Origin of the sequence: Alcaligenes sp. 13f (assembly GCF_020496585.1) — a bacterium.
In the GTDB taxonomy this organism is placed as follows: domain Bacteria; phylum Pseudomonadota; class Gammaproteobacteria; order Burkholderiales; family Burkholderiaceae_B; genus Alcaligenes; species Alcaligenes phenolicus.
Map to the genome: position 1 here is coordinate 115,344 of NZ_JAHKKC010000004.1, position 55,324 is coordinate 170,667.

The following is a 55,324-nucleotide window of genomic DNA, read 5'->3' on the forward strand; positions in this document are numbered from 1 at the left end:
AGTGATTCTGGTTTTAAGTATTGATACGCAATGTCGCGCCATCACGGCCGTATTCAATCGACATGAACCACGTGCCGGTAACAGCACACATTCCGTCTTGGAAGTACGCACCAGTGATATATGACCTCATATGAGTGATACAACAAAACCAATGAGGTGATCGCTAACAGATGATGAATACATACCGCCTATCTGCAGGCTATATACAATCAAACAGCAGCCAATCTCTTTTCAAGAACATATGTGACATCATATACGTCAGCACTGAGTATGCACCCTCTCGAAGCACTAGTATTTCCCCTAGTTTTCTCAAGGCCTGTCATATGACAACGTGTTTTGGAGATGGCAACCGTGCCCTTTGTCCTGGTCTTGTTTTGGACGAAGTAGGTAGGGAACTGACGAAAATGGATTGACTCAATCTTTCGATCGGGGGAACAAACCGCAAACCATCGCAAAGAACTATTCGTTATGCTCGCTCAAGCACTTGTCGGCCAAGACTTGAGCTTGCGCCAAAGCACCTCGGCCACATCCATACCACCGTGCTTGTTAAGCCCCATTAGCAGCGCGTTTGCTCGATGATGTTGGGCTACTTGCACTGATTCTTGGCCAACACTCTACGGTTCGTCACTTCTCGTAAAATACGAGAACTCATTGGGCCACAGGCTACACGATCCGTATCGGAATAAGAGGAGGGCCCATGGGCCCTCCTCCAACGACTTAAAGATCAAGGGGCAGAAGTCTCGTGCCCGTGCAAGCCTGGAGGGCCTCGAATTCCAGGCCCTCGTTAATTTGCGCGACACGTAAACCTTCGGGCGTAACGTGGAGAACCGCCAGATCGGTATAAATCCTTGTTACGACCCCCATAGCTGTTAGCGGCAGTGTGCACTCGTCGACGACCTTGGGGCTACCATCCTTGGCATTGTGTTCCATCAAGATGAATACTTGCCGAGCTCCGACAGCAAGATCCATTGCCCCCCCTACGGCCGGCGGCTCATCAGGCCGCCCCAAACTCCAGTTTGCCAAGTCACCCGCCCTGGACACTTGCATAGCACCCATGACGCAAATGTCTAGGTGACCTCCGCGCATCATGGTGAACGAAGTCACGTGATCCATGAACGCAGCACCCGCCAGCAATGTCACGGGCTTCTTCCCGGCGTTGATCAACTCAAGGTCCTCGTGGCCTTCAAGGGCCAGCGGACCCATGCCCAGAATCCCGTTCTCACTCTGCAGAATGATTTCGCGATCAGAATGCAGGTGTTGCATAACAAGTTCAGGTAGACCTATACCAATGTTGACGTAGCTGCCGTCAGATATGTCTGCAGCTAGTCTCGCCGCCATCTGGTCGCGGCTTAATCGATGCTTCATGTCAGCAGACCTCAACTAGAAAAAGTGGGATGGGTGACCTGCACAACACGCTGTACAAAAATGCCGGGCGTAACGATATGCTCGGGATCAAGCTCACCTAGTTCGCATCTCGATCGGACCTGAACAATAGTGATGCCCGCCGCCATACACATGACTGGACCGAAATTACGCTGTGTTTTACGGTAGACCACATTACCCCACCGGTCCGCGCACTCGCCCTTGACAAGTGCGAAGTCGCCTTTAAGCGGCTTTTCAAAGACGTAGTGCCTGCCATCGATCTGTGCCGTCGGCTTACCCTTGGCAAGATCAGTGCCATACCCGGTAGGGGTGTAAATCCCCCCCAAGCCCGCAGCACCGGCATGGAGGCGTTCCGCAATGGTGCCTTGCGGAACGCATTCCAACTCGATCTTTCCGGCGCTATACATCTCATTGAACACCCATGAATGGCTGGCCTTGGGAAACGAGCAGATCATTTTGCGTACTCGACCCGCCTTGATTAAGGCCGCCAGCCCAGTATCATGATTGCCAGCGTTGTTGTTCACGACAGTCAATTCTCGCGCCCCTTGGTCGATCAGTGCATGGATGAGTTCCGTCGGCATTCCCGCACCACCAAAGCCGCCGATCAGTACCGTCGCACCATCGTGAATGTCAAAGACGGCATCGTCGATGGCAGCAATGAATTTGTTGATCATGTGGTCGCCTTGCTATTGAACAGGAATGCCTGCTTTTTGCACCAGGCTTTTCCACTTCTCGGTCTCTGAGGCCTGAAATTTAGCCAATTCATCGGGTGTGCTGCTTTGAGCCTCAATGCCGGCAGCGTGCAGGCGTTTGACGACGTTTTTGTCAGCCAGCGCCACGGTCAACACGTTGTTGATCCGTTCCACTACATCAGCAGGCGTCTTTGCGGGCGCATAAGCAGCAAACCAACCGACCATTTCGAAGCCGGGCAGATCGCCAGACTCAGCAATGGTGGGGAGTTCTGGCGCCAGCGCGGTCGGGGTTGCCGATGCAACAGCCAAAGCCTTGACCTGCCCTGCTTTAGCGGGCGGTAAAGTAGTCGCGACGTCGGCAATCATCATCTGCACATGGCCGCCGATAAGGTCCATCACTGCCTCGGGATTGCTCTTATAAGGAGCGTTGACCATATCCAGGCCAGCCGCAGCCTTCAGCATTTCGCCTGCGACACGTGCAGAGGTACTGCCACTTCCGAAGAAAATCCGCCCGGGATTGGCCCGTATGTATGCGATCAGTTCCTTGACATTATTGGCGGGAATGGAGGGATTTATCACTAGCGCAAGCGGAATATTTCCCAAGCGGCCTAACGGTTCAAAGTCCGCCACAGGGTCATACGGCAAGGTCTTGAAAAGCGCCACATTACCTGCGTGCGTTGTGTTTGCCGTGACCAAAATGGTATAGCCATCTGCAGGTGCGCGTGCGACCATGTTGGAGGCAATGAATCCGTTCGCGCCGCCCTTGTTCTCCACGACAACGGGCTGCCCCCACTCTTGTGATAGACGTTCGGACAAAGTCCGGGCAAGAATATCAGTGGCGCTGCCGGCCGAGAACGGCACGACCAAACGTACGGCTTTGGTTGGGAAGTCGGTGGCCAGGGCAGGTGCGGCCACGCTTAGGCCAAGTACGATACATGCGATAAGACGATTGACGAATTTCATAAAGTCCCCCTATGTTCGATTGAATGTAATGAAGCTTTTATGTAGTCATTATTTTTTTGAGTGCCACCGCCGGATGAGTATCCGGAACACGAATAGGCATCGATAACAAAACGCCACTGCGCGTCTTGCCATGAGCATCCAGATAGAGACTATCGGATACGCCGCCATCAAGAGCTTGATGCATGACAAAATTGAAGGCTGATAAATTCGGCAAATCGAAACGCATTACTGTGCCGCGTACGCTATCACCCATCCATTCCTTGACGTGTTCTGGCTGCAACTGTGCTGCAAGGAGCCCATAATCCTGAGGCTCATAAGGGATGACGCAGATACTTAGCGTGTCGCCCTTGTCGCCTGATCGGGCGTGGGCCAGGTAATAGAGTTCAACAGAAGCGGTATTGGACGTTTCAGACATGACTTATCCTCGCCGATGTAGTCGTTAAATCGCTAGGCAGCAGACAGCTCATCATTTGAATGGAGCGGCGGACGGTACATCGAATTCCACCTCCCCCGGCCGGGCCATTGGTATACAAGCCTTCTATTTCAGCCGCAATCTGCTCGGCTTGATCCGCATTCAGAGCACGCACGCCGATGTGCAGACGCGCCTCCCCTGGCACCACTTGGTTATGGCCATTGACGACGCAACTATCCATACCAATGATATTCATAACCCAACTCGAGGGCTGGATGTGCAGCTTGGGAAAACGGTCCGCTAATATGCCTTGAGTCAGTCGGGCACGGCTGACGGCATTAATGCCCGCAAATGAGATGCCTCCTTCCACCACATAACCATTTTCAACAGCCAACAGCGTTTTCAAGGTTGGAGGAGGGGCTGTTCCTCGAATGCCCGTAACCTTTACGCGTCCATCGACCTCCTCGACCGAGACGTTCGTCAAGTCCACCGTCACATCGGGGGTAAGGTACGCGCAAGGGTCATGAACTTCATATAACATCTGCTCGATTACGGTCTGCCGGTTGATTTTTCCTCCAGAGCCCGGTGCCTTGGATATCCATAGTGTTCCGCCTTCTTCGACTTCAATGACAGGGAAGCCTACTTCCGACAAACGGTCTACAGTCTTGAGAGGAGGATCGGCGAAGTAGCCCCCTGCGACCTGCGCTGAACATTCACTGAGATGGCCTGCCATAACGCCTGCCGCAATCTTGTCCCATTGCCCCGCTTGCCACCCCAGTTTATAGGCGCAAGCCCCTAAGGCAAGAGCCGAATCGGTAGCTCGTCCGACGATAACCACCCGTGCGCCTAGCTGTAAGCCTTCGATGATGGAGTGGGCCCCTATATAGGCATTGGCAGCAATGACGTCGCGGCCCAGCTTCGAAAGAGGTTCGCCTGTTTCAACGACACATGGATCAAACTTGAAAACCTGCTCACGCACATCGTCTCCTGTCACCGTGGCCAGCGCCATGCCGGAATAACCGAGCTGCGCCGCGATACGGCGAACATGCTCAGTCGCGCCGTCAGGATCTGCCCCCCCCATATTGCTAATAATGTTGATGTCGCGGCGCACAATGGTTGGAAGCAAAGTGCGCATACTTCGATCAAGCAAAGGCCAATAGGCAAACTTACCTTTACCTCGTTCCATATGCTGCAAAGCGAGGGTCCGCTCTGCCAGCACCTCCAGCGTCAATGTGTCTATATCCGATGATTCGGCCAATTGAAGGGCTGCGTCGAGGCGATCGCTCGCAAAGCCTGCGCCACCGCCAATACGACATGTCGTGGTCATGGTTCTCTCCTAGTACATTGGCAGTATAAATTTTCCGATATATAATTCAATGCAATAGAACCTATATATCTATTCGATAATATTATGAATATATCCCTACGGCATCTTCGCGCTCTCGTACTGTTATCCAAGCTGCGCAACTTCAGCCTTGCCGCGAAAGAATTAGATATGACCCAACCGGCCCTTAGTCAGGCCATCAGCCGCCTAGAAAAAACACTGGGAAGTCGACTTTTGGACCGTACGACACGCAGTGTCCAGCTCACCCCGTTTGCCGAATCCATTATTCAGCGACTGAGCTACACACTTAGCGAACTCGACGAAATATTCGATGTGGCCAATTCGTTTAAAAGCGGACATATTGGTATGGTGTCAATATCATGCCTGTCCTCTATCGCCATCAAGCTGATGCCTGACGTCATCCTGCAATGCCATCAGGCCCATCCTCGGCTCTGCATCAGCGTACAGGAGGACAATTCCAACGGCGTAAAGGGGCGACTCCTGACAGGCGCAGCGGAAATCGGGATTGCGAGCGAATCCCAAAGCCATGACCAGTTACAGTTCACGCCATTCCTTGAAGACCGGATAGGCGTGGTCATGAGACGGGATCATCCGTTGGCGGGCGAGCACATCCTCAGATGGAAGAACCTGCAGCCCTACAAGCTCGTAATGATGTCATCGGAGACCGGCTTACCGAGCTTGTTCGCCACGTTGGCCGCCCACGGCGTGCAACTGAACGATGCAGTCTGTTTGGCTTCTCACTTTGGCACGATCACGGCATTCATATCCAAAGGACTTGGCATTGGCATACTGCCTAGCATAGCGTGGCCAACAAATGACGATCCGCTGCTGTGCGCAATGCCCTTGAAAGACCCGGACATCACCAGAGATGTAGGGCTGATCAAAAGGCGAGGACGCACGCTGTCCCCCGCCGCTGAGATTCTTTCGTCTCTTTTACGCAGCGAGATCGCAAAGACCACGCAGACATGGCGCAACGTCTAGGGATAAGCGTGACCGACCGCTTCCCATGTTATTCGGTCAGTCAATCCAATCAGCACTTGTTAAAGCGGTAGCGGCATCGCCAAAGGCTTCTGAACTCCCCCCGGGTGGGCGCTATCTGTGTCTTGGGGCGGCCCAGCGACAAAAAAAAGCAGGTGTATCACATTCAGGAGCCACCAGTCTGAGAACCGATGGCTTTCAAATCGACCGGGGCAGTCAGCGCATCATTTGCGGCAATCCCAACGCCACTTGCGGAAACGCATAGAGAATAAACACACATACGACCATAATGGCGACAAACGGCGCGGCCCCCAGGAAAACATCGTGTATTCGCCCCGTCCCCGCACGCTCTGCACCACAAACAGATTGAGTCCGACAGGCGGAGTAATCAACGCGATCTCCATCAAAATAACGACAACGATGCCACACCAGATAGGATCAAAGCCCGCCGACACCAAAATGGGCGCAATGATGGGTACGCTTGCCACCATCATCGACAACGTTTCCATAAACATGCCCAAGATAAGATAAAAAACGACCACAAGGCAAAAGAGCTCGAAAGGCGACAGATTCATACTGCCAATCCAATTGCTGGCGGTTGCCGGCAGTCCGACCGCACCAAACACAAGGTTCAGAAAGTAAGCGCCAAACATGACTGCCATAATCATGGCCGAAGTGCGCATTGTGCCTTCGAATGCCTGCTTGATGACATTCAGCGTAAGACATCGATAAGCTGCCGCAATGCCAAAGGTGGCCAATACCCCTATTGCTGCTGCCTCGGTTGCAGTAGCCCACCCCACATAGATCGTCCCAACCACCGACAGAAAGATAAGCAAGGGCGGCAAGAGATCCGGCAACGCACGTATCCGCGCCGACCAGTCCGTCCGTATAGGCGTTCCCCCCCATTTTGGACGCCACAGACAAAACACCAGCACAACCACAGAAAACAAGCCTGCAAGCAGCAAACCAGGAATCAGCCCGGCCAGGTAGAGTTGCGGGATAGAGGTTTCAGTCAGGACACCATACAGGATCAAGTTGATCGAAGGCGGGATAAGAATACCCAGCGTCCCCCCGGCGGCGATCGTTCCCAAAAAGAGCGACTCGTTATAGGAATTCTTCTTGACCTCTTCGAGCGCAACGGTTCCGATCGTGGCGGCGGTGGCCACGCTCGACCCCGACGTCGCGGCAAACATGGCGCAGGCCGCAATATTGCTGTGCATCAGCCCACCTGGCAGCCACGGCATCCACAACACCAGCGCAGAGTACATCCTGGAGGCGAGCCCTGATCGCAGCAGCAGCTCGCCCAACATGATAAACAGCGGAATAGCGATCAGCAGAAAGTTGTTGGAGACCGTCCAGGTCATCTCCGCCAGCGCATAATGCAGCGGCAGCGGTGAGGATGTTTCAGAAAGGACCAGCCCCACGAGTGTCAGCGTGGCCGCCACAGGAATGCCGAAAAACAGCAGCCCCAGCAAGCTTCCCAGAGAGGTGAAAATCATGAGCTTAAGCCTCCAAGCTTATGCATGGCATCAGCCGCTAGAAGTTCCTCGCGAACTTCTTCATCAGCGCTCTTCATGCCGGTCAGCACCGCCGCGGCCTGGGCACGCCGAGTCGCAATCAAGTACAAGGCGACAGCCAAGAGCACCAGGTCTGTCATCAGGAACACGCCGATCCCCGCAAGCCAGACGACTTGCGGAATAACCATCGGAATTTGCAGGGCCGAAGTGGAGCGCGCTGCGCTGACCCAGGACTGCGAGATCAGTTCCAGGCCGTAATAGAAAATCAGCCCGAACATAATGAAAAATGCCACCAGCCCCATCAGGTCCATGACCAGGCGTGCCGCACCTGGGAATTGGGCGTAGGCCGTATCGACCCGGATATGCGCACGGTCGAGCAAAGCCCCGGCCAGGGCCCACGTCGTTGAGATCGCCAAAGCGAAACGCGCAAGCTCATCGGTGCCGTCGATGGCCATGCCCGCGCCAGCCCGCAGCATAATATCCAGGCCAATCAACAGCGCGGCGGCGGTAATCACACCGCCTCCAAACCATAGCCCGCCCCGTGCGATCATGCGGACCATACTCAGCAAGCGGAGCATGAACTCGCTTTGTCCTTCTGCGCCCGGTGGGATACGACCATCAACTGCAGACGTCACATTGCTCATGAGACGCTCTCCTCGTTATTCAAGTGGAACAAGCGCCCGGCTGCGCCCACAGCCAGGCCTGGTCAGTCACTTCAGGGCAATGGATACGCCCGTCACCTTGCCGATATGGTTATTCCAATCGGTGATGCACGCCGTACCGCAGCGTTTTGCCCAGCCAGGCAAAACATAGTCGGCCACGACTTTGCGCGCTTGCTCCAGGTCCGCCTCCGAAGGCATATTCAATGTCACCTTTTCCGGCTTGCCAAACCTGCAGTCCGCGGCAGCGGTGTTGCACAGGGCTGCCTGTTCGATACTGACATGCAGCGTGGCCCACATTTTGTCCTCATAAGCCGCAAATTCCGCCGTGAGGAAATGGCGGGTTTCCTCTGGCAACGCTTCCCAACGCTTCTTGTTAACCGCGACTGCATTGAAACTCCAGCCCAGCGGCAACATGAATACGGACCCGGTCACTTCTGCCCAGCCCGCCGTATTGCCCGAAAGAGTACCGGTCACAGCACAATCGACCACGCCATTGTTCAGCGCCGGCACGACCTCCGAGAATGCAATTGACACCGAGGTGGCACCCACCCCGCTCATGAAGTCCCTCAAGGTATTGTTGAAAACACGCACCTTTTTGCCTTTCAGGTCGGCCAAAGAAGCCACGTTTCCACGGCACCACACTACCTGCGGCGTACTTGCACCTATCGCCAGGAGTTCCGTACCCCAGTTTTTTATCATCCGCTCACGCAGGACCTCTTTATATGCAGAGCAGGCCTGACGCGCCTGATCCACATCGGGCAAAGTACCGGCAAGGTCGCAGGCCTCAAAACGTGGATCGTCCCCCGCCAGCTTGGTAATGTCGATACCTGCAAAGTCCATGACACCCATCTTCATCAAACGCAACATAGACTGGTCATCCAGGCCCATCTGCTCGATCGGGGTTAAATCGGCTGTCAGTTTGCCACCCGAATGCTGAGGCAGCGTCTCTGTCCAGAATGGTTTTTCGTCATGAATGGCGACTGGGATCGTCGAGGCGATTCCGACGACTTTAAAGTGATCTTTCTTCAGCTCTTGTGCAGCAAGAGGGCCAGCAAGGCTGGCGGCCATCAGGGCGCCAAGTACAAGGTGTTTCATAGGTTTCATGCTATCTCCGCCTTCAGTAGATGATTTCCCACGAGGCTTGCGGATCGTCCGCAAGCCCAAGCTCATGAGATTTCGGCGATTGCCTCAATCTCCACCGCCATGCCCGATGGCAAGGCGTGCGTACCCGAAGCAATGCGGGCGTGCGGGCCTGCATCGCCCAATACCTGACAGATCAAGTCGGAGGCGGCATTGAGCACCTTGGCCTGGTCGCCAAAGTCAGCCCCACAACGTACCAGCCCGGCCAAACGGACCATACGCACCACACGATCCAGGCTTGCATCGCAAGCCGCATTTAACTGCGCAAGAATATTGAGTGCGCAGAGTCGAGCCGCCTGCTGCCCCTCTTCAAGACTCAGGTCCACACCCACCGTGCCACGGTAGAGCAATTCACCGGCACGGCGCGGACCCTGTCCCGCCACGAACACAAGGTTTCCCGTGCGCACGAAGGGCAGGTAATTGCCTTGCGAAGGATTGACGGGCGGCAATTCCAACCCCAACGCCACCAAACGCTGTTGTATCGTTCCCATCATGGCCTCCTCATTTCAATTGACGCCAATCGCCACTATCACCCTTCCAGCCAATGACTCGGCCCGCAAGACGTTCAAGAGTATTGCGCAAGGCATCGACCAGGCCCTCCCACTCTTTAGCGGAAATACCGTCTACCGCTGGCTCGGGGCCCATAAACATGCCATCCACGCCACCGAAAGAGACGCACTGCTCAATGCAGCGGCGCTCCAGCGCACCGTCATGGAAGATCGAGGGTTTGTCCAGATAAGCAGATAGCGCTGCGACCAGCCCCGTCGCGCCCCAGTTCGAGACGTTTGACACAATCAGAAGATCCGCTGCCGTCGCCGCCGCCACGCCGCCACGCCCGGGATGGCCGCTATCGCGGGCCTTAGGCGAAAAGGTTTTGAGATCGTCCGCAATAACACCCATACCCAATTCATTGCCGCCATCACCGATCGCAATGAAAGGCACGCCCTCGGCCTGGGCACGGCGGAAGAACTGATCATAATCGGCCACCATGCCATCCAGCGGACGACCACCCAAGCCGTGATACAGACCCTTATCATTGGCGCCCGGGCGCTCGATCGAGATCACCAGCGACGGCTTGGTGACATCAAGCAAGGCATCAGTGACCGCACGGCAGCCCTGATCATCCTTCGGTGTGCTGCGCAGGTAAACGGGCCGGATGAACTCCACCGGACGAATCACACCATCCTGCGGGAAAGGCAGCGGCGCCAGGCCTGCGCCACGGCACGTGCCTTCCAGCGCCACGACCCAATCATCGTCAGTCAGAATCACCGTCTCGATGCCCAGCCCCAGGAACAGCGCACGAGCCATAAACGCCGCACCAATCAAACCGTCAGTCTCCGGCACGCCAGCGCCTTCAGGAAACCCGGTGGCAATGACCACGGGGCCACCATGCTCGCGGACACGCTCCACGATCTTCTCGGCTGCCATCATGCAGGCGGGCCCTGGCTGGCGCGACTGCAATGCATCGTAAATCTTGCCGATCAAGCCCACACCCGTCAGATCCAAGGTCATGAAATTCTCGATTGTCTGCGCAACGATCTGACCTTTGCCACTCTTGTAATCCAACATTCCTTTCTCCAATGCTTAATGCGTTTCGGTGATGTACCGGGCAAATTTCTCCGCATCGACATTGCCCCCACTCAGGACAATGCCAATCGTCTTGCCGACAACATCAATCTTGCCAGCCAGCAGCGCGGCCAGTGGGGCCGCGCCGCCCGGCTCAATCACCAACTTCAATTCGCGATAGGCAAAGCGAATAGCCTCTTTGAGCTCGGTATCGCTGACGGACAATCCACCCGCCAGATGCTGCTTGCATACAGGAAATGTTAAATCACCCGGCTTGACAACCAGCAAGGCATCGCAAATCGACGCGGCCTTGGCTGGCGCCTTTGTTTGCGTACCGGCAGCCAATGATCTGACCATCCCGTCATAGTGCTCAGGCTCGACGCTATAGATCGCGACATCCGGAACAAGCGAGTGCACACCACAAGCCGCGCCCGCCACCAGACCGCCGCCGGAACACGAAAACAAGGCGGCATCCAGACTCGCTCCCACTTGCGCCGCCTGCTCGGCCAGTTCCGCACCCAGGGTCGCCTGGCCAGTCATGACATAGGGGTCGTCATACGGCGGCACAATCACCGCGCCTGTCTCAGCGGCAATCTGCGCACCGATCTCTTCACGAACCTCTTTCGTCTTGTCATAAAGCCTGACAATAGCGCCATTGGCGCGCACACCGTCAATCTTGGTTTTAGGCGCTTCCTGCGGCATCAGGATCGTCGCCTTGATCCCCAGTTCCCGAGCCACGTAAGACAAAGCCAAGCCGTGATTACCCGAGGACCAGGCAACCACGCCACCGGCTCGCTGCTCCGGCGTCAATTGCAATGCGCGGTTCAGCGCACCACGGAACTTGAACGATCCTGCACGCTGCAGATTCTCTGGCTTGATCAGAATCCGCGCCCCTAACTGACGATTCAGGACAGGGGACTCCAGCAAAGGGGTGTGTACTACATGCGCCGCGATCCGCTCGCGTGCTTGGGCAATCAGCCGGGCATCCGGCTCGAAATAGTCAGGCCTCATCTATCAACTCCTCATGTCAGGGACATGACAAAGTTTTACCTAGACCCAAGTTAAAGTAAAATTATGATTACGAATCCAATTGCATTAGAAAAATGAATGCCATGTCGCATCAACAGCGACTCGACTACACGATCTCAGGGTGCGCTGGATGCGGCTGCCACCTTGCGCGCGATGCCCACCAGGCTTTCCAATATTTCGCTGCCCACACCCAACATATAGAAGGCGTAGAAGCTCATAGGGGGCAGCTCCAAGTCGCTTTCGACAGCCACCAGAGCATTCGCCGACGAGGGTGACAAAGCACCCTCGGCAAATAGCGCCACACCAATTGCGTCCGCCGCCATTCTCTCGATGGTCGCCTGAGAACTATTGGTGAAAATACGCGGTGTCTGGCCGGTGAGACTGAACAGCTTCTCGCGCAGATGACTATAGGGATACGTCTGGCGTGGGAAGGTGATGATCGGCAAGCGCTTGAGCTCGTCAACCGTCAGGCGATTGCCCTGGATGACGCCAGGCGCGGCATAAAACCGCAAAGAATAATCCACCAAGTGCAGACATGCCATCCCATCGATCGTCGCAGGCCCCAACATCAAACCGATATCAATCTCACCGTCTCGCAAGCCAGACATGATCGATGGCGTGACATCAACCGTAATATCAAAATCAATATTGGGAAAACAACGGTGGGTTTCGCCCAGAAACCGCGCCAGCCAGGTATGTACGATCGTCTCCGAAACACCCAGCCGGATCGTGCGCGGAGCCTGCATGGATAGATCGAACTCCTGCTCCAGCTTGGCCACTTGTCGCAAGATCAGCTCGGCATGTACCAACAAGGCCCGCCCGCTTGGAGTCAGCGAAATCGGCTTGGAGCTACGGTTCATCAACTGAGTGCCAAACTGATCTTCCAGGCCGGCAATACGCTGGGAAATCGTTGGCTGTGTCGTATTGAGCTTCTCGGCCGCCCGAGAAAAACTGTTCAGTTGCGCGGCCCAATAAAAGATTTCAAGGCTTCGCAGATTAACCATGGAGAGTCCAAAGCGATATAGAAAGTAAAGTGCATAGTACTCGCAAAGCCACCGTAAGTACGTCATGCGAACGAGCCCCCACGACGACGGCGTCACCATAAAGACAGCAATACGACCCTGGGTTCTGGCGCAAGACCGCTGCATAGCGGTGGTGCGGCCCGATCATCATGTATATGGCAGTGCTTCAGGCCTGCGGACAGGCCTGGAACTGCTGGAAGAGTTTAGGCGCAGATTGACATAAGACCGAACCTTTCATAGGCGGAGAGTAACTAGCGGCCAATTGACTTTCCCAGCATGCTCTTGCTCCATGCTGCGACAGCGCTTCGACGTACTGAACCAAGTCGGCAGCGAACTCTTAAAATGCCACGCCCCGCAGGGCGGACTTTTGATCTTGACCTCGGCCAAGGCAGCCTATCTCTGATCTGCAGGGGCCGTCGATACAGCTCCGCCTGCTCCGCCGCTGGTGCCCGGCCATGTTAAGAGAATTGCCCGACGGTACCAGCCCCAACAATAAAGTTTCGTACCGGAACGATAGCCTTAATGCAGTCACGCACTTGCGCCGCTGTCAGATCATTGACTGGCGTATTACCCAGGGTGGGTAAAATGTCCAATTCCAGCCGCCTCCAGACCTCGCTCGCGTGTTTCTCGGTTTTGCTGGGCTTCCTGTGCTTAAACCATTGTTCAGCCACCGCCTTAACCGTCATGGTGTCAGCCTGCTTTTCGGCCTTACGAGCTGCCATAGGGTCGCGCCCCTCGCCCAACTCTCGTTTAGCGGCTATATAGGCTTCCCGTGCCGCCGATAACATCATGATGGGATAAACGCCGTAGGACATGGTTTTGCGCTTCTCACTAAACCGATAGTCATAGCGCCAATACCTACCCGGATACCGTCTATGGCTGTAGACACAAAAAACCCGCAATGCGTTTAAACATGCGGGTTTTTATACGGTTATCCACTGATGTAGACTAATTCTTGGCGGACAGAGGGGGATTCGAACCCCCTAACTTTTTCCGATTAAAGCCCATCTTCCGACGAGTCATGTCTTAAGCCTGTCTTTCGAACTCCCCACCACCTATTTTGAATCAAGGAATTCTCATGGCAGAACCACTGTCGGAATTGCTGCGCCTGCGCATAACGCCATCGCAACGCCAGCAGCTTAATGAAGCAGCAGCATTGGCGGGACTTTCACCATCAGAGTATGCACGCAGATTGTTTGCTGATGCTCAAACCTATCAAGCAGAACTCATGGCATTGAGATATGCGGTGGAACAGCTGCTTGAACAGAAATCCCGAGCCATTGAGCTGGAGACCTTACTGCTGCTTAGATCTACGCTTAAACCAGAACAGGTTCGACAAGTACATCAACACATGTCGGGCCTAGGATACCTACCCACAAACATGGAGATTTAACAATGGACCCAACAGTCAAAGAGAATCGCAAGCCTGTGCGTCGAGCATTCTTTCTTGGCATTTTGTCGACGCTTATCGTCATCTCCGCCTGGAACGCCATCCCTGAGTCAGAGGAACATTGGGTTCTCCGAGTAGTAGCTTTTGGAGCGCACATTTTCTTCTGGCTCCTGCTTATTGCTTTCGTTTTCAAATTTTGTTCAACCGTCTGGAAATGGCTGAACCGCTAAGACTTGCAACCCCAAATAGAGGAAACAATGACCACCAATCTTGAGAACATCGCGTCGATCCAAAAAGAAATCAGCCGTTTGAAACGTAAAGCAGCACAAATTTCGCGACATCAGAAAGCGAAAATTATTGCTGACATCATCAAGATGATACGGAGCAACGACATCGATCTGGGTGATATTGAACGGGCTCTTAATAGCCGTCAAAACGCCCCTCAATCCTCCGCAGAAATCAAGTATCGACATCCCGATGGGTCTACGTGGACGGGTCGAGGTCGAGCACCTGGCTGGATCAAAGCAGCCGACACGGCAGGTCAATCTCGCGATATTTACCGAGTCACCGATCAAGAAGCCGAACAGCAGTAAACCTCACATCTTTGTTGTAGTGCCTCTCTTTCTCCCTTCATGTAGTTCAACGGCCCCTGCGCCATAGCCTTTTATTCACTCCGGAGTAAACATGAAACAGCTCCCCATTGCATTGGGCGCGCTGGCTTTGGCCTGCGTGTCCCCTTCGTATGCCCAATCCTCTGAAGTCATGACCGGGCTGCCAGCCTTAGCCTGCGAAGCAGTGCTGTGTTTATCCAGCAGCCTGCAACCAGGCGAATGTGCCGCCTCCCTCAATCACTACTTTGACATCCGCAAATACGCCAAAGGAATGCTCGACTGGGAAGCCACAGTAGACGCACGACGCTTTTTTCTGGGAATGTGTCCCATTGGCACTTCACCGGGTATGTCAGCCCGCATGGACGCCATTTCTCGTGGCGCCGGCAAATGTGATGCCGACTATCTCAATGCGGCCTATGGGAAGGATCTCTATCGGTACCGTGTAGTCGGCTCGAACTATTTGGGCATTCCGGCAATTCGCGATATTTCGCTCATCAAGACAGTCACCCTAACAAAGTTGCCTAGCTACTGCGTTGTCTACAACGACCATGAATGGACATACGATTTGAGCATTAAGTATGTCGGTGATCCAAACCGTGGGGGCTATTGGGTTCCAGCCAGAAGCTACGTATCAGCCCAATCAAAATGGGATGCTGAACATACGGGTAGTTGGGCCAGTAATTGGCACTACTCGTTTGAAGATCCTCGTCGCAATATCGACAACTCCGCAGGCACTGGGAACAACCATTGAGAGAGAGCCGTGCTAGCAGAAATCGCTCTTCTGGCCGCCACATGCGCGCCCAATATTCATGAAACAACGTTATCAGCCCTGGTACGACATGAATCAACGGACCAGGTGTATGCGATCGGTATCAATAAAGGCAAACGGCTGGAGAAACAACCAACTGACTACGAGCAAGCAGCACAGATTGCCAACGATCTCATTGAGCGTGGCATTGATTTTGATGCCGGGCTTGGCCAAATCAATGTGCGGAACTGGGCTTGGCTTGGATTGACGACAGAAACGGTCTTTGACCCCTGCACGAATCTGCAAGCTGCTCAAACAGTTCTGACGGACTGTTATGAGCGAGCCTTGCGGCAATCCAGCGATGAGCAACGCGCGTTACGTTCAGCCCTGTCCTGCTACAACACAGGCAATTTCGAGCGAGGCTTCAGCAATGGATATGTCGGGAAAGTCCTGGCACAAGCAGGAATCAAAGTACCCGCCATTAAAGCCATGGATGATGAACCCATGATGAGCACGGCCAAATCGTCAACACGTCAAACTCAGCGCACAGGTATCCCAGATGGGTTTACACAGCATCGCCTTACTGACGGGTTCAAAACCTCAGAGGACGATACGGCCACGCCTGCTAACGAGCCAGACGTAGCGCCAGTTACCGTCACCCTTGAATCGCCTCCGCCTCCACCTGAACGCCCAGGCTCCCTAGACGGCTTTGCTAAGCGCCGCATCTCCGACGGCTTTAAACCTCGACGGGACGGTACGAGCAAGTCTGCCAACGAGCAAAACACCGCGCCCGTTATCGTCACCGCTGAGTCGCCTCCTGTGTGACGCCTCTCTGTCAGCGTGTAATCAAATCGAACCCTGCCCCAGCCTGCTTTTTCCACTGTAGACAGAAGCGCGGCACTGCAGCGCAGGGGGAGCCGCGCCCGGCGACGGGCGTGGGGGGGCAAAGCCCACGGGGAAGGGTCGAGCCCGCAGTCCGACCTTGGGAGGACTGGACAGGGAACCCGGCAGGGGTTCCGCGGCCAATAGGGGCCTAACTTTCAGCCCATTCGGGCTCATTTTTTCTTCTTAACCACCACAATGCCTTACGTCACCAGACGTCAGAGGCAGGAGTACGTATGCCTATCAATCCCGCCCATCCCTACCTTTCCAACCCTTACCACCGACCGTTGCCAGCAATGAACGCCAAAGGTGATCCAGTTCCCGGAAACTTGCTCATTATTGGACGCATGGGGTCAGGAAAAACAGCGTCGCACGGTGTGCTGTTAGCCCAAGCACTTAATCAACAGGCATCGCGATAACGAGTGCCGTTTTAGATCTCTTCTCGCCCATTCGGGCACCTTTCCTTCTCTTTACCTCAACCATCAATGCCAATGTCAAATGACACTTGGCACAGGAGTTATGCATGTTCATTAAGCAATACCTGGCTCGTATGGCACAACACCGTCTTGTTCGCCATCTCTATCAAACGGCTGTTCTGGCGATGCTCACTACGGGTGTCGCACACGCTCAAGCGGTAGGCGGGCTTACAAAAGCTCGAACATCGTTGGAAACCTTCCGCGACAACCTGTACATCATTCTGCCGATTGCCTGCGTGGTTATCGGCCTGGTCATCTGGGTACTGTATGCCGCTGAAATTATGCGAAAAGACGACGCGGTCCGTTGGGGCATTGGCGTTCTTGGAGCCGGGTCGGTGGCTGAGATGGTTGTCTTGTTCTGGAAGTAGCCATGGCAAAGGACACTGATCAAGACGAGGATGGCAGCGCAATTGAATTGAGGCCATATCACTATCCCGTCTTCAATGGGCTGAGCCGCAAAGCCACTTTCATGGGTGTTCCCACCATGATTTTTCTTGGCACTTTAGCCGGTGTGGCCATCTCAGCCATGTTCATTGGTCTTTACATGTGGGTTGCTCTTTTCATCTTAATTCCCCTGTTCGCGGCCATCACAAAATCGGATGACAAGGCCTTCCAGATCTGGGGGTTGGAACTGAAAACACGGTTCAAGAACCGAAATAAAAAGTTCTGGAATGGCTCCAGCTACGCACCCACGTCCTATTCATCACGCCGTCCCTGGCGTAAACAATAAAGGAGTCCCTCATGAGCGCCCTGACTTTGAAGGAGCGTCCGGTCTCGCACTATGTGCCCTATTCTCATCACGTCACGGATGAAATCATCAAGGCCAAGAACAATGAATACTTGGCTATCATCAAAGTCAGCGGCCGCTCTGCCATGGCCGCCAGCCTGGAAGAGCAATATGACTGGGTTGAAGCCTTGCATAACGTCATACGAGGCTTACCGCTGGGCAAATTGGGCTTGTACACCCACATTGTTGGTCGTCATGTGAGTGAGTATCCAGACAGCACATTCCCGCAACCCTTTGCTCAACAGTTCGATGATCAATACCGGGCCACGTTCAACAAACGAGGCCTCAAGATTAATGAACTGTTTCTAACTATCTCGATTCACCCGGTGCAAGATGCGTTGTTGGGAACGGTCGCCTCATTGGAGAAGGCTGATGCAGAGCGATTGCAAGCCTGGCAGGAAGAGTCCATTGAGGACCTGCAAAGCGCCATCCGAGCGTTGATGGCTGGACTTCATCGATACGATGCCGAAGTGCTAAAAATCGTTGACCGTAACGGCTTTGCGTTTAGTGAACCTGGTGAATTTCTAGCCTTCTTGCTCACTGGTCAACGCCTGCCAGTACCTGTGACCGATGGCTACATGTGGGATAGCCTACCTAGTGCCCGCCCCATATTTTCACGATACGGTGAGCTCGGTGAACTGCGTACGCTCGACAGAACGCGCAAATTTGGCATGTTGGAGTTGTTTCGCAGCCCAGGGCAATTACGTCCTGGACACCTGGACCCCATTCTGTCCAGCCCCCACGAATTCATCATCACACAATCATGGGGCAGCTATACCGGCGCAGCAGCCAAGAAACTGGTCAAAAAACACTCGAAGCTGATGCGTGACTCCAATGACGATGCGCCTCGTCAGCTTAAACAATTGAAGGATCTCATTGAAAAGCTGGAAACTGGCGAGCTCGGTTTAGGAGATCATCACGCAACGATACTGGTCTGGGGAGACGAACCTGCTGGGCTGCGTCGCTCGATGTCCAATATGGTGGCCAAGATGGCTGACCGAGGGCTAACCATCAAACCTCTTGAGAAAGCACTCGAAGCCGGTTTCTGGTCGCAGTTGCCTTGCAACTGGAGTTGGCGACCCCGCCCCGAAGCGATTACGAGTGAGAATTTTCTTTGCTACAACAGTTTCCATAACCAGCTCTCCGGCAAAGCAACAGGTAACCCCTGGGGGCCAGCCGTGACGATGTTGCGTTCGGTCACGGGTGATCCCTATTTCTTTAACTACCACTCTTCCTTGGAAGAGGTGGACTCCAGAGGGGATCGCCTGCCGGGCAACACCCTTATTATTGGCTACATAGGCTCAGGTAAAACCGTTCTGCAAGCCATGCTGCTAACCCAGGCACAAAAATTCGGTGCCACCGCCCTGATTCTCGATAAAGACGAAGGGTTGCACGTTCTGACACTGGCCTTGCGAGGACAATACTTCACGCTACGCCTGGGGATTCCTACCGGTTGGAATCCTTTCCAACAAGAAGCCACACCCAGAAATAAGGCGTTTATGCGTCGATTGGTGACGCATTTGGCTGGGTTGCGTGGCGAAACGGTCACGACCCCAGACGCAAAACAGATTGCCAATGCGATCGAACAAATGTGTCGTGACAATATTGACGTGCAATATCGGGGAGTTACTCTGCTTTGCCAGTACCTGACTGACCCCGCCAAAAAAGATGGGGAACAGGGGCGTCCCTCAGTCAGTGAACGATTGCAAGCTTGGTGTCGAGGTAATGAATATGGCTGGGTATTTGATAACCCATCGGATCGCTTGAACTTGGAAGCGCCGCCCGGACACAATCCGATTTTCGGCTTCGACTTGACGGAAATTCTTGATGACGAGTATGCACGTGGAGCGGTGACTATGTACCTACGTCATCGTAGCCAAGCCTTGCATGATGGGAGACGCGTCATCAACCTCATCGATGAGTGTCAACACCCGTTAAAAGACGAGCATTTCCAAATGGATATGGAGGATCAATGTCTCACGATCCGTAAGAAGAATGGCATTTTGTGTTTCTCGACTCAAGAGCCAGAACAGATTGCCAAGAATCCCATTGGTTCCACGATTATCCAGCAGTCGGGAACCCTGATTTTTTTACCTAACCTACGAGCCAAACGAGAAACCTACATGAAGGATTTTGGCTTAACCGCTCAGGAATTTGAGCTCGTAAAGCAGCTCGGTGAAAAAAGTCGTCAGTTCGTCATCAAGCAAGGCTCAAGCGTGACCGTTGCAGAGCTGGATCTGTCAGCATGTAAAGAGGCCTTGCTCGTATTCTCAGGCAGTCCAGATATGGCCGTTATCGCACGACAGGCCATTGCCGAAGTCGGTGATGACCCAACGGATTGGCTGCCCCTGTATGTTCAACGGGTCAAACAAGCCCGAGAAGACGAACAGGCGGTGCAGAAAAAGGCCGAACTTATCAATCAATAACGCGGCACCTGCACCAAGCCCCTGCCCAGCAGGGTGCTTGGGCGGGGATCGTCACGCCCTTTGAAAGAGATGAAATTGTGAACCCAAAAGAAAGCGATAAAGAAGCAGCGCAGATTGATCATTTTATTAAATATTTTGCGGTTGGCCTTGGTGTAGGAGCAGCCCTGATCGCGGTTGTCGAAAGTTCTGTACCAGCTGCCCTTGTCTGCATTGCCACTAGTATTTTTTATCACCGTTAAACGCCCATTAAGAACACAGGCACTCCAAGGAAACGATATGAATTTAGTAACTGGGCCATTCGATATGTTTTTCAGGCATGGTGGATGGCGTGAATTTTTGGTGGGCCTTTCCTGGCCGCTACTACTGGCTTTCGTGGTGTTGATCATTGTCATCATCTATTTCGGTTTAAAGCACGCACACCGGGACAAAGATGAAGACTGACAGCACCAGCAGCAAGCGCTTTGCGAGGCAGAGCGCTTGCGCGGGGATTGTCCCGATATCTGTAGGAGAATGAAAAATGGTGTTGCGAAAAAAAATTGAGCAAGTAATTACGGCGGCAAGCGGCAACTCAGAAAAAGCAGCATTCGAGGTTTGCTTGTTGCTTGAAGATGCAATCGGGCTTAATGGAAACGGTTGGTTTGATGATGACGAAGAGATGCAGAAACTCCTATCTAGCGATTAACGAAGGGGAACACTATGCGTAATGCCGAAGCGAAGTTAATCCGACAGCAGCGTATTCAGGCCGCCGCGTCAATCCAATGGCCCGACAGGACTGCGATTCTCATCAATCCTGATCCTGTGGTACGAAAAAAACTTAAACAGTTTTGCATTTTAGTCGGTGCAATCGCAGTGGCATGGGCGACAGCCCCTGCATTGGTAAACCAGTGGTTGGGAACGACTGCCAACGATCAGATGAAGCCTGCGATGGAAGCGGCCATGCAAAACGGCAATACAACCGCTGGCACCTGGTTGGCCATGCACTATTGGAAGGAGTATCCCGATTTATTGGAATCACAGGCACAAGCAGGAGATCCAACCGCCATGTTTCTGGCGGGAATACTGCTACTGGAATCCAAAGACGTCACTGACTACCTTCCCTTGAGTCAGTCATTATCCAGCGAGCATGTCCGTGAAAAGGGAGAGATCTACATTAAACGGGCTGCTGATGCTGGCAACCTGGATGCCCTGGTGTACCTGCTGAAGTACAACACCCGCAACTCATGACTACCTACCAATGAGCAAAATGGCTAGCTTGACCAAAGGAAGCAAATGAACAAATCCTCATTCGATTTACCGCCAGGTCAACCAAGCATGATCCTAACGATGTGTCGGTTGCGCTATTTTCGTCTTCATGGTTTCGTGTTGACCTACTGCGGTGATAAGGCGATTCAAGCCGCCCTTAGTGATCTTAAAAGCTCCTCTAAAATGTCTGGGGACGAAGCTCACGAGATGGCAACTCTTATCGAATCTTCGCTATTCGATCTGAACGCGATTAAACCAGTTAGTGCAGCCGCCGCTGTGAAAACTGCGCTCAGCGACGGTACGGCCAAGTTTCATGGTGTTCGGCCAACGCGATTTGACGCCCATGCTTTGGCCAAGGTTGGATTCACAATTATTCGTGGTCTGCTTGATGGTCGCATACCTGGTGGATCAGCTCCTGCAACTGATCTAGCAGACGCCCTTCACAATCTTCCGGAACCCGGCAATAAATTTCTTGAAGAACTCACATTGCAAGATTTAAACGACTTCGTTACCAAGTATCCGAAAATTCGTTCTCATCTCTCAGCCGCTGTTCAATTCCCTGAATAAACCAGTGCCGAACGTCGCACCATGGTGAAGTTTTGCTTATCATGACCCTGGTATTACCTAACCTAACCTCACCTACTTTACAAGGAGCCTTCCATGAATCGGCGTTATTTCCTATGTGCTCTAGGAGCCGCTAGTCTCACCTTGCTTGCGGGATGCCAGGACAACCTCAACGCCCCATTCGTTGGATACTGGCTTGAGCAAACAGATGATAGACCGGCAACACTTCACATCACAGAAGATGGTCCTGATCTAGTTTTTCTAGTAAGACAACATGACTTTCTTTTTGGCGGATATGAGAAATATAATTTCCCCGCTAAAGCAAGAGAAAACGGTGTTATGACAGTCTCGGGCAAATGGCAATTTAACTATGACAAGCAAACAAAAACCTTGAATGAATCAGACAAACGCTATAAGTCTTTTAAAAAAATTAGTGAAGAAGAATACAAAACATTGACGTCTGAATAATACTTTTTTCCGATCTCGCTTCATCTTAGAACGCAGCCTATTCGGCTGCTATCTTTCTTGTGCATTTCTGCACACTTCCCCATAAATTCTAGGAGTCATATCATGACACGCATTCGTGCGCGTGTTGTCAGCGCTATGCTGGCCGCATGCTTGACCATACCTGTCGCCCACGCAGCTGGTGGTATTCCCACGTTGGACGTGAATTCAATCCCACAACTGAACGCTTTGCTTGATCAATTGGAAACGGCACGAGCACAACTAGATCAAACTCGGGCACAACTGAATGCTCTAACCCAGTCCTCTGGCTTTGGTTATGTCTTGAATAATCCGTCCGTGCAGCAAGCTATTCGTGCTTCACTACCAACCGATGCAGCTACACTGATAGATAGGCTAGATGGGCAAAATGCGGCTCTTTCTGGCGCTGTTCAAAACATTACAGCTGATGTGAATGCCCCAGTCGACTTCTCACGAGACCCAGAAGCACTCCGAGACAAAAGCATTCGCTTGGCAGCGACACAACGGGCTATGTCAGAACAAGCCTATAACGCGATGACAAAGCGCCTGGAAACAATTGATGGCTTGCAGGCACAAATCAACCAAACGACAAACCCTAAAGAAATTGCCGAGCTTCAAGCGCGTATTGCCGTTGAGCAAGCCAATATTCAAGCAGATCAAACACGGATTGAGTTGGCCAATCAACAGTTTGCAGCGGAACGTGAACTCCTTCGAAAACGAGCCGATGTTGTTTATGAAGGATGGTTCGGGAAAACTCCAACGACTAATAACTAGGAGTTGTCATGGCCTTTAACTCCTCTCAGATAACCAAACCAGAAGATGCTGACAGGATTGGCGAATGGTTAATGCAACAAGTGGATATGGTATTAAATTCTGCTGTTGCAAAGCCAATTGAACAACTCGCCCAAGCGCTGGCTCCTGTCATTATTATTGGATTAACCATTCAGTTTTTGTTCTACACCATGGCTATTATGCGCGGCTATGGAAACATGACCGTTACTGAACTGGTTTGGAAGTATCTTCGGATTGCGCTTATTGCGAGCGTAGCGACTGCGGGAGGTTTTTATCAAACCCATATCGCTAATGTCATGATTTCATTACCTGACGATATGGTAGCTGTTGTTTCTGGTAAAACAACCGTCGCCCAAGAAATTGATCAACTCCGACAAAGCGCACAAAATGCTGCAGATTCCACTAATAAGATAGATACCGGCCTTTTACCAAGTACTAAAGACATTTTGGTTCGTGTCATGAAGTTCGGCATCCACTTCAATGCAATGATTGTTGGTGCTGTTATTGCCATTTTAATGATCGTCGTTAAAGTCGGTATGGCCTTGGTGGTAGCCACAGGACCAATCTTTATATCTGCACTAGCCTTTGATCGTACGGAGGGCATGTTCAACAGTTGGGTTTCTCAAGCATTGAACTTTGTTTTCTTGGCGCTATTAGCAGGCTTACTCTTTGCAGTTCTCATCCAAATCAATATTTCCTACGTTGAAAAGATGGCAGACCTTATTACAGGGGGTAAGGTTGACATTATTCCGCTTGTCATTGCTCAACTCCTTGTTGCTATAGCCAGTATCTTTGTCATGATCATGATCCCGGGAATTGCCCAAGGCTTGTCGGGTGGTTTTGGCGCTCAATTCGGTGTTGGTAGCGCCAGTCGGGGAGCCATGAGCGCACTACGTGCCGGCCACCTTGTTCGCAAACTTCTCGGTCGATAACTCTTCATCGGCTCTACAGCTCGTCTGAAATCCTTCCTCATCTTTTATTCAGCCCTCTACGTTACGTCGTAAGTGGGCCAGGAGTCGTTTTCCCATGAAAGTCTCTCTCATCACGATGGCCTTGGCCATCGTGTTGGCCGGTTGCGCCTTTACCCCGCCTGAACCTCCTCAACCGGCTGACTCACCCCAAGTCCCTGTCAACGCAACCGCCCCGTTGCAAGCATCTGGAGTTATTCATGAGTAAGCACCTGGAAACTATCAATGTCGCCCAGGAACTGGAAAAAAACCGTGGCTTGGAGCGTGACCTGACCCATGAATTGGTCTCCAGTCGCCGTCTGGCATGGCGAGTCTGCCTGTTTATGGGCGTGCTGGCACTGGCCAGTGTACTGGCCGTAGCAGGGCTAACGCCGTTGAAGCAACCACCTGAAATGTATGTGGTACGTGTCAACGATGCCACAGGCTCGATTGAGCATGTCAGCCGCTTAGGAGATCCACTCGATACCTATGGTGATCGGGTCGACAGGTACTTTCTCAATCTCTATGTGCGTAGTTGCGAGGGGTACAACTGGTACTCAATTCAAGAGCAGTTTGATACCTGCGCTTTGCTATCTTCACCACCCATCCAGGCTCTGTATGGCAAACGATACGAAGGGGCTAACGCTCCAACAGAGCGGTTGGGTCAACTGTCGAACCTGGATGTAAAAGTACATTCGATCCTTCGAGGTGACAACCATACGGCTACTGTCCGTTTCACGACGACGCAGCGCGAAATCGCCTCGGGTCGCATTGAGCGCGAACAGCACATGATCGCCACAATTTCCTACGAGTACATCAACGTGCCGCTGGAAGAATCCGTCGCGCGTCGCAATCCCCTCGGATTCCAGGTTAACCATTACGACCTGGCCGCCGATCTCTCACGTTAAACCGCAAGAAGGAGTTCCCATGAACCGATTTGCCCAAGCGGCATTGGCGGTGGCCTTGGCGTGCGCGGTCGTCACGCCTGCTGCTGCCCTGAATGAACCCAAACGCTCTGCCTCCGATCACCGCGTGCGATACGCCAGCTACGACCCTGCAAACGTCATCCAGCTCGATACGGTGATTGGCGTCGCAACCATGATTGAGCTTGAGAAAGGAGAGCAGTATCAGTTCCACGTCTTCGGTGACAGTGAAGCCTATGACTTCACCGCTCACGATAATTACGTCTTTTTCAAACCGATGATGGAGCAAGCCGACGGCAATCTGATCCTCATCACTGATCGACGCAATTACACCTTTCGCATCACGTATCACAACGACCGTGCAACCAACCGCACGCTCTACAAACTGGTCATGCGCTATCCGGACAGCGACGCCGTACAGACGCGCCAACAGGCGCGTCAACAGTATGTTCAAAGCGCCTTTGCCCAAGCTGGCCAGCCAATAAACTGGCAAGCCTACACAAAAAGCGGCGATCTGGATCTGGCGCCTGCTCATGCCTGGGATGATGGGCAGCAGACCTGGCTGCAATTTGCGCCCGCTGCTGAGATCCCGGCCGTGTACCGGGTGGCCGAGGATGGTCAGGAAGTCCTGACGAACTATCACATGGCAGACCACCGAACGATGGTCTTGCATCGAACCAGCAAGCGTTGGCATATCCGGTTAGGAAACCGGGTGGTAGCCATCCATAACGCCGCATTTGGCCAGACACCACCTACACCGTATACCGGCACCGTCTCACCGTCGGTCAAACGCGTTGTCCATGGCGTCGAACCGGCCAGCTTGCCACCACCGGCCGTGGTGCTTACTGCGCCAGCGACCACCTATCGCGTTGCGCCAACAGCAAGCCCACAAGCCAATGAGTTGACACCTCGTCAGCTCAAGGTGCAGGACGGCCAGACCTGGATGCAATTTAGTCCGGGCCCCTTACCGTTGGTCCAGCCTCTTGATGAGTCGGGCTTGCCCTTTCAGGCCAAAACAACGATTCAACCTGACAACGTCCTGGTGATTGACAGTGCCGCACCGGCCTGGCAATCACAGCAGGGGGCTTCTACTCACACCTTCACCACGAAGGAGCATTTGAAATGAGCAGCACCGACAAAAACGCCAACAGCGTTGAGGACCGCGGGCCTAATGAGTTTAGCGGTGCACGTCGCCCACTACCGCCTGGAGCGAAAGGCTTTCTGTGGCTATGTGTTCTTATCGCCATTGGCATCATCAGCTTGGTGGCCTGGCGCTGGCTGGCGAGCAGTGAGGAAACCCCAGATGACGGAAAGGATTCCACCGTCAGTGGCATCAGCAATTCACTTCGGTTGCCTGAACTCAAAGCGCTGCAAACTCCAGCCCCCACTACTGAGCCCACCCTACCTGACCAAACTCTGCCCAGGGAGCCTCTGGGCGATCTGACTATCCCCATCTTGCCCAAGGTAATCAATGGCGTTGACGCTCGACGTTTGCGTAGCCCCTTACGGGCGCAAAGCAACGAAGGACAGCAGACAAGCCAACAAAACGCGACCTCTGTCGCGGTCAATAACGATGCAGGTCCCTTGGCCAATCAGTTGCGTCCGCTTGAGCTGGCACCGTCAGTGGCCGGTCAGCTCGGGAACCGCAACTTCCTGATCACGCAAGGCACGATGATCGATTGTGTCATGCAGACCCGACTGGTGACCGCCCAGGCTGGCATGCTCACCTGCAATGCCACCCGTGATGTGATGAGCGCCAATGGCAAAGTCGTACTGATCGATGCCGGTACCAAATTTGTTGGCTATCAAAGCGGTGGGATTGTTCAAGGTCAGCCACGCGCTTTTGTAACTTGGCACCGTCTGGAAACCCCCAACGGCGTCATTCTTAATCTGGGCTCACCTGGAACCGGCTCACTGGGCGAAGCTGGGGTTGATGGCGCCATTGACCACCACTTTTGGGATCGACTGGGCAATGCCATTTTGTTAAGTCTGCTCGGTGACCTAGGTGATTGGGCTTCCAACCAGGGAAGCCGGGGTGATGGAAACATCCGATTCGACAACACCCGAGAAGGTGGCCAGGAAGTGGTGGCCAAGATCCTGGAGCACTCCTTGGATATCCCACCGACTCTTTATAAAAACCAGGGCGAACGTGTCGGCATCATGGTCGCCCGTGATCTGGATTTCAGTAAAGTCTATGACCTCAAACCTACTTACATCCGATAGGGCGACGAACGACACGCCCCACACGATGAACGAACTCATCGATCCAGGATTTGCCACACGAGCAGAGCTGCGACCGCTGGAGCCATTCTTGAACGACTCCACAATCACCGAGCTGGCGATTGTGCGGCCCGAGTTTGTCTTTGTGCGTCAACGTGGAACCTGGCATGAACATCCTTGCCCTGCGCTCACGCTGTCAAACTTGAAAGGATTGGTATTGAGCTTGGCCGTCTATAACGGCCTGGATTTAACGCCGATCATGGTGGTGCGCTTACCCGATGGAGAACGGGGACAAGTCGTGCAGTCCCCAGCCTGCCCAGACGGCACGTTCATTATCAATATTCGCAAGCACACACGGCTCGTAAAAACACTGGAGGAGCTCGAAGCGGATGGCGCGTTTGATAACGTTCGTGACAGTTTGGACTTACTCGATGAGCAAGGGCTCACGCCCATTGATCAGCATCTGCTAGAGCTAAAACAGCAGCGTAAATTCACTCAGTTTCTGCACGAAGCCGTTCAAGCCCGCTACAACATCATTGTGGCCGGGCCCACCAACTCAGGCAAAACCACGTTTGCACGATCACTGATTGAACGGGTTCCGGTCAATGAGCGTTTGATTACGATCGAAGACGTGCATGAGTTGCTGTTACCCAACCACCGTAACGTGGTGAACCTGTTTTATGGCAAAGGGCAAGGGCGTGTATCAGCAACGGAGTGCGTAGAAGCCTGCATGCGTTTGTCACCGGATCGTATCTTCCTGGCCGAGCTACGAGGCTCAGAGGCCTGGGAATACATGACAGCTTTAAACACTGGTCATCCAGGTTCAGTCACAACGATTCACTCAAACAGTTCACTGGAAACCATTGATCGAGTGATCGCCTTGATCAAACAATCGCCTACGGGCGGCCAGCTCGATCTGGAGACAATCCGGATGTCTTTGCGCAACACAATTAACGTCGTGGCGTTCTACAAAAACTTCGAACTCCAGGAAGTGTTCTTTGATCCGCGCAATCGTCGCCCTGGCCTTTAACCCCATAAAAGGAGAACACCATGGTCGAACCCTATGAAGGTGTCGGCTTCGCCATCTATTCCTATAACTTAATGGCCGAGGTCTATAACGACGGCCGAGCCGAAGGCAAGAATCTGGAGCAAATCGCCTCGGACATTGATGCCAACTATCCCTGGGATGAGCGCTCCGGTTGGCGATACAAACAATGGTTGCGTGCCCGTCGCGAATTCTTTGAAGAACACGGACTGCCTGGTCTTCAACCGCGTCGTAGTCTCAAACTGGGTAACGAACTTTCAGTTTATCGCTGAACGTCTGTACCAGCCCCTCTGCAACGATTAACCGCTACGCACGCCGTATGTGCATGAAGCGGTTTTTTTATTGAACGGCACAGGGGCGCGCATCCAAGCGGCAGCGGCCCTGTGCCTACGCTATTTGGATTGCCATGCCTTCGCCAACCCAACACTCTGCCAACCGATTAAGCGATGCTCTGAGCCGTTTGGCCAAAACAGCCAGCACGCGAACAGCGATACAACATTCACAGGAATCTCTCAAGTACCAACAGACAAACAAACCTGCTTTCAAACGCATTTTCCTACCAGGCATTAGCGAAAATATACGAGCGATGCCTAACTACATCGCTCGTAGCAGTGTCTTCGCACCAATTGCACGTGGCCATCGCAAGATGCACGATGATGCTGTGTTCCTACGCAACGAGCGAGTTGTTATCAAAGGCTCCGGCAAGCAACTGTGCGAAGACCATGCCGATGTATGGATGCATGCCATGTACTTGCAGATGACTTGTCCATCTGGCCAACGGCCTGTCGTCAATCGAGCCGATTTTTTACGAGCACTTGGTCGAAATACGAGTGGAGCCAGCTATCAGTGGCTGCATAATGCCATGAAAGATCTGGCCAGATTTACGCTATCGATCGAGGCAACGAGGACAAATGGTAGCTTGAAATACAGCTTCGGCAACCATCCTTCCAGCCGAGTTCTGGCCATGCTAGGTGGCTTTGATTATGACGATGAGCTCAATGAATATACGCTGTACGTGGATCCACGATGGACGCAGATTTTTGGCAACCGTGAATTTACCTTGATCGATTGGAATACTCGGTTAAACATGCGCTATGCGCTGTCCAAAAGCCTACAGCGCTTGATCGGCACGTCAAAGGATGCTGAACAGCGCTACAGCCTGCAAATCCTCAAAGAACGCGCCCAATACGCAGGCCGGATGCGTGACTTCAAACCGGCGCTGGAACGAGCGATTAATGAGCTGGCAGAACTCGGTCTAATCCTCTCGCCTCGCATCGAAACAAGTCGACGCGGGGTGGAACAAGCTGTTTGGAATCGAGTCAGCGATGAGCCTCAATCAGCCTAAAAGCCAATCTTAATTAGCCCCCTAACATCGTAATAGCATCGCGCTTGCTGGTCACTTTTTCGCTAAGCTGGGCCTGTGGATAACCCATTTCCAGCATCGTAATAGCATCGCGCTCCATCGTAATAGCGTCGCGCTTTATCGTAATAGCATCGCGCTTTATCGTAATAGCATCGCGGTTACATTTCTGAAAGCCTTTATCCACGCGGGTTTCAGAGCCTCTGTTACACCTCTACCTTCTTTCTACCTTCTTTCTACCATATAGGGCTGTGGATAACTCCATTGCTGCACTCAAAGAAAGTTACATTTCAGAAACATTTATCTGCTGCCCACTTTCTCTGCATGCAACGCCTGACGCTGTAATCGAGGTTCGTATCACGTCAGTCCCCCACGCTAATCGCGTGGGGGAAAGGTAGACCCCCAAAGAACATTGGTCCCCACCCTAACGGGCGGGGATGGATGTACCCCTTGGCCGCGGAACCCCTGCCGGGTTCCCTGTCCAGTCCGCCCAAGGTCGGACTGCGGCCTCGACCCTTCCCCGTGGGCCTTGCCCCCCACGCCCGTCACCGGGCGCGGCTCCCCCTGCGCGGCACTGCCGCGCTTCTGTCTTCAACGTGGAAAGTGGCATTTGCTTTCCAGCACAACCAGGAACCCAATCCATGCAAGTTGACCAATTCGTCGAGCAATTTCGTCGAGCATTGGCCGTTGCTGACCCGCGAGCCACGGTCACAGCACGCGTTCGTTTACTGCTGCCGCTCATCGAACAGCGGCTGGCCAACGGATCGTCATATGCCGCGGTCGTCGAAGATTTGAACGCGGCGGGAATCCCGATTTCGCATTCCTTTTTTTCTAAAGCCTTATGGCGCCTGCGTCAGCCTAAGAAGCCTCACACATCCACAACCGAGGTTCCAATCTTGACCCAGCCCTCCCATAGCGTGGCAGCACCGCCTATCACGTCAACCACTCCGGTCCAAGCTCCAGTCCTCCGCACCGAAGCGGTGCAAGGCCGTCCTAATGCCATTGAGTCACCCGCTGACTTGCGTAGATACCGCGAGATGAACATTGACCTGGATGCGTTGCGCGAAGAAGGCCGCGCTATGCGAGCCAAGCCTAAATCCTCTTAACCCCACCTTGAATTCACCCTCACAACCTGAAGGAAAACTCTCATGAAAATCGCCGTTTTGAACTACACCGGCTCGGTCGGTAAAACCGTCGTGGCATCGCACCTGTTGGCCCCGCGTTTGAATCATGCACAGATTTTCGCTATCGAATCGACCAATGAAACAGCGGAAGATCTAGGGCTGGATGTGGACCAGCTTCGCGGGATGCAGTTTGGCAAACTGTTCCGCGGTTTGCTCACGCTGGACGATGCGATCGTGGACGTCGGAGCATCGAACATCGAGGAATTTTTGGCGCACATGTCGCGCTACGACTTGTCCCATGAAGAAATTGACCAATTTGTGTTGCCGGTCGTCCCGACGGGAAAAGCACAACGAGAAACCATCAAGACCGTTGCCGCCTTGAGCGACCTGGGCGTGCCGGCCAATCGAATTCGCGTGCTCTTCAACCGCGTAGAAAGCGATGTGGATGAAGAGTTTCTGGCGCTGCTGACCTACGCCAAGAAGACCGGCGAATTTATCGCCAGCCCCCAAGCCGTCATTTTCGAGAACGAAGTGTTTGAGTTATTGGCCGATAAACGCACCACTATCGCGTCGATACTGGCCGATCAAACTGACTACCGCCAGCTTTTGCGCGAGGCTGATCCCAAGGATCGGAAACACATCTCACACCTGTCAGACATGCACACGTTAAAAGCACTGGCACGCCCTGTAGATCGTCAGCTTGACCGTGCTTTTCAGGCCCTATTCGGCGATGTGCTGCATGCCACCAACGGAGCTTCGCATGAGTGAGGAAAAAACAGCGCGGACAAAGCTGGATCTGTTGTACCAGGAGACTCTGGGTGATGTGGCCGGGCTGATTGAACGTACAGAGCGTACTAACGACAAACTGCGCGAAACCGTCACGGCGCTCGTAGCCGGTATCGAGGCATTTTCCGCTGCCAATAAGCAGTTGCAAGACTTGCCTGAAGATCTGGCCAAAACTTTGGGCGCTGTGCTGGAACAAGCCAGCAAAGAGCTGAGCAGTCAAGTTGTCCACGATGTTAGTAGCAGCCTCTCTCCCATCCGCGCGGAGTTAAAGCTGATCAGTGCGGACACCGCTCGATATGCCAGATTTGCCCATGCCTCGGCACTCAAGATGGCCATCTTGGCTTTGCTGGTTGGGGCCAGTGCCGGGGCAGGTGCCACCGCACTTTTGTTGCGCTTTCTTGCTTCATAAACACGTCTGTATGCCTATGCCTTGGGGCTCAGCCCCAGGGCATAGCTTTTCAAGGATTTTTTATGTCACCGATTACGAGACGACGCTTGTCGGTATTGATGATTGTTGCATTCCCGCTGCTGGCCTGGATAACAGCTGCGAGCTTGGCCAGCGGGGTGGCAGTCAATCATTGGGACGCACGCACCACCTGGCATCTACTGACAGCAACCGTCCAGTACCCCGTCCTCTATATTCCCCCTGCCATTGGATTTGTCTTGTCATTAGTTGCCGTGATTGCGCTAAGCAAAATGTTTAAACGCACGGCCGGATTTGAAGGCGACCGTTTCACACGACATATCCGAGGCACGAAAGTCGTTCCCATTGCCAAGCTGCGTTCACAATGTACGGACCGATTACACCGACAGGTGGACGTGGCCTCTGTACCGATGCCGGTCAAAGTAGAAAACCTTCACACCCTTATTGGAGGGGCTACCGGCAGTGGTAAATCCGTGGTGCTACGCAGAATGGCCAAGTCCGTGAGAAAGCGTGGGGACCGAATGTTTGTGATCGACCCCGATGGCGATTTGCTCAGCAAGTTTTGGAAGCCAGGCGACATCATCCTCAATCCGTACGATGCTCGTTCACCGGGCTGGGCGTTCTTCAATGAAATTCGGGCGGAATATGACTGGAAACGCCTATCCCATTCAATGGTACCGATGAGCCAGGATAAGAGCGCAGAAGAATGGAACGATTACGGACGTTTGTTGTTGCGCGAGACAGCCAAGAAGCTCTACACCGTTACACCTGACAAGGCTCACATCGACGAGCTATTTAGGCTGTGTACGATTGAGGACCCTGCCAAGCTCAAAAGCTACCTGGCAGGCACATTGGCTGAATCGCTGTTTGTAGGCTCATCTGAGGCCAGTAAAGCGCTTTCAAGTGCTCGCTTTGTACTGTCAAACAAGCTATCCGAGCACACCAGCATGAAATCCGGCCCATTCTCGATTCGTGACTGGATTGACGATCCCAACGGTGGAAACGTGTTCATCAACTGGCGTGAAGACATGGTGACTGCAATGAAGCCATTGGTCTCCTCTTGGGCTGATGTGTTCATTACGGCTGTCCTGTCATTGCCTGAAGATGCAAAACGACGCTGGTGGTTGTATATCGACGAGTTGGCCAGCCTGGACGCCCTACCCTCATTGGAGGATGGGCTGACCAAGGGCCGTAAAAAAGGCCTGCGTATCGTCGCTGGCTTGCAAAGCACGTCCCAACTGGACTACATCTACGGCGAGAAGAAGGCTCAAACGATTCGTGCCAGTTTTCGTAACTTGCTGGTGTTGGGTGGGTCTCGCACTGACCATGAAACGGCTGAGGATCTGAGCAAGAGCCTGGGCGAGCATGAGGTAGAGCGCCATAAATACAGCGTCTCTCGCTCCGTCGGTGATCGCAATACCAATGATCAAAATACGCCGGTCACAGAGCGGGTGGTCACCGCTGCGCAGATTCAAGCCTTTGATGACTTAAGCGGCTATGTCGCTTTTGCCGGTAAGTACCCGATTTCACGGTTCAAGTTGCAGTTTGAACCCTTTCCTCAAGTCATTGAGCCGTTCATTGAATCGAGTCAACTCAAACGTATTCCACGTTCAACACAAGACACGGCCGCCGCTTAGTGACGTCCTTCCCTTGTCTTGCCAGTAGGAAACACATCATGATTACCAAAGAGGTTTTACACCGCTCTGCGGCCGCCAAGCATACGCATTACTACGGCGACCAGGCCGATGACTACTACAGCCGTGACGGCCAAGCGGCTATCTGGCAAGGCAAGGGAGCCGAAATGCTTGGCGCATCCGGCATAGTCGATACCCAGCGATTTCATGCAATGTTGCGTGGTGAGTTTGGCCATGGCGTGAATGCGGGCAACAGCATCCGCCACGATTCACAGGCCCGCTCAGGCCTGGATCTGACGATCTCAGCACCTAAAAGTGTTTCATTGCAAGCCTTGATCGGTGGTGATGAGCGCATTATCACGGCCCATGACCGAGCTGCTGAACGCGCTTTAGCCTACGCAGAGCAGCACTTTGCGCAGTCTCGACAAACCATCCGAGGTAAATCACAGGTCGAAAACACAGGCAACCTGATCATCAGTAAGTTTCGCCATGAGACTGCCAGGGCGACGGATGGCTCCCCGCCGGACCCCCAACTTCACACCCATGCCGTCATCATGAACCTGACCCGACGCCAAGATGGCAGTTGGGCCGCGCTGAACAATGATTTATTAGTTCAGTCCCGTCCGCTCCTGGACTCGATTTACATGGCTGAATTGGCCAAAGAGTTAACCGCCATCGGCTACGATCTGCGCTTTGAAAAGAACCACATCGAACTGGCACATATCTCACGTGACCAGATCGAGCACTTTAGTAAACGCAGTGCGCAAATGCACCAGCGACTGGCCGACGCGGGCATGGACGGTCACACTGCTTCTCATGCGCAACGCCAGATGGCCGTTCTGGCCACACGCAAGGCCAAAACCCAGGAGTTCACCCGCGACCAGCTTCAAGCGGACTGGACAACACAAGCCAAGGACATTGGCATCGACTTTCAGAATAGTCTGCACACCTCTAAAGAGCGCGCCAAGGATCTGGAAAGCCTTGCTCGCCACTCACCAGAGCCAGAGGCTCGTCAGCGTATCGCTGATACCGCGATGATTTGGGCCATCAAGCACCTCGCTGAACGCGAAACCGTCATGAGCCAGTCCGCATTGCTCAGCCATGCGCTGCGCCATGGGGAAGGAGCCGTCAGCGCAGAGCAACTACGACAGTCTCTCAGTCGCCTGGTTGCGCGAAACGAGCTGGTGGCCAAGGCTTTTCATTACCGCAGCAGCTCAGACCAGGAGGCCAAACCACGAACACGCCAAGCGTGGGCGCAAGAGTTAGCCCAATTACGAAGCATCCCGATAGAAAAAGCTCTGGAACAAGTCGATCAAGCCATTGGTGTAGGTCGGCTGACACCCACCGAACCACTGTTTGCGACCCAGACGGCATTGCGCAGTGAACGCGATGTCGTATCCATGATGCACGCGGGACGCGACAAGGTTGCCCCAGTGCTAGCACGTGATCAATTGCAGGCAGAGTTAACCGACACCACCCTCACACCTGGCCAGCGCAGTGCCATCGAACTGATGCTATCAGGCCAAGACCAGGTGGTGGGCGTACAAGGATTGGCCGGTACGGGAAAATCATTCGCACTGCAAGAAACCAAAGCGTTGTTAGAGGCACGAGGATATCGCATGATCGCCCTGGCTCCTTACGGTGCACAGGTCGCCAATCTGCGCCAGGACGGCATTGAAGCCAACACGGTTGCCTCAATGACAACGGCCACCGAGACTGAACGCCTGGACAGTAAGCTGGGTAAAAAAACGGTGGTAGTCATTGACGAAGCCGGGGTCATTCCGGTACGCGAAATGCAAAAGTTGCTACATCGGTTGCAGCCCAGCGGCGCTCGCATCGTTTTGCTCGGGGACACTGGCCAGACCAAAGCGGTCGAGGCTGGCCGGGCATTTGCACTGCTGCAAGAACAAGGCATGAAAACTGCTCTTATGGGCGATATTCAGCGCCAGAAAAGCGACACGCTAAAACAAGCGGTCGAACTGGCCGCCGCCGGCAAAGCAAGTGCGTCACTCAAGGTTCTGGAAGATCATGTCGTCCAGATTGACGATCGCATCACAAAATGGGATGACGGCACCCAAATACGTGACAGCAGCCCACGCTATGAGGCGATCGCACGCGAGTACGTCAACCTGTCCGATACCGCGCAAGCCAATACGCTCATTGTCACTGGTACCAATCACTCTCGCCAGGCCTTGAATCAACGAGTACATGAGCTGCGAGGTCTGAATGGCAAAGGACGGCCATATCGCCTACTCACCCGACACGACACCACCCGAGCCGAGCGTCGCTGCGCCAAGTATTACACGGTCGGTGACATCGTCAAGCCCGAGCGTGATTACAAGAACGGGATGAAACGTGGCCAACTGTATGAGGTTGTCGAATGCAACCGCGCCACCGATAGGCTGATCGTTCTACCCCTGCGCCCCGACCCTGGCCAGGAAGCTCAACCCATTGAAGTGATCCCGAAAACAATGAGTACGCTATCGGTCTATCACCAGCACACCGCAGAAGTGTCCGTGGGTGACATGGTTCGGGTCACTCGCAACAATGCCGAGCTCGACCTGGCCAATGGCGAGCGCTACGAAGTACTCGGTATCGCGCAGGACTCGGTGACGATTGCCGCCAATGGCCGAGCCGTCACCTTGTCCGCTGACCAACCCTTGCACCTGGATCATGCCTACGCGACGACCGCCCACAGTGCCCAGGGCTTGACCTGCGATCGCGTGCTCTACAACGCGGAAAGTTTCTCACGCACGACCGCCCAAGACACCTATTACGTGAGTATTTCACGTGAACGGCATGAGGTCACCGTCTTCACGGATAACGCCACCTTGCTCCCCAAGGCAGTCAATCGAAAGGCCTACAAAGGGCTGGCTCATGACTTGCTGACCACCCGCAACAAGGTCAAGCCACATGAATTGGCCCACACCAAACCCGAAAAACAGCATGCCGAGCTAGAGATTTGAGGGGTTTGGCAATTTATTGCCAAGGGTTTGTCAATGGTCCGTCTATTGATAGTCCATGATTTGTCTATTACTTGTCCAGTCAGTGGGTACTAATCGACTAACGATTGTCTATTAACTGGCAATTGGCTGGTTTTTAGTACATGTCTACACGCCAAAACACCACAGTCGTGCCACATAAAAATGGCTTGGTCATTGGCTTTGAGATGCTTTTGTTGCTCTATTTGTTCCACACTGCCTAAAGTAGCCAACCTCTTGAAAGTCCGCATTCATGCGGCTTTCGGCACCCCTGTGGGGGTGCGTCCTGTGTGAGACCTTAAGGGCCACAAAGAGCGCCAGCTCGTTGAGGGACTTTTGGTCTCTTGCCTGGTCCCCAGACCAGGCGGCGTCACTATGATGGGGCCCCGGCACCGCCGGGGAAACTCACTCTCCCACCAACTCCGATTTAGCCGCTGCTATTGAACAGCGCGGCCAGATTGTCACGCCTTTATCACTCTGATGAAGGCTTCACCATGCAGTGCATCAAACTGCGCGTAATAGGAGATTCACGACGATGGAAAAGAAACTGAACAATGGGGATAACGACACCAAACGCAAATCAATAGATGATCGCGAGCGACGGCGGCAAGCTGAAAAGTCACAGGCTGTTGAGCAGCAACGGCGCTCCAGAACCATGGATGGACCCAGATTATTCCGGGATGTGATGGTCAAACTGGGACTTCAGCGACAACCGGCTGAGCGTGAGCACATCAATACGAAGATTTATGAGGCCAGTATGTCATTAGAAAAATTGACGTCAGCCGACCACGCAAGAGAGGAGCAGCGAAATTTTGAGTCTCCCTTACCAGAGCATCAATTTGAGCGTGAAGAGGCGGAGGGGTTTCAAGCCTATGATCGTGGTTATGCAGCAGGCTCGAAGGCTCAAGAGATGACTGTTGCAGAGCTGAAAAATCCAGACGTCCTGGAAGGCTACATCAAAGGGCTGGAAGACCATCGGACGGACCTCTATATCGGCAGAGATATCGAGAATGCCCAAGTACCGCAGTCGGACTTTGAGCGGGTCAATCAACTATTGACACCTGCTTACGCGGGTAGACTGAAAAACATAGAGCCACAAAATTTGGAAGTGAAATCAGACGGCCCTGAACTAGAACGCTAAGCCCATCTTGGCTACTAGAAACAACAAAGGCCACCCTTGGGTGGCCTTTGTCTACTAGCGAGAGTGCGAAATATCGTTCTCAAGCAGCATTCGAACATAACGAGTATAGGGAATGCCTTTACTGGCTGCCTTCGCTTTCACCGCAGATAACAGCGCGGATGGAATACGCATGTTCAATGCAGCTTCCTTCTTGGCGAATTCAAACTTCATTGGCTTGAAGCCGGACAAATCGTATTCCGACAGATCAGCATCCGTCACAAATTTTTCGGCTTCTGCGTCACTACGCAACGATGGTAGAGGCTTAAGTTTTCTGTTCATAATGATCGATCTCCTTCTGGTGCATGAAACGTGCGCTGATGGGTCGCAATTTGGTTTGGCCACCTACCTTGCGAAACATAAACACCAAAAACACATACCGGCCAGCAACAGTTTTTCCAATAGCCCTCATGCGCGGCTCATCAGGAAACGGGTCAGGCATAACAGCAGGGCCACCCAAGAAAACCTGCTCGATTTCCTCGCGAGTAACACCATGCTTGCCGCACTTGGGCCAGTTGCCATCATCCCAGTCAAATCCATCTATTTCCATACAATCAATATACACCAATGTCTACACAAATGCAAAACAAGACCCTGTTTCAGTAGTGTAGCGGTCTTGGCCATCATCGCCTGCCCATTTGCGGGTGCGTAGACGACCTTCCACATAAACGGGTCGGCCTTTTCTCAGGTACTCACCTGCAATTTCAGCCAGACGGTTGTAGAACACCACACGGTGCCATTCCGTTTCCTCGCGGCGCTCACCAGAGCTACGGTCTTTCCACTGCGAAGTCGTGGCGATGGAAATATTGCAGATAGCAGCCCCTTCCGCGCTATAGCGTACTTCGGGGTCACGTCCAAGGTTGCCGACCAAGATCACTTTGTTTACCGATGCCATGATGTTTGCTCCCAAAAAATCGAATCACAAAAAGGTTTACCGCTGACCGGGATCGAAGATTCCGAGCCCGATTTGTAGATCTGTGTTGCGTTCTACATTTCGGCTTGCGGTGTGTGCCGCCGGTCTCGTTAGTTCGCCGCCCGTGCCGTGCCGAACCATGGAAGGACAAACGGAAAGGGACCGTGGAATAAATAGGGAGCGAAGCGAGCGGTTTATGCCGCGAAAGCCCTTGGAGTGCGGGCCTGGAGTGGTACGGTCGGCGTTGTTGGGGCGGCGGACTGACGAGATCGGATTCGCGGTAGCCCAGTAGTGAGAGGACGCAACACAGCCGCGCGGCGAGCGCCTTTTGTGCGTAGCACACCAACTTGGCCGCACAGCGGCCCTGGCAAGCAAAGTGTGCGGCTTGTTTAGCGCACTGATCACAAACAGCGCTGATGAATACTTTACAGCTTGCATTTAAATTCTAAGTTTTCAAGCCAGAAAACCGCAGCAATACCCCGATAACCGATTGATATATAAACACTATATTAGCAACTGAGTTTAGTTATGAAGTATTTAAGAGCTTAAGCACTCTCAGTTTGGGGAAATATCTGAACTCAACTAAAAACTCATAAACAATAATGAGATTGATTATTATTTAGAATGCTGATAAATTAGCTTGCAGGATTTGGCTAATAACAAGGAGATGCGTCATGCAGAACTACCATTTCATGTCAGCAGTTATTCTTTCAATCGCAAATATATCAAGTGCTATTGCTCAAAGCCCGGATCTCACAGCTTCAGAAAAGCTGGTAATAGATAACAATATCTATGAATATGAATCTATTAAAGAAAGCGGCAATGAGAAACGCTATAACACAATAAAAGCGACCACTACTACAGGCACAAACCTGCTAACGCAAAATATCGATGTACCTCCTGGATGCGACTTTGATATACCATCAATACAGAAAATAATATTGCCTAATAAAAATAAAAATCCTAATAATTATTTAATAGCATACTGCGGATCACATTCAGGAAAAAGCAATAAAATGGTTTTATATAAACCAAATTTTGGCATTATAAACACAATTGATTTCCTAAATTCAAAACCAATAATCAAACAAAATGAATTTAATCTTGAACTAATAATATTTAAAGAAATATTCTTAAAAGAAATAGAATCAAAAATAACAATTCCAACTATTTATGAACTGAATGATAACGAAAACCTAATAACAACAGCAGAAACTAGCGATAAGAGCAAGTATAAGAACCTACTTAATGATGATTATTTTTTATCAAATACACAAAAAGCAAAAATAGAAAGAATAATTATTCTAGCTTTATCAGGTGAGACAGAAGAAGCTTGTACACAAGCCAAGGAGATCGGAGTAACTAATTATCTACGAGATAATAGCGAAAAAATCTCAATCAACCTAAATTATTGCGAGTAAATCACTATGGCTAAACTCACTAACGAGCAGCAAAACATAGCTAATCAAATTTATCGATATGGAGTTGAAAATAATTTCACTCACTATCAAATTCAAATAGCTTTAAATGTCGCATTTATTGAATCATCCTTAGGATTACAACTTTCGAAGCCAGATAGTACTGCTTCCGGGCTATATCAATACACCAACGGAACTTGGACTAACTACCATAGTGCGCTAGGTGAAAAAGATAATATTGGAAACCAAATAACGGCCTTCTATAATGATTTATCAACATACAATAACTGGTATAACAATCCAGCAACCAATGGAAATATACCAGAAGATCTAAATTTTGATGAGTATGTTTATATTAAGCATCATGACGGTCGAGGATATACCGATTTTGAAAACGCCCCAGGATTAGAAATCTACAGAAATATTACTAGCCCAGGTGAAATTGATATTGAGTCCCACCAAGAACCCTATCGTGGAAGCCTAGCTGTAAATGCAGAAATTTTCGTAGGCGGTGGGAAAATTGATGAATATGATACGGTAGGATGCATCAAAATAGATTCAGAAGGGACAGTTTATATTGATTATTTCCTTGAGCCATACTTAACAGATGCACAACGGCAAGGAATCGTTGATGCCGATCCTGTGGGTGCTTTTTATATATACTAAACTGAATGCAGCTTATATAACAATGGCGAGTTAGGTTATTTTAATTAATATAAAAAGCGTTGAAATAGAAAATCTATTCTACTCACCATTAGGTATTTGTTTGTATTTCCCAGATAGCTACCCTACTATGAGGGTAGCTTTTCTTGTCATCAGTTTTCGATCTTCATAATTGATGGCAGCCAGTCCGTGCCAGCAAGGGCTTATTCTGCTGCCTCAACCGCCTCTTTTTTCTTTATCCGCATCAACGGTGCGGCTTGCTCGGGCGATGCCCCTTCGGAAACAACTTCCACATAGGCCGCATCGCGGCCCTGGCAAGCAAAGCGCGCAGGCCCAATAGGGCCGAAGGTGTGAAGGATCGTTACCCGAAGGGCTGAAACCCGTAGGGGTTCGGTGGAGCCGCATGCGGCGGAGTAGAGCCTGGCCCGCTTGGCGGGCACACTCATCAAACCAGATCGGTTAGGCTATCGGCCCACCCTTGATGGTAAAAAAAACTATATCATCGTGACGGGCATTGGCTCAGCCAGACCGGCCATTTCATGAAGTTTATCAATGCTGTAATGACAGTCCGTAAAGACGGGAAAGGCAGGAGCATCATGGGCCAACAGCCAAAACGAACGAGTCATGCCATTTCTGAATCGAATGCCTGCACGACGACCCCATTCCAGATAATTCACTTCAGCTAGCGGTACTGGATTTTCAATGCCGTGCTTGAACCCAATGACGGCCTCATGAAACTTATAGTCCGCAGGCATATGGCGACGCAACTTACATGAGTCGTCCAGTCCTGGTCCTGCCTGTAGCCAGCCAATATTGAATTTGATGGCGTCAACGAGGATCACATATCCATCGCCAGTGGTATAGGGACTGCACATATAGACATCCTCGCGCCCAGGCACCTTGATACGCCAAGCGGGATGTCGGCTATGACCCTCGACCAGCTCAGGCAATGAAGGCTGGCCCCGCTGCTTTGATAGCTGGCGCAATCGTTTGATTTCTAGTTTCCACTTTAATGTACTGAACATATCCCTTCCTTACAGTGCCAGGATTTGGCTGTGCTCATTCACAGCGCCGCTTAGCCTTCCATCGTTGCTCACCAATCACTAGAAAACTCTAGCCCCTTATCCATTGACTTACATAAGTTTGACGCTGGCTTTTTGAGCTTTCAAAATACTGGCAGCTTTCTTGTCAAAAGAAACAAAGGTCTTGCCACCAAGCGCAATCCCCATATGCCACAGGACGCCATCAGCAAAATCACCACCGTTATTCATGAACATCAAGCCAGCATCTACCGCTACAGTATCAGCGCGTACATTAGCTGAGCTAATCAAGCCACGAATAGCGGCTTCAATGTCTGTATCTGGTACTTTGTAAGCCCTGCTCAAAACCCAGTACAACTCGCACAGAGCAATAGGGGACACCGCTACTAGGCTTGCATTAAGCAATGCTTTTTGAGCCGCTGCCGCTTGGTTGGGGTCGTCTGCAACGATTGCACGAACTAAAACATTTGTGTCTGCGATAATCTCCATCACTTATCCCCTGCCCAGCCTGCGGCTACCGCTTGATTCATTTCTTCGATACTAACAACCGTTCCAGACGTTTTATCTTTGAGCAAGCCAAAAACACTACTGATAGGCTGTGTTTGCTGTTTAGCCTTAATCCGTAATTCGCCATCAGGCAGCTTTACGACTTCAACTCTTTGGCCTTGCTGAATACCGATATGCTGTAGCAAGTCCCGCTTTAAAGTGATCTGACCTTTGGCTGTAACTGATAAAGTAGTCATGGTTTTCTCCTATAAGACACACCCCTATAGTAATGTAAATCTACATTACCGTCAAGAGAAAACAGGTTTCGTACATACGAAAAAAAACAGCTTAAAGCTGGTTAAGAATTCAGCGGGTGTACTGGCTTATTGGAAAACTCAGGCGCTGCCGTTACTGCTCGTTTTTCCTTTGCTCCTGGTGCTGTCATTTACTACGGGGCAGAGTCGCCACTCTGATCACGCGGCGAACTGGTAGGTTGGGCGGCTTCTACCACGCGCACTGGCTTGTGTCCCCCGGCCGGGCCACCACCTTGTTTTTCACGTTCTTTTATGGCCGACATTGGCCTATAAACTATTGCGACGCCAATCAGTATTGGAAACCAGATAAACGCCATGACCTTCCAATCAATCATGATTGACGCAATAGCGAAACCGCTCAAAGATAAACCGACAAACATCAACCCTTGCCGATCTTTTACAAGCCCCCAAATGAGTGGAATTGACCCTACACCACACAGTATTGTGAATACTAGGGCTGGCCCCGACGGTTCTAAAAACTCACGCCAGCCACCATGATTGAAAAACATATCGAATGGCCCTGTTGCTAAATTCATATCATCACCCAGTGTATTAAGACTGCCAGCGCCAACCATCAAGACGCTAGCAACCTGGATTAACCTTGATAAAAAACTACGGATACGTGTACCACTGCCGGCTTAGGAGAAAAACCAATTGGAGAACACCAGGCCCGCAAGAAGCCCCGTAAACACAACTCCAGCCAACGCAAACGCCTGACCTTCGGTACACTCATCCGCTCTGGAATAGGTAAAAGCAAGCACACTGATGCTCAGAGCGATTCCCACAAAGTACGGGTAGGGGCCAAGCAACGCAATAACCGATACGTACACAGCACCGGCAGGGTCGTCATGCACGAAATCATTAAGCCCAGCAATGCTTAGCAACAGAACCACCAGATTCGCGCTGATGTGTGTTGAGTAATATTTCCACCATTTCTTCGTCGTGCTCATTGCCTTAACTCCACTAGATAAGTTATTTCACTGCCTATGAGCTACCCCAAAACGGGGTAGCTTGCCTAGTGCTCAGTTTTGTTTAATAGCCATGATGGATGGCAGCCAATTAGTACCCGCAAGCGCTTTCTCTGCGGCGTCAATCGCCTCTTTTTTCTTCATCCGCACCAACGGTGCGGCTTGCTCGGGCGACGCCCCTTCGGAAACGACTTCCACCAACCGATCTTTCGAGACATGGCTTAGGTAGGTTTCACCTGTAGCGCTCCACCACTCGGGTATCTGTACATCCAGCAACCTGGCCAGTTGATCAAGTGTGCTCGTCTGACTGGACTCCTGGTGTTGGATGCCCTGTACAGTGACGGCTACCAAGTAGGCCAATAATTCAAGCAAGGTCTCGGTATCTTGGCTCAGCGCCCAGGTCAACTCACCACCATCGCTACCTGGAGTAATCACATCACCCCAATGCTGCTCGATACGTGCTAACTCCTGACCAGCGCGGCTTTCCGTGAAGTCTGGCGCGTCTGACGCCAAGGGTTCGCAACTGGTCGAAATACCCAAGCCGAAGCCACCGTGACTGTAATAGCCAGTGCCGAAATGACGACGAGCCAACTGAGCGACCAGCACGGCCAGGGCCACGTTAGGATTGTTAGCCAAGGCGGCTTGCACAATGCCCGTTTTATTGGCGGTCAACTGGCGCACCAAGCGTTCAGAATGCGTTGGGCGGGTCTTTACCGCTGGCAGAGAAACACGCCCCACGCCCTCAGCGTCTTGCTGCTGCTCTTGAACTTGCGCACGATCTTCTGGACGAACAAGCCCCTCTACAATATGCAGTTCACCTTGATAATTGAGACCGACCATACAACCTGCCACGTTTTTCTGGCTATCGGTATAGGCTACGCACTGATCTTCAATCGCATCGATTTGCTCTCGCAACTCGTCAAGCTGCTGATTCAATGCTCGCCATTCATCTTCATCAGCCTTTTCTTCCTCTTCTTCCAGAATCGCTATCTCATGCATCAGCGATTTTTCTTGTGCTTGCAATTGGACGACCTGCGCTTGCTGCTCCGGCGTCAGATCAACCGGCTCTGGATAAACACGACCATAGCGATCACTAATGGGTTCCGTTCCTAGCTTCGCTTCTGCCCACGCCCAGCCTTGTGCGGTCAAACTCGCGGCGGTTTCTTGCAATTTACTCAGCGCCAATTGCTCAATTAACGCCTTATCCGTCAGGTAAATCCCGCCCAGGTCTGCTTCATCGGCAAACAAATCACGCGTTACCCCACCGCCAGCCGCTGCATAGGTATCCAAGCTGATAAATTTGACCAGCCGGTGATTCGCCGTAATGGCTTCGTCAGTAAGATGACGTCGAATCGTACGTGAGTCTTTCCGGTCCCAATGATCCAGGCTTGAGTACACCTGCACTTGCCGATCTTGATCATCGGTAACGGCATAGGCCATCAATGCGTCGAGAGACAGATCGTTCTCTCGATAGGCTTGCATCAATGCCGGGGCCACTCGCCCTAACTGCAAACGACGACGCACCACCGTTGCGGTAACACCGAACGCGGCGGCCACTTCCTCAATCGTCTTACCTTCATCGATCAACGCTGCGAAGGATTCAAACTCGTCGGCTGGATGCATCTGCTCACGCTGCACGTTCTCGGTAATTGAGACCAGTAGCGCGTTTTCATCGGCATAGAGATTGCAATCGACCAGTTGCCCGTTCGGCCAGCGCCCTTCGTCCAGCAACAGGTGGATGGCCTTGGTGCGACGACCGCCAGCCACCACTTCATAGAAACCGCGCTTTTTGCTTTTGACCACGGCCAGAGCATGAATCAAGCCGACCGTCGCAATCGAGTCAGCCAGTTGTGACAACGGTGTCTGGCTGGCCGTCTTACGTGCTTGATACTGCTCCGAAACGATTAGTTTGCGTGGGTCCAGTTCAATGGCTTTGTGTTTCATAATGCGTACTCCTACCGGCTTAGTGAATCGTCGAATTGCCAGCGACGGGAATCGCGTCGGCAAGTAAAGCGGATAGATGCCCCAGCTGGGCAACAGTCAACGCCGGCAGACGAAAGGGTGTTGCGGTTGCATGGGCCTCTCGCCATTCCTGGGCTAATTTGATAAGATCAATTTGCATTGCGTGAACTCCTTCAAGGTTGTGTGATGCCTGCCCCTGTTCCGGTTGCCTCCGGACAGGGGCTTCTTTATGCAATGTGTATATAGAAAAAACCAACGAACACAGCGCATTCGGGCAAGGTTGATGACTGGCCCCAATCGTCGCTATTTCGTGGACCAAAACGGGGGTCTTGCGGGTCATGGCCAGAACTGAAAAGAACAGTCCCATCTGGCTTGACTACATAATGAGTTTCGGTGGTTTCATCACCGTCTTTCACGGTTACGATGTACCCCTTATGCCGAGTTTTCTTTGCTTGCATGAATCACCCCTTTAAACATTCCAAGGATTTACCGCTGACCGGGATCGAAGATTCCGAGCCCGATTTGTAGATCTGTGTTGCGTTCTACATTTCGGCTTGCGGTGTGTGCCGCCGGTCTCGTTAGTTCGCCGCCCGTGCCGTGCCGAACCATGGAAGGACAAACGGAAAGGGACCGTGGAATAAATAGGGAGCGAAGCGAGCGGTTTATGCCGCGAAAGCCCTTGAAGTGCGGGCCTGGAGTGGTACGGTCGGCGTTGTTGGGGCGGCGGACTGACGAGATCGGATTCGCGGTAGCCCAGTAGTGAGAGGACGCAACACAGCCGCGCGGCGAGCGCCTTCTGTGCGCAGCGCACCAACTAGGCCGCACCGCGGCCCTGGCAAGCGAAGCGCGCAGACCCAGTAGGGTCGAAGCTAAAAAGTTAAATGGGACTCGTTGAACTCAACGACAGACAATTAAGTGGTCACTGATCAAGAGGACAGGGATGGACGCGATAATTCAACCTTTAGCAACTGCTATGTGGTGGGTGCCACCAATTGGTTTGCTCATTACCGCAGGTCTCATTACCGCTGGCTTGTTCCATGCTTATCGTGCGGTTCGACTTTGGCAACTCCGCAACACCCCAATCTCAGATCCTGTGATAGCCAAGGCCTTGGAGGGAGTGAAACCACCACCCTACGCGCTGTACGCTGTGATGTATTTTGCTGGAGCCATCGCTATGGCTATTGCAACGGTCATGTTGCGACAAGCTACTTTAATGTGAATGCTTCATCTGCTATTCGAAAGAGCTTATGATTGCATGAAGGTAAATGATAGGAACCAGCCATGTCGCGTCACGATCTCAATCTCCTGCTGGCGCTGGATGTACTGCTCGACGAGGGCAGCGTGATCGGCGCTGCGCGCCGCATGCACCTGAGCGCGCCGGCAATGAACCGCACCTTGAGCCGCATCCGGGAGGCGTTGGGCGATCCCGTGTTCGATCTGACACCGAGATCGACCTGAAATCGCTGGACAGGCACTTTAACGTCCGTGCTACAGATGAGTTCGTGAGTATCTATTTGGGCCATCTGTTGGCCGCAATGGCCTCAGATATGCCGCGTGCAATGCTGCGTTTCTCTCCGGAGGGAGATGACGTAGACGAAGAGGCACTGCGTAGTGGCCGCATTGATCTGTTTATCAGTGCTTCGCGCAAGCTAGGGCCAGAGATTCGTGTGCAGTCACTGTTCACAACAACGTTCGTAGGCGTTGCACGAGCACAGCATCCGATTTTTGACGATGAAATCACGCCCAAGCGGCTCACTCGTTGGGAGCACTCAACGTGTCGCGACGAGGGAAGGCTGTAGGGTCGATTGACGCCGCTCTACATTGGCCGCAGTCATCGTGGGCGAACGGCTTCCTGCGCAAGGATGGGTAGGAGTCGCACTCATATTCGCGTGCCTGGTGTGCATCACGCTACCAGCGCGGACACGAGGCCGACGCCAGGGAGGGATCGTTACCCGGAGGATTTCAGTAGAGTAGTGTCTGGCCCGCAGAGCACGGCATGCCCACTGAGGCACTAACTCATGATATCATTCAATCAATTGTGAATTTGATTGAATGATATAGTGCATGAGCAAAGATAACGACTTAAACGACTTGGCGGAACGGGCGGGAGCTCTTGGCAACACACATCGACTTACCCTACTTGAAATACTTAAGAAGGGTCCGTTAAGCGTAGATGAGCTGGCCAGTCGAGCTAACCTCAGCCTTCCAAACACATCGAGACATCTACAGGTTCTACGCCGTGCATCGCTTGTTGAGGCACAACGCGAAGGCAAATATGTCTTCTATCGCCTAGGAGAAATCTCAGAATATAAGGCATTAATCGCGGCTTTACGAGCGGTACGGGAACGGAATGCAGCAGCGGTAAGAGATCTGCGCTTGGACTATCTGCGGGCACGCGAACAACTAGAACCCATATCGCGGGAAGAGTTACTTTCTCGACTTAAAGACGATGCCGTAACGCTTATTGATGTTAGACCGGAAAGCGAGTTCTCGTCGGGACATATTCCTGGTGCACTGAATGTTCCGCTCGGACTGCTTGAGGCATGTATTGGTCAATTTCCATCTACTCAAGAGATCGTTGCTTATTGTCGCGGTCCGCATTGCATTCTGTCCTTTGAAGCTGTAGCTGCACTGCAAGCGCTAGGCTATAAAGTTCGTCGTCTTGAAGATGGTCTGCCACAATGGAGCGCCGCAGGGCTATCGGTAGTGACGACACCATGACTTCACAGACCCATTGCTCAAGCCCTCCCGCAACTTACCCTTCTGAACCTGAGTCACAAGAGCCACCGAGTTGGGTTGTTGTTGCCGTCAGCGCCGTATCGCTCGCCATTGCTATGGGGATTGGTCGTTTTTCTTTCACACCCATCTTGCCAATGATGATCGCCGATGGCGCCATTGAACTTTCATTCGGTAGTTCGCTGGCCACGTCTAATTATCTTGGATACCTCGCGGGGGCAATGCTTTGCATGGGTTTACCCCGCGTATGGAGCAGCGCCACACTCGTTAAATGGGGACTATTGATAACCATCGGGCTCACGGCTGGTATGTGTATTCAGTATGAGCCGTTGTGGCTACTGCTACGTCTGCTTTCAGGCGCTGTAAGTGCCATTGTATTTGTCCACACCACCCGTTGGTGCCTTTCAATTTTGGTGGCACGCGGGCAAGCGGCAGCTGGCAGCCTTATCTTTGTTGGTGTTGGACTCGGCATTGCGCTTTCTGGTCTCGCCGTGACAGCAATGGTTAGTCTAGGTTGGAGCTCAACATCTGGTTGGCTCAGCTTTACTATTCTCGCTGCCACATTACTGGCAATAACGTGGTCCTCGTTCAGCAATGAGAACGCACCGTCCTCAAGCCGCTCGACTCCTCCCCCAGTCCCCTCGACAGTAGAAAACAAAGGCGAAATGGCGCTTTTTGCATTTTCCTATGGGTTAGCCGGTTTTGGGTACATCATCACCGCTACCTACCTTCCTGTTATTGCCCGAGAGTCACTTCCCCCCTCAGCCTGGCTCGATCTTTTTTGGCCAGCCTTCGGCTTTGCTGCCGTAATTGGGTCGCTATTAGCCACACGGAGACAGTTAGTCAGGGATCCGAGATGGGCATTGACAGCCTGTTATTTTGTTCAAGCTATTGGTGTGATTACTGCCGCCGTATGGCCTACGGTATCGGGATTTGTAGTTAGCAGCATTCTAGCGGGGCTGCCATTCAGCGCCATCAATTTTTTTGCGATGGATGAGGTAACACGCCTCAGACCGCACCATGCTGCTCGCTACATGGGTTTGCTGACGGCTTTATACGGCATCGGACAAATTGCGGGACCACCAATGGTGAACGCCATTATGAGTCTTGGTCCTGATGCACGTACAGGCTTTGACCGATCATTAAAAATCGCAGCGGCATCACTATTATTAGGCGGCCTACTTTACCTTGTAATGGAGTGGAAGTGGCCCAACAAAAGGGGGGGAAAAAATGGTTGAGTTTTTAATACGTAGCATCACGATTGGAGTTGGGGCGACAGCGGTGTATGACATATGGGGACGGCTACTAGTTGGCCTATTTGGCCTGCCTGGCTCGAACTGGACTATGGCTGGTCGCTGGTTCAGCTACATAGCAAAGGGACAATTCACACACATTAACATTACTACCGCACCTGCGATGCCTTTCGAGACAATGATTGGGTGGGGTATGCATTACTTGGTTGGCATTATCTACGCCGGTATCCTGCTTGCCATATGCGGACTTGAGTGGGGTCGACGCCCAACCCTGCTACCAGCACTTATTCTTGGCATTGTTACCATCTTTGCTGGCTGGTTTATTATGGCACCGGCGATGGGATTCGGGATTGCCAGCGCCAAGGCACCTAATGTCAATATTATTCGAACCGTGCAACTTGTTGGGCATTGCATGTTCGGACTGGGGTTGTACTGGACTGCCCGGCTGATATCCCCCACATGGCAATAGCTATAACTATTATCAGAATCGAAAGATACTACTTGGCCGACAACCCCCTCGTCTGAGGGGTTGTGGATTTTAATCATCCGCAAGCGGAATGGGCCTCACCCGAGGCCCATATATTCAGAACAGGCTCATCTGCCCCTCCTGGATACCTTTGCTGATTGCCTGCTCAACGTGCTGCTCTGGCACATCAGTGTTGTGTTCTTGCTGTGTCGGCTTGGGCTGCGGCATAAGCAATTGCGCGGCATCACTGATGGACTGTTGTTGACGTAAGCGCCGCGACCATCCTCCTAGTATATGAGCTGGTGTATACCAGATCTCGACCGTCTCAAGAGTCAGTGCATTGCCTTGAATCACGACCGCTGGAACATGCAGCAACGCCAGTTGTAGGAATGTCATATGAGCGCACCGTCGATCCACATCAATTGCTGTGACATGTAGGGCTTGTTGATAGTTGATACCGGCATTGGCCAATACATGCGCTGCTGCGATAATCATCCCCCCAGCTCCACTTGCTGGCTCTTGTAGCGTGAGAAACCCTCGCGTCTGCAACTGCGCTTTAAGTGTTGCCTCGTCTCCTAGGATCATTTCAGCCATCATGCGAGAGACCTCATATGGTGTAAAAAACTGGCCAGTACCTGCATTGCCCATGTCCATCATCATGAACGTGGCGCCAAGCACGTCGCCAAACTCGCCAGTGACCGCACGCTGTTCCCAGCACTGGACCAGATGCGCGAATGCGTTGGCCAGGCAGTGAACTTCTTCTTTTTGGTACTGAGCCACGATATCCAGATAGCGCTGTTCGCGCTGTGTAAACCGTGTTCTATCGACCGCATTCGCTATCGCGATAGCACCCATTTCCACCCAATCGGACCACACTCGGTCCAGGCCGCGCGAGCGTCCAGCCGCGTGTAATTGTTTGATGATGTGTTGTTGGTGTTCATCGGCCGTGTTGATGAACCTGCGCTGTTGTGCTTTGGTAGCCATTCAGTATCTCCGGTTGCTGGGGCGGAACTGCCCAGAACCTGAAGACACGTCGCAGCGCAGCGCTCAAGTGGCGAAGACGGCCATTGGCCACCAGCGCCTGCGGCGCGCAGCACTTGAACGCGAGAACGATGTGTCACACTGACTGATATGCAGATCCGCCCATCACCGTTACGGCTTGCACAGGTGCGGATAGAAAAACAGGCGTGGCTCTAGCGGTGCGACATAATTGAGCGGTTAACGCTGCAACATGACTTGAACTGGTGAACGTCGATGACTGAGCGCGGCAATTAAGACAAAACCTAGCCCGACACAACAGACTGCTGGCCAGCGATACCATTGCCAGGCCAAGTACCCCGCGACTGATCCAGATGCTCCACCAAGAAAGTAGCAAACCATGTAGGCAGTATTCAGTCTGCTTTTGGCTTCTGGTCGCAGCGCGAATACGCGAGCTTGGTTTGCTGTTTGCATAATCTGCAAGCTCGCATCTAATACAATTACTCCTATCCCTAGACCAACAATAGAGCTGGCCCCGAGAAAGAGAATTACGAACGAGCTGCCCATTAACACAATGGCCAACCAGATTACAGGGTACGATCCGTGCCGGTCAGAGTGGACAACCGCATGATAATAGCGGAGTTGGTGATGGGAAATGTGGCTTGGGCGACTATTTCACCCGAGGACCATATCGACGGATCCGCATTTAACGTCCCTTGAAGCGTGCAGGCCTTTTCTCGCGTCGAGCCAGGGTACCCTCCAGAGCATCTACGCTTGTTGCCACCGCATCGACCGCCATCTGCGCAACCGCCATGTCCTCAACAGGGCTACGCATCAGAGTTTGCGTGGACAGGCTCTTCAAGAAACGCAGTACCGTCAGCGATGACGCCGCCATCTCATGAGCCATCTGCAGCGCCAATCCTGTCTCCTGCCCAACCGTACAGACCTGGTTAACGAAACCTACGTCATAAGCGCGGGCTGCCGAGACCGGACGGCCCAGCAGCATCAATTCCATGGCGACTTTGTGCGGTATGCGGGGAACGACGGATGCAATCAGCCCCGCCGCACTGCCCAGGCGTGCCTCCGGATAGACAAAATAGCTCCGATCACTAGCAACACACAAATCGCAGAATGCAACCAAAGACACGCCCGCGGCAATGACAGGCCCATCGATCGCGGCAATAACGGGCTTTTCAAGCTCTATGCCGATCCCTGGAATCGCGCGCCAGAACTGCGCCGGAGGTGCATTCATGTCAAAACCGGCGGTAAACACAGGCCCTTCCGCCCGCAAAATCGCTACTTTGTCGTCAGACGCGGCAAAATCATGCCATGCCTGAGCAAGCTGGATAACGGCATTCTCATCGAGTGCATTCCGCTTGGGGGCACGATCCAGCGTGATCACTCGAACACGTCCGATGGAGCGTACATCCAGTCGATGCGTCGAGACATTGTTCATCGGGAACCCTCCAGGAAAGCCTTAAAGATCTCCTGAGTCTCATCAGAGTTCAAGAGGTCCGCGAAGGCCCGGACCTCGACATCCAGAGCGCGCAGGACATCATCTTTTTGCGCATCGCGCATGAGCACCTTCCCGCGTATCAGAGAGGTTCGAGGCAGGGCCGCCAGGTCTCTGGCCGTTGAATGTGCCATTTCCAAAGTGTGTCCGGCTTGGGCCAAAGCTGTCACGAAACCGGCTTCGAACGCCTCCTGGCCATCAAAAACACGGCATTGCAGCAACCATTCCCTTGCTCGCCGCGGCCCAACGATGCGCTCCATCAGAACGGTGGATGCAACTTCCGGACACAGTCCAAGTTGCACAAAAGGCATGCGATATCGCGTTTCAGCTGTGCTGTAGACAAAGTCCATGTGCTGCAGCAAAGTACAACCTATTCCGATGGCAAAGCCCTCCACCGCGGCGATCAGAGGCACATCGGCTTGCACCAGGGTTCGTACAAAGCGGACTGCAGGGGAATCCTCATCGCCTCGTTTTTCTCGAAAATCCGCGATATCGGCGCCCGCAGTGAAAATGCCGCCGGCGCCTGTCAGGATGATCGCCGCACATTTCTCGTCCTTCCCCGCGTACTCGACCTGCCTCTGCAAGTCCTCGTACATGGAGCGGTCAAGCGCGTTTCGCTTACCGGGCCGGTCAATCGTCAACTCCAGGACATCATCAACCCATCGTGATCGGATCATGTCGTTTCCCTGTTCGCGCCGAGGGCCTCGCCTCTCCTGACTATGCCCCGACGCTCCAAATCCTCGATCTGATGCTCGTCAAGACCCAGCAAGTCACCCAGAACCTCCTGAGTATGGCGTCCGAGCGCACATGGCGGACGCGAGTACTTGATGGGCGTCACGCTGAAATTGATCGGATTGGCTATACCACGTACATATCCATCGGCATCATTACTTCCCGCTTCAATAGCCATTTTCCGATGAGTGATCTGGGGATGCTGGAACGTTTCCCTATAGCTATTAATGCGGCCGTTCGGAACCCCCGCTTCGGAAAGCACGCTGAGCCAATGCGCACTGGGAAGCTGGACCATGATTGTCTGCAGGCGCGGCAATAACTCCTCCCGATTCCGAATACGTCCCGACATAGTGGAATACGTAGGATCATTTGCCAGCTCGGCGCTCCCCAGCCCCTTGCAAAACCGCACCCATTGCTCGTCATTTCCGACCGCCACCACGATCTTCCCATCTGCAGTATCAAACACCTGGTAGGGCACCAAGGCTGGGTGAGCGTTCCCCCAACGCTTCGGATCCAGGTCATTGATGAGATGAAAAGCCCCCTGGTTGGATGCCAGCGCGGTGACACAGTCGAGCAGGGCAAGGTCAATATACTGACCCTCGTCAGTGCTACGACGGTGATTGAGCGCAGCTAGGATCGCAATACTTGCGTACAGGCCGGTGGCCAGGTCAGCCATGGCGATACCCACTTTTTGCGGACCGCCGCCCGCCAGATCATCACGCTCGCCGGTGATGCTCATCAACCCCCCTTCGGCCTGGAATATGAAGTCATAACCCGGCCGATCCGCATACGGCCCTGTCTGGCCATACCCGGTGATGGAGCAATACACGACGGAAGGATTCAAGGCACGGATGCTCTCGTAATCCAAGCCATAGCGTGCTAGATCGCCCACTTTGAAATTCTCAATGAACACGTCACATTGCCCGGCCAGGGCGCGAATTAAGTCTCCACCCTCCTGACTGGAAATATCCACCCCAACTGAACGCTTGTTGCGATTGGTGGATGCAAAGTACGTCGCATCACTCGCCTCGCGACCATCAGTAGTGCGAAAGTAAGGCGGCCCCCAGTGCCGTGTGTCATCGCCGCGCACAGGATGCTCGATCTTAATAACATCAGCTCCCATGTCAGCCAGGGTCTGCGTACACCATGGCCCCGCCAGAACCCGCGTAAGATCCAGGATGCGGACGTCGCCAAGCGCCTGCTTTTGCTTGTCCTGCATGTCAGCCTCCTGATTGCTGCTGGGTTTGAATGGATTTCACCTGCAAGAATTCTTCTACTCCATATTCGCCCGCCTCACGGCCAACTCCGCTTTGCTTATAGCCTCCGAAGGGTGCAAGCGCATTGAAGCGCGCGCCATTGATGTCCACCTGTCCGGCTTGAATACGACGGGCTACATCGACGGCCTCGGCCTCATCCCCCCATACCGCCGCCGCAAGGCCGTAGATTGTTGAGTTGGCGATGCGCACAGCCTCATCCACATCTGTATACGTCAGCACAGCCAACACCGGTCCGAAAACCTCGGCATGCGCCAATATGTTGGATTCATCCACCTTAAACGCCTGCGGTGCAATGAAGAACCCATGGTCGGGGATGTTGTCCTGTGCAACTCCAATTCCCACCCCGCCCTGTTCCCGCACCGTCTCCAGCAAAGACTCGACCTTGGCCTGCTGGCGTGAGGAAATGAGCGGACCGATGCGATTGCCTTCATCCAGGCTGCAGCCGACGCTTAGCTTGGCGAGTTCCTTCTCTATGAATTGGATGGCCTCATCTACGCGCTCAACAGGTATCAGCAAGCGCGTCAACGCGCTGCACGTCTGCCCATTGTTCAGCATGCAGGCGGCGACGCTCGCCTTGATGGCGCGCTCTAGCTCCGCGCCGGGTAGAACCACGCTCGGCGATTTTCCGCCTAACTCCGTCGCGACCTTCTTGACATTCTGGGCCGCCAATACGATGACGGCCTTACCCGCCTCGGTCGAACCGGTGAAGCTGACCATGTCGACCGCATCGCTGCCCGCAAGGCATGCTCCGACGGTAGGGCCGCAACCGTTCACGACATTGACGACCCCGTCCGGAAACCCCGCCTCGTGCAATGCCTCGACGATCAACTGCACGGTCTGCGGCGTCAGCTCGCTAGGCTTTAACACGACCGTA

Annotated in this window: 64 protein-coding genes and 3 pseudogenes (2 of these 67 only partly in view); 37 read left to right on the forward strand and 30 right to left on the reverse strand. The window is 52.8% G+C overall.

Features of this window, described 5'->3' with window-relative positions:
- From KOE80_RS04480 to KOE80_RS04505, 6 genes are all read right to left on the reverse strand, one after another.
- Positions 1-42 carry the beginning of a carbohydrate ABC transporter permease gene (locus KOE80_RS04480; protein ID WP_226348558.1) on the reverse strand. The gene continues 948 nt to the left of window position 1, outside the view, so the window shows 42 of its 990 coding nt (coding positions 1-42); its start codon is at positions 40-42; the stop codon falls past the left edge of the window.
- A 675-nt stretch (positions 43-717) separates the two neighbouring features.
- Positions 718-1,365: a 3-oxoacid CoA-transferase subunit B gene (locus KOE80_RS04485; protein ID WP_226348462.1), complete on the reverse strand. Its 648-nt coding sequence runs from the start codon at positions 1,363-1,365 to the stop codon at positions 718-720.
- An 11-nt stretch (positions 1,366-1,376) separates the two neighbouring features.
- Positions 1,377-2,057 (reverse strand): 3-oxoacid CoA-transferase subunit A, encoded by a 681-nt coding sequence (locus KOE80_RS04490; RefSeq protein WP_226348463.1) that lies wholly within the window; start codon positions 2,055-2,057, stop codon positions 1,377-1,379.
- Between the two features lie 12 nt (positions 2,058-2,069).
- The gene (locus tag KOE80_RS04495; protein ID WP_226348464.1) at positions 2,070-3,038 is read right to left on the reverse strand and encodes a Bug family tripartite tricarboxylate transporter substrate binding protein; all 969 of its coding nucleotides are present in this window, start codon (positions 3,036-3,038) and stop codon (positions 2,070-2,072) included.
- A 37-nt stretch (positions 3,039-3,075) separates the two neighbouring features.
- Positions 3,076-3,453, reverse strand: a complete 378-nt coding sequence (locus tag KOE80_RS04500; protein ID WP_226348465.1) for a hypothetical protein — start codon at positions 3,451-3,453, stop codon at positions 3,076-3,078.
- Entirely contained in the window at positions 3,446-4,777 is a 1,332-nt protein-coding gene (locus KOE80_RS04505) for an acyclic terpene utilization AtuA family protein (protein WP_226348466.1), read from the reverse strand. Before KOE80_RS04505 ends, KOE80_RS04500 begins: the two co-directional genes overlap by 8 nt.
- Before the next feature lie 84 nt (positions 4,778-4,861).
- Here KOE80_RS04505 and KOE80_RS04510 point away from each other — a divergent pair, with 84 nt between their 5' ends.
- The gene (locus KOE80_RS04510; protein WP_226348467.1) at positions 4,862-5,776 is read left to right on the forward strand and encodes a LysR family transcriptional regulator; all 915 of its coding nucleotides are present in this window, start codon (positions 4,862-4,864) and stop codon (positions 5,774-5,776) included.
- Positions 5,777-5,989: 213 nt separating this feature from the next.
- Here KOE80_RS04510 and KOE80_RS04515 read toward each other — a convergent pair.
- The 8 genes and pseudogenes from KOE80_RS04515 to KOE80_RS04550 all read right to left on the reverse strand — a co-directional run bounded on the left by KOE80_RS04515 (position 5,990) and on the right by KOE80_RS04550 (position 13,611).
- Positions 5,990-7,272 (reverse strand): annotated as a pseudogene (locus KOE80_RS04515) (TRAP transporter large permease).
- Positions 7,269-7,934, reverse strand: a complete 666-nt coding sequence (locus tag KOE80_RS04520; protein WP_226348468.1) for a TRAP transporter small permease subunit — start codon at positions 7,932-7,934, stop codon at positions 7,269-7,271. The pseudogene KOE80_RS04515 and the gene KOE80_RS04520 overlap by 4 nt, the downstream one beginning before the upstream one ends.
- Before the next feature lie 66 nt (positions 7,935-8,000).
- Positions 8,001-9,056, reverse strand: coding sequence for a TRAP transporter substrate-binding protein (locus KOE80_RS04525; RefSeq protein ID WP_226348469.1), 1,056 nt, complete (start codon positions 9,054-9,056; stop codon positions 8,001-8,003).
- A 62-nt stretch (positions 9,057-9,118) separates the two neighbouring features.
- Positions 9,119-9,583: a RidA family protein gene (locus tag KOE80_RS04530; protein WP_226348470.1), complete on the reverse strand. Its 465-nt coding sequence runs from the start codon at positions 9,581-9,583 to the stop codon at positions 9,119-9,121.
- Positions 9,584-9,593: 10 nt separating this feature from the next.
- Entirely contained in the window at positions 9,594-10,661 is a 1,068-nt protein-coding gene (locus tag KOE80_RS04535) for a DUF4392 domain-containing protein (RefSeq protein WP_226348471.1), read from the reverse strand.
- A gap of 15 nt (positions 10,662-10,676) precedes the next feature.
- The gene (locus KOE80_RS04540) at positions 10,677-11,669 is read right to left on the reverse strand and encodes a threonine/serine dehydratase (protein ID WP_226348472.1); all 993 of its coding nucleotides are present in this window, start codon (positions 11,667-11,669) and stop codon (positions 10,677-10,679) included.
- A 134-nt stretch (positions 11,670-11,803) separates the two neighbouring features.
- Positions 11,804-12,691 carry a LysR family transcriptional regulator gene (locus KOE80_RS04545; RefSeq protein ID WP_226348473.1) on the reverse strand — a complete coding sequence of 296 codons (888 nt, stop codon included), beginning with the start codon at positions 12,689-12,691 and terminating at the stop codon, positions 11,804-11,806.
- A 476-nt stretch (positions 12,692-13,167) separates the two neighbouring features.
- Entirely contained in the window at positions 13,168-13,611 is a 444-nt protein-coding gene (locus tag KOE80_RS04550) for a tyrosine-type recombinase/integrase (RefSeq protein WP_226348474.1), read from the reverse strand.
- 176 nt (positions 13,612-13,787) lie between these two features.
- Here KOE80_RS04550 and KOE80_RS04555 point away from each other — a divergent pair, with 176 nt between their 5' ends.
- The 23 genes from KOE80_RS04555 to KOE80_RS04665 all read left to right on the forward strand — a co-directional run bounded on the left by KOE80_RS04555 (position 13,788) and on the right by KOE80_RS04665 (position 29,590).
- Positions 13,788-14,102, forward strand: a complete 315-nt coding sequence (locus KOE80_RS04555) for a plasmid mobilization protein (protein WP_226348475.1) — start codon at positions 13,788-13,790, stop codon at positions 14,100-14,102.
- A gap of 2 nt (positions 14,103-14,104) precedes the next feature.
- Positions 14,105-14,329, forward strand: coding sequence for a hypothetical protein (locus KOE80_RS04560; protein WP_226348476.1), 225 nt, complete (start codon positions 14,105-14,107; stop codon positions 14,327-14,329).
- A gap of 27 nt (positions 14,330-14,356) precedes the next feature.
- Positions 14,357-14,692 carry an H-NS histone family protein gene (locus KOE80_RS04565; RefSeq protein ID WP_226348477.1) on the forward strand — a complete coding sequence of 112 codons (336 nt, stop codon included), beginning with the start codon at positions 14,357-14,359 and terminating at the stop codon, positions 14,690-14,692.
- Between the two features lie 91 nt (positions 14,693-14,783).
- Entirely contained in the window at positions 14,784-15,461 is a 678-nt protein-coding gene (locus KOE80_RS04570; RefSeq protein WP_226348478.1) for a TrbM/KikA/MpfK family conjugal transfer protein, read from the forward strand.
- A 9-nt stretch (positions 15,462-15,470) separates the two neighbouring features.
- Complete coding sequence (locus KOE80_RS04575) at positions 15,471-16,283, forward strand: lytic transglycosylase domain-containing protein (protein ID WP_226348479.1); 813 nt, start codon at positions 15,471-15,473, stop codon at positions 16,281-16,283.
- A gap of 580 nt (positions 16,284-16,863) precedes the next feature.
- Positions 16,864-17,184: a conjugal transfer protein gene (locus KOE80_RS04580; RefSeq protein WP_226348480.1), complete on the forward strand. Its 321-nt coding sequence runs from the start codon at positions 16,864-16,866 to the stop codon at positions 17,182-17,184.
- 2 nt (positions 17,185-17,186) lie between these two features.
- The gene (locus KOE80_RS04585; protein ID WP_226348481.1) at positions 17,187-17,546 is read left to right on the forward strand and encodes a type IV secretion system protein VirB3; all 360 of its coding nucleotides are present in this window, start codon (positions 17,187-17,189) and stop codon (positions 17,544-17,546) included.
- A gap of 11 nt (positions 17,547-17,557) precedes the next feature.
- Positions 17,558-20,029 carry a VirB4 family type IV secretion/conjugal transfer ATPase gene (locus KOE80_RS04590; protein WP_226348482.1) on the forward strand — a complete coding sequence of 824 codons (2,472 nt, stop codon included), beginning with the start codon at positions 17,558-17,560 and terminating at the stop codon, positions 20,027-20,029.
- Positions 20,030-20,106: 77 nt separating this feature from the next.
- On the forward strand, positions 20,107-20,268 hold the full coding sequence (locus KOE80_RS04595; protein ID WP_226348483.1) for a hypothetical protein: 162 nt from the start codon (positions 20,107-20,109) through the stop codon (positions 20,266-20,268).
- Between the two features lie 37 nt (positions 20,269-20,305).
- On the forward strand, positions 20,306-20,470 hold the full coding sequence (locus KOE80_RS04600; RefSeq protein WP_226348484.1) for a hypothetical protein: 165 nt from the start codon (positions 20,306-20,308) through the stop codon (positions 20,468-20,470).
- Between the two features lie 76 nt (positions 20,471-20,546).
- The gene (locus KOE80_RS04605; RefSeq protein WP_226348485.1) at positions 20,547-20,711 is read left to right on the forward strand and encodes a hypothetical protein; all 165 of its coding nucleotides are present in this window, start codon (positions 20,547-20,549) and stop codon (positions 20,709-20,711) included.
- A 14-nt stretch (positions 20,712-20,725) separates the two neighbouring features.
- Positions 20,726-21,253: a hypothetical protein gene (locus tag KOE80_RS04610; RefSeq protein ID WP_226348486.1), complete on the forward strand. Its 528-nt coding sequence runs from the start codon at positions 20,726-20,728 to the stop codon at positions 21,251-21,253.
- Positions 21,254-21,298: 45 nt separating this feature from the next.
- Positions 21,299-21,838 (forward strand): hypothetical protein, encoded by a 540-nt coding sequence (locus tag KOE80_RS04615; RefSeq protein ID WP_226348487.1) that lies wholly within the window; start codon positions 21,299-21,301, stop codon positions 21,836-21,838.
- Between the two features lie 93 nt (positions 21,839-21,931).
- Complete coding sequence (locus KOE80_RS04620) at positions 21,932-22,303, forward strand: hypothetical protein (protein ID WP_226348488.1); 372 nt, start codon at positions 21,932-21,934, stop codon at positions 22,301-22,303.
- 102 nt (positions 22,304-22,405) lie between these two features.
- Positions 22,406-23,092 (forward strand): type IV secretion system protein, encoded by a 687-nt coding sequence (locus KOE80_RS04625; protein WP_226348489.1) that lies wholly within the window; start codon positions 22,406-22,408, stop codon positions 23,090-23,092.
- Positions 23,093-23,100: 8 nt separating this feature from the next.
- Positions 23,101-24,042, forward strand: a complete 942-nt coding sequence (locus KOE80_RS04630; RefSeq protein WP_226348490.1) for a type IV secretion system protein — start codon at positions 23,101-23,103, stop codon at positions 24,040-24,042.
- Between the two features lie 94 nt (positions 24,043-24,136).
- Positions 24,137-24,286 carry a conjugal transfer protein gene (locus KOE80_RS04635; RefSeq protein ID WP_226348491.1) on the forward strand — a complete coding sequence of 50 codons (150 nt, stop codon included), beginning with the start codon at positions 24,137-24,139 and terminating at the stop codon, positions 24,284-24,286.
- The gene (locus KOE80_RS04640; RefSeq protein ID WP_226348492.1) at positions 24,279-24,965 is read left to right on the forward strand and encodes a virB8 family protein; all 687 of its coding nucleotides are present in this window, start codon (positions 24,279-24,281) and stop codon (positions 24,963-24,965) included. The genes KOE80_RS04635 and KOE80_RS04640 overlap by 8 nt, the downstream gene beginning before the upstream one ends.
- A 19-nt stretch (positions 24,966-24,984) precedes the next feature.
- Complete coding sequence (locus KOE80_RS04645) at positions 24,985-26,106, forward strand: TrbG/VirB9 family P-type conjugative transfer protein (RefSeq protein ID WP_226348493.1); 1,122 nt, start codon at positions 24,985-24,987, stop codon at positions 26,104-26,106.
- Positions 26,103-27,203, forward strand: coding sequence for a type IV secretion system protein VirB10 (gene virB10 / locus KOE80_RS04650; protein WP_226348494.1), 1,101 nt, complete (start codon positions 26,103-26,105; stop codon positions 27,201-27,203). Before KOE80_RS04645 ends, virB10 begins: the two co-directional genes overlap by 4 nt.
- Before the next feature lie 25 nt (positions 27,204-27,228).
- Positions 27,229-28,230, forward strand: a complete 1,002-nt coding sequence (gene virB11 / locus KOE80_RS04655) for a P-type DNA transfer ATPase VirB11 (RefSeq protein ID WP_226348495.1) — start codon at positions 27,229-27,231, stop codon at positions 28,228-28,230.
- 20 nt (positions 28,231-28,250) lie between these two features.
- Complete coding sequence (locus KOE80_RS04660) at positions 28,251-28,517, forward strand: hypothetical protein (protein ID WP_226348496.1); 267 nt, start codon at positions 28,251-28,253, stop codon at positions 28,515-28,517.
- Positions 28,518-28,651: 134 nt separating this feature from the next.
- Positions 28,652-29,590, forward strand: a complete 939-nt coding sequence (locus tag KOE80_RS04665) for a TrfA (protein WP_226348497.1) — start codon at positions 28,652-28,654, stop codon at positions 29,588-29,590.
- A gap of 13 nt (positions 29,591-29,603) precedes the next feature.
- On the opposite strand, the gene KOE80_RS04670 is transcribed toward KOE80_RS04665, so the two are convergent.
- Entirely contained in the window at positions 29,604-29,792 is a 189-nt protein-coding gene (locus tag KOE80_RS04670; RefSeq protein ID WP_226348498.1) for a hypothetical protein, read from the reverse strand.
- A gap of 454 nt (positions 29,793-30,246) precedes the next feature.
- Here KOE80_RS04670 and KOE80_RS04675 point away from each other — a divergent pair, with 454 nt between their 5' ends.
- The 6 genes from KOE80_RS04675 (at position 30,247) to KOE80_RS04700 (ending at position 37,695) form a co-directional block, all read left to right on the forward strand.
- On the forward strand, positions 30,247-30,711 hold the full coding sequence (locus KOE80_RS04675; RefSeq protein WP_226348499.1) for a hypothetical protein: 465 nt from the start codon (positions 30,247-30,249) through the stop codon (positions 30,709-30,711).
- Between the two features lie 42 nt (positions 30,712-30,753).
- Positions 30,754-31,497, forward strand: a complete 744-nt coding sequence (gene stbB, locus KOE80_RS04680) for a StbB family protein (RefSeq protein WP_226348500.1) — start codon at positions 30,754-30,756, stop codon at positions 31,495-31,497.
- On the forward strand, positions 31,490-31,924 hold the full coding sequence (locus KOE80_RS04685; protein WP_226348501.1) for a hypothetical protein: 435 nt from the start codon (positions 31,490-31,492) through the stop codon (positions 31,922-31,924). The genes stbB and KOE80_RS04685 overlap by 8 nt, the downstream gene beginning before the upstream one ends.
- Positions 31,925-32,010: 86 nt before the next feature.
- The gene (locus KOE80_RS04690; RefSeq protein ID WP_226348502.1) at positions 32,011-33,576 is read left to right on the forward strand and encodes a helicase HerA-like domain-containing protein; all 1,566 of its coding nucleotides are present in this window, start codon (positions 32,011-32,013) and stop codon (positions 33,574-33,576) included.
- Positions 33,577-33,614: 38 nt separating this feature from the next.
- Positions 33,615-36,539 (forward strand): MobF family relaxase, encoded by a 2,925-nt coding sequence (gene mobF / locus KOE80_RS04695; protein ID WP_226348503.1) that lies wholly within the window; start codon positions 33,615-33,617, stop codon positions 36,537-36,539.
- A 550-nt stretch (positions 36,540-37,089) separates the two neighbouring features.
- Positions 37,090-37,695 carry a hypothetical protein gene (locus KOE80_RS04700; protein WP_226348504.1) on the forward strand — a complete coding sequence of 202 codons (606 nt, stop codon included), beginning with the start codon at positions 37,090-37,092 and terminating at the stop codon, positions 37,693-37,695.
- Between the two features lie 54 nt (positions 37,696-37,749).
- Here the strand turns inward: KOE80_RS04700 and KOE80_RS04705 are convergent, their stop codons facing one another.
- The 3 genes and pseudogenes from KOE80_RS04705 to ssb all read right to left on the reverse strand — a co-directional run.
- Positions 37,750-38,013, reverse strand: a complete 264-nt coding sequence (locus KOE80_RS04705; RefSeq protein ID WP_100699570.1) for a BrnA antitoxin family protein — start codon at positions 38,011-38,013, stop codon at positions 37,750-37,752.
- The gene (locus tag KOE80_RS04710) at positions 37,997-38,281 is read right to left on the reverse strand and encodes a BrnT family toxin (protein ID WP_100699571.1); all 285 of its coding nucleotides are present in this window, start codon (positions 38,279-38,281) and stop codon (positions 37,997-37,999) included. Before KOE80_RS04710 ends, KOE80_RS04705 begins: the two co-directional genes overlap by 17 nt.
- Positions 38,282-38,329: 48 nt before the next feature.
- Positions 38,330-38,626, reverse strand: a pseudogene (ssb, locus tag KOE80_RS04715) (single-stranded DNA-binding protein); the annotation flags it as partial.
- Between the two features lie 692 nt (positions 38,627-39,318).
- On the opposite strand from ssb, the gene KOE80_RS04720 reads away from it, so the two are divergent.
- Both KOE80_RS04720 and KOE80_RS04725 read left to right on the forward strand, forming a co-directional pair.
- Complete coding sequence (locus KOE80_RS04720; protein ID WP_226348505.1) at positions 39,319-40,065, forward strand: hypothetical protein; 747 nt, start codon at positions 39,319-39,321, stop codon at positions 40,063-40,065.
- 6 nt (positions 40,066-40,071) lie between these two features.
- The gene (locus KOE80_RS04725) at positions 40,072-40,728 is read left to right on the forward strand and encodes a hypothetical protein (protein WP_226348506.1); all 657 of its coding nucleotides are present in this window, start codon (positions 40,072-40,074) and stop codon (positions 40,726-40,728) included.
- 491 nt (positions 40,729-41,219) lie between these two features.
- Here the strand turns inward: KOE80_RS04725 and KOE80_RS04730 are convergent, their stop codons facing one another.
- The 7 genes from KOE80_RS04730 to KOE80_RS04760 all read right to left on the reverse strand — a co-directional run bounded on the left by KOE80_RS04730 (position 41,220) and on the right by KOE80_RS04760 (position 45,655).
- Positions 41,220-41,750 carry a plasmid fertility inhibition factor family protein gene (locus tag KOE80_RS04730; protein WP_226348507.1) on the reverse strand — a complete coding sequence of 177 codons (531 nt, stop codon included), beginning with the start codon at positions 41,748-41,750 and terminating at the stop codon, positions 41,220-41,222.
- A gap of 108 nt (positions 41,751-41,858) precedes the next feature.
- Positions 41,859-42,254 carry a type II toxin-antitoxin system VapC family toxin gene (locus KOE80_RS04735; RefSeq protein ID WP_226348508.1) on the reverse strand — a complete coding sequence of 132 codons (396 nt, stop codon included), beginning with the start codon at positions 42,252-42,254 and terminating at the stop codon, positions 41,859-41,861.
- Positions 42,254-42,508 (reverse strand): AbrB/MazE/SpoVT family DNA-binding domain-containing protein, encoded by a 255-nt coding sequence (locus KOE80_RS04740; RefSeq protein WP_226348509.1) that lies wholly within the window; start codon positions 42,506-42,508, stop codon positions 42,254-42,256. The genes KOE80_RS04735 and KOE80_RS04740 overlap by 1 nt, the downstream gene beginning before the upstream one ends.
- 191 nt (positions 42,509-42,699) lie before the next feature.
- Positions 42,700-43,101 (reverse strand): hypothetical protein, encoded by a 402-nt coding sequence (locus KOE80_RS04745; RefSeq protein ID WP_226348510.1) that lies wholly within the window; start codon positions 43,099-43,101, stop codon positions 42,700-42,702.
- A 102-nt stretch (positions 43,102-43,203) separates the two neighbouring features.
- Complete coding sequence (locus KOE80_RS04750; RefSeq protein ID WP_226348511.1) at positions 43,204-43,515, reverse strand: hypothetical protein; 312 nt, start codon at positions 43,513-43,515, stop codon at positions 43,204-43,206.
- Between the two features lie 72 nt (positions 43,516-43,587).
- Positions 43,588-45,477, reverse strand: coding sequence for a ParB/RepB/Spo0J family partition protein (locus KOE80_RS04755; RefSeq protein WP_226348512.1), 1,890 nt, complete (start codon positions 45,475-45,477; stop codon positions 43,588-43,590).
- 19 nt (positions 45,478-45,496) lie between these two features.
- Positions 45,497-45,655 (reverse strand): hypothetical protein, encoded by a 159-nt coding sequence (locus KOE80_RS04760; RefSeq protein ID WP_226348513.1) that lies wholly within the window; start codon positions 45,653-45,655, stop codon positions 45,497-45,499.
- 780 nt (positions 45,656-46,435) lie between these two features.
- Between KOE80_RS04760 and KOE80_RS04765 the strand changes: the two genes are divergently transcribed.
- The 5 genes and pseudogenes from KOE80_RS04765 (at position 46,436) to KOE80_RS20510 (ending at position 49,953) form a co-directional block, all read left to right on the forward strand.
- Positions 46,436-46,714 carry a hypothetical protein gene (locus tag KOE80_RS04765; RefSeq protein ID WP_226348514.1) on the forward strand — a complete coding sequence of 93 codons (279 nt, stop codon included), beginning with the start codon at positions 46,436-46,438 and terminating at the stop codon, positions 46,712-46,714.
- A gap of 62 nt (positions 46,715-46,776) precedes the next feature.
- Positions 46,777-47,314: pseudogene (locus KOE80_RS04770) on the forward strand (LysR family transcriptional regulator); the annotation flags it as partial.
- A 245-nt stretch (positions 47,315-47,559) separates the two neighbouring features.
- Positions 47,560-48,216 carry an ArsR/SmtB family transcription factor gene (locus KOE80_RS04775; protein WP_226348515.1) on the forward strand — a complete coding sequence of 219 codons (657 nt, stop codon included), beginning with the start codon at positions 47,560-47,562 and terminating at the stop codon, positions 48,214-48,216.
- Positions 48,213-49,469, forward strand: a complete 1,257-nt coding sequence (locus KOE80_RS04780; RefSeq protein ID WP_226348516.1) for a YbfB/YjiJ family MFS transporter — start codon at positions 48,213-48,215, stop codon at positions 49,467-49,469. Before KOE80_RS04775 ends, KOE80_RS04780 begins: the two co-directional genes overlap by 4 nt.
- Positions 49,462-49,953: a DUF2938 domain-containing protein gene (locus tag KOE80_RS20510; RefSeq protein ID WP_226348517.1), complete on the forward strand. Its 492-nt coding sequence runs from the start codon at positions 49,462-49,464 to the stop codon at positions 49,951-49,953. The genes KOE80_RS04780 and KOE80_RS20510 overlap by 8 nt, the downstream gene beginning before the upstream one ends.
- A gap of 114 nt (positions 49,954-50,067) precedes the next feature.
- On the opposite strand, the gene KOE80_RS04790 is transcribed toward KOE80_RS20510, so the two are convergent.
- The 5 genes from KOE80_RS04790 to KOE80_RS04810 form a co-directional block, all read right to left on the reverse strand.
- Positions 50,068-50,934, reverse strand: a complete 867-nt coding sequence (locus KOE80_RS04790; protein WP_226348518.1) for an N-6 DNA methylase — start codon at positions 50,932-50,934, stop codon at positions 50,068-50,070.
- Between the two features lie 700 nt (positions 50,935-51,634).
- The gene (locus KOE80_RS04795; RefSeq protein WP_226348519.1) at positions 51,635-52,384 is read right to left on the reverse strand and encodes an enoyl-CoA hydratase/isomerase family protein; all 750 of its coding nucleotides are present in this window, start codon (positions 52,382-52,384) and stop codon (positions 51,635-51,637) included.
- A complete protein-coding gene (locus KOE80_RS04800; RefSeq protein ID WP_226348520.1) occupies positions 52,381-53,118 on the reverse strand; it encodes an enoyl-CoA hydratase/isomerase family protein in 738 nt (245 codons plus the stop codon). The genes KOE80_RS04795 and KOE80_RS04800 overlap by 4 nt, the downstream gene beginning before the upstream one ends.
- Positions 53,115-54,392 (reverse strand): CaiB/BaiF CoA transferase family protein, encoded by a 1,278-nt coding sequence (locus tag KOE80_RS04805; protein WP_226348521.1) that lies wholly within the window; start codon positions 54,390-54,392, stop codon positions 53,115-53,117. Before KOE80_RS04805 ends, KOE80_RS04800 begins: the two co-directional genes overlap by 4 nt.
- Before the next feature lies 1 nt (position 54,393).
- Positions 54,394-55,324, reverse strand: partial view of an aldehyde dehydrogenase family protein gene (locus KOE80_RS04810; protein WP_226348522.1) — the 3' portion only. It continues 497 nt past the right edge of the window; 931 of the gene's 1,428 nt are visible here — the last part of the coding sequence; its start codon lies off the right edge, out of view; its stop codon occupies positions 54,394-54,396.

Bases quoted from the DNA above. Each gene is read 5' to 3' on its own strand.
- KOE80_RS04485 (WP_226348462.1), bottom strand. From the start codon at position 1,365: ATGAAGCATCGATTAAGCCGCGACCAGATGGCGGCGAGACTAGCTGCA.
- KOE80_RS04490 (WP_226348463.1), bottom strand. From the start codon at position 2,057: ATGATCAACAAATTCATTGCTGCCATCGACGATGCCGTCTTTGACATT.
- KOE80_RS04495 (WP_226348464.1), bottom strand. From the start codon at position 3,038: ATGAAATTCGTCAATCGTCTTATCGCATGTATCGTACTTGGCCTAAGC.
- KOE80_RS04500 (WP_226348465.1), bottom strand. From the start codon at position 3,453: ATGTCTGAAACGTCCAATACCGCTTCTGTTGAACTCTATTACCTGGCC.
- KOE80_RS04505 (WP_226348466.1), bottom strand. From the start codon at position 4,777: ATGACCACGACATGTCGTATTGGCGGTGGCGCAGGCTTTGCGAGCGAT.
- KOE80_RS04510 (WP_226348467.1), top strand. From the start codon at position 4,862: ATGAATATATCCCTACGGCATCTTCGCGCTCTCGTACTGTTATCCAAG.
- KOE80_RS04520 (WP_226348468.1), bottom strand. From the start codon at position 7,934: ATGAGCAATGTGACGTCTGCAGTTGATGGTCGTATCCCACCGGGCGCA.
- KOE80_RS04525 (WP_226348469.1), bottom strand. From the start codon at position 9,056: ATGAAACCTATGAAACACCTTGTACTTGGCGCCCTGATGGCCGCCAGC.
- KOE80_RS04530 (WP_226348470.1), bottom strand. From the start codon at position 9,583: ATGGGAACGATACAACAGCGTTTGGTGGCGTTGGGGTTGGAATTGCCG.
- KOE80_RS04535 (WP_226348471.1), bottom strand. From the start codon at position 10,661: ATGTTGGATTACAAGAGTGGCAAAGGTCAGATCGTTGCGCAGACAATC.
- KOE80_RS04540 (WP_226348472.1), bottom strand. From the start codon at position 11,669: ATGAGGCCTGACTATTTCGAGCCGGATGCCCGGCTGATTGCCCAAGCA.
- KOE80_RS04545 (WP_226348473.1), bottom strand. From the start codon at position 12,691: ATGGTTAATCTGCGAAGCCTTGAAATCTTTTATTGGGCCGCGCAACTG.
- KOE80_RS04555 (WP_226348475.1), top strand. From the start codon at position 13,788: ATGGCAGAACCACTGTCGGAATTGCTGCGCCTGCGCATAACGCCATCG.
- KOE80_RS04560 (WP_226348476.1), top strand. From the start codon at position 14,105: ATGGACCCAACAGTCAAAGAGAATCGCAAGCCTGTGCGTCGAGCATTC.
- KOE80_RS04565 (WP_226348477.1), top strand. From the start codon at position 14,357: ATGACCACCAATCTTGAGAACATCGCGTCGATCCAAAAAGAAATCAGC.
- KOE80_RS04570 (WP_226348478.1), top strand. From the start codon at position 14,784: ATGAAACAGCTCCCCATTGCATTGGGCGCGCTGGCTTTGGCCTGCGTG.
- KOE80_RS04580 (WP_226348480.1), top strand. From the start codon at position 16,864: ATGTTCATTAAGCAATACCTGGCTCGTATGGCACAACACCGTCTTGTT.
- KOE80_RS04585 (WP_226348481.1), top strand. From the start codon at position 17,187: ATGGCAAAGGACACTGATCAAGACGAGGATGGCAGCGCAATTGAATTG.
- KOE80_RS04590 (WP_226348482.1), top strand. From the start codon at position 17,558: ATGAGCGCCCTGACTTTGAAGGAGCGTCCGGTCTCGCACTATGTGCCC.
- KOE80_RS04600 (WP_226348484.1), top strand. From the start codon at position 20,306: ATGAATTTAGTAACTGGGCCATTCGATATGTTTTTCAGGCATGGTGGA.
- KOE80_RS04605 (WP_226348485.1), top strand. From the start codon at position 20,547: ATGGTGTTGCGAAAAAAAATTGAGCAAGTAATTACGGCGGCAAGCGGC.
- KOE80_RS04610 (WP_226348486.1), top strand. From the start codon at position 20,726: ATGCGTAATGCCGAAGCGAAGTTAATCCGACAGCAGCGTATTCAGGCC.
- KOE80_RS04615 (WP_226348487.1), top strand. From the start codon at position 21,299: ATGAACAAATCCTCATTCGATTTACCGCCAGGTCAACCAAGCATGATC.
- KOE80_RS04620 (WP_226348488.1), top strand. From the start codon at position 21,932: ATGAATCGGCGTTATTTCCTATGTGCTCTAGGAGCCGCTAGTCTCACC.
- KOE80_RS04625 (WP_226348489.1), top strand. From the start codon at position 22,406: ATGACACGCATTCGTGCGCGTGTTGTCAGCGCTATGCTGGCCGCATGC.
- KOE80_RS04630 (WP_226348490.1), top strand. From the start codon at position 23,101: ATGGCCTTTAACTCCTCTCAGATAACCAAACCAGAAGATGCTGACAGG.
- KOE80_RS04635 (WP_226348491.1), top strand. From the start codon at position 24,137: ATGAAAGTCTCTCTCATCACGATGGCCTTGGCCATCGTGTTGGCCGGT.
- KOE80_RS04640 (WP_226348492.1), top strand. From the start codon at position 24,279: ATGAGTAAGCACCTGGAAACTATCAATGTCGCCCAGGAACTGGAAAAA.
- KOE80_RS04645 (WP_226348493.1), top strand. From the start codon at position 24,985: ATGAACCGATTTGCCCAAGCGGCATTGGCGGTGGCCTTGGCGTGCGCG.
- virB10 (WP_226348494.1), top strand. From the start codon at position 26,103: ATGAGCAGCACCGACAAAAACGCCAACAGCGTTGAGGACCGCGGGCCT.
- virB11 (WP_226348495.1), top strand. From the start codon at position 27,229: ATGAACGAACTCATCGATCCAGGATTTGCCACACGAGCAGAGCTGCGA.
- KOE80_RS04660 (WP_226348496.1), top strand. From the start codon at position 28,251: ATGGTCGAACCCTATGAAGGTGTCGGCTTCGCCATCTATTCCTATAAC.
- KOE80_RS04665 (WP_226348497.1), top strand. From the start codon at position 28,652: ATGCCTTCGCCAACCCAACACTCTGCCAACCGATTAAGCGATGCTCTG.
- KOE80_RS04675 (WP_226348499.1), top strand. From the start codon at position 30,247: ATGCAAGTTGACCAATTCGTCGAGCAATTTCGTCGAGCATTGGCCGTT.
- stbB (WP_226348500.1), top strand. From the start codon at position 30,754: ATGAAAATCGCCGTTTTGAACTACACCGGCTCGGTCGGTAAAACCGTC.
- KOE80_RS04685 (WP_226348501.1), top strand. From the start codon at position 31,490: ATGAGTGAGGAAAAAACAGCGCGGACAAAGCTGGATCTGTTGTACCAG.
- mobF (WP_226348503.1), top strand. From the start codon at position 33,615: ATGATTACCAAAGAGGTTTTACACCGCTCTGCGGCCGCCAAGCATACG.
- KOE80_RS04700 (WP_226348504.1), top strand. From the start codon at position 37,090: ATGGAAAAGAAACTGAACAATGGGGATAACGACACCAAACGCAAATCA.
- KOE80_RS04705 (WP_100699570.1), bottom strand. From the start codon at position 38,013: ATGAACAGAAAACTTAAGCCTCTACCATCGTTGCGTAGTGACGCAGAA.
- KOE80_RS04710 (WP_100699571.1), bottom strand. From the start codon at position 38,281: ATGGAAATAGATGGATTTGACTGGGATGATGGCAACTGGCCCAAGTGC.
- KOE80_RS04720 (WP_226348505.1), top strand. From the start codon at position 39,319: ATGCAGAACTACCATTTCATGTCAGCAGTTATTCTTTCAATCGCAAAT.
- KOE80_RS04725 (WP_226348506.1), top strand. From the start codon at position 40,072: ATGGCTAAACTCACTAACGAGCAGCAAAACATAGCTAATCAAATTTAT.
- KOE80_RS04730 (WP_226348507.1), bottom strand. From the start codon at position 41,750: ATGTTCAGTACATTAAAGTGGAAACTAGAAATCAAACGATTGCGCCAG.
- KOE80_RS04735 (WP_226348508.1), bottom strand. From the start codon at position 42,254: ATGGAGATTATCGCAGACACAAATGTTTTAGTTCGTGCAATCGTTGCA.
- KOE80_RS04740 (WP_226348509.1), bottom strand. From the start codon at position 42,508: ATGACTACTTTATCAGTTACAGCCAAAGGTCAGATCACTTTAAAGCGG.
- KOE80_RS04745 (WP_226348510.1), bottom strand. From the start codon at position 43,101: ATGAATTTAGCAACAGGGCCATTCGATATGTTTTTCAATCATGGTGGC.
- KOE80_RS04750 (WP_226348511.1), bottom strand. From the start codon at position 43,515: ATGAGCACGACGAAGAAATGGTGGAAATATTACTCAACACACATCAGC.
- KOE80_RS04755 (WP_226348512.1), bottom strand. From the start codon at position 45,477: ATGAAACACAAAGCCATTGAACTGGACCCACGCAAACTAATCGTTTCG.
- KOE80_RS04760 (WP_226348513.1), bottom strand. From the start codon at position 45,655: ATGCAAATTGATCTTATCAAATTAGCCCAGGAATGGCGAGAGGCCCAT.
- KOE80_RS04765 (WP_226348514.1), top strand. From the start codon at position 46,436: ATGGACGCGATAATTCAACCTTTAGCAACTGCTATGTGGTGGGTGCCA.
- KOE80_RS04775 (WP_226348515.1), top strand. From the start codon at position 47,560: ATGAGCAAAGATAACGACTTAAACGACTTGGCGGAACGGGCGGGAGCT.
- KOE80_RS04780 (WP_226348516.1), top strand. From the start codon at position 48,213: ATGACTTCACAGACCCATTGCTCAAGCCCTCCCGCAACTTACCCTTCT.
- KOE80_RS20510 (WP_226348517.1), top strand. From the start codon at position 49,462: ATGGTTGAGTTTTTAATACGTAGCATCACGATTGGAGTTGGGGCGACA.
- KOE80_RS04790 (WP_226348518.1), bottom strand. From the start codon at position 50,934: ATGGCTACCAAAGCACAACAGCGCAGGTTCATCAACACGGCCGATGAA.
- KOE80_RS04795 (WP_226348519.1), bottom strand. From the start codon at position 52,384: ATGAACAATGTCTCGACGCATCGACTGGATGTACGCTCCATCGGACGT.
- KOE80_RS04800 (WP_226348520.1), bottom strand. From the start codon at position 53,118: ATGATCCGATCACGATGGGTTGATGATGTCCTGGAGTTGACGATTGAC.
- KOE80_RS04805 (WP_226348521.1), bottom strand. From the start codon at position 54,392: ATGCAGGACAAGCAAAAGCAGGCGCTTGGCGACGTCCGCATCCTGGAT.